Raw genomic sequence first — 56,121 nt, 5'->3', positions numbered from 1 at the left:
GGAAGGTGCCCTCGGGCGGCTCCGGGCGTACCCTCGCCGCCCTGCTCCTGGTCCTCGAGGTCGGCATCCTGGGCACCTTCCTGGCGCTCGACCTGGTGTTGTTCTTCGTGTTCTTCGAGGTCGTCCTGCTTCCCATGTACGCGGTCATCGCGGGATGGGGCGGTCCGGAGCGGCGCCGGGCGGCCCGCAAGTTCGTGCTCTACACCCTGTTCGGGTCGGTGCTGCTGCTGCTCGGGGTCTTCACCGTGGTCGTCGCCGCGGGCACGGGCGACCTGATGGCACTGGCGGGCGGCTACGGGCTGTCCCGGACCACGCAATGCGTGGCGTTCGCGCTCTTCGCCGTCGCCTTCGCGGTGAAGGCGCCGCTGTGGCCGCTGCACACCTGGCTGCCCGACGCGCACACGGAGGCGCCGACGGTCGGCAGCGTGGTCCTCGCCGGGGTGCTGCTCAAGATGGGCACGTACGGCCTCATCCGCGTCGGCGTCGGCGTCGCGCCGGAGGGAGCCGCCTGGGCCGCGCCGGTGCTGGGCGTCCTCGCCGCCGCCGCGATCATCGCCGGGTCACTGGTGTGCCTGCGCCAGACCGAGCTGAAGCGGCTGATCGCCTACTCCAGCGTCGGGCACATGGGTTTCGTCCTGCTCGGCACCGCGACGCTGACGGTGACCGGGGTGCAGGCGGCGCTGATCGGCAACGTGGCGCACGGTCTCATCACCGGCCTGCTGTTCTTCCTGGCCGGTGCGATCAAGGACCGGGCGCACACGGGCGACCTCGCGGGGCTGGGCGGCCTGCGCGAGACCGCGCCACGGCTCGCCGGCGTGCTCGGCTTCGCCGCGATCGCTTCGCTGGGGCTGCCCGGCCTGGCCGGCTTCTGGGGCGAGGCGTTCGCGGTCGTCGCCGCGGTCCAGCGCGGCGGACCGCTGTGGTGCACGCTCGCGGTGGTGGCGGCCGTCGGCGGCGCCCTGACCGCGACCTACTTCCTGCGGCTGCTGCGCCGCGTGACCCACGGCCCGGCGACGCAGGCCGTCGCCGCGTTCCCGGCCGTCAGCCGGGCCGAGTGGCTCGCCTGGACCCCGCTGATCCTGCTCACCCTGGTGGTCGGCCTGGTGCCCGCGCTGGTGCTCGCCGCCGCGGCCGACCCGGTGGCCGCCCTGACCGGAGCGCTGCGATGACCCAGGCCGTCAACCACGTCGCCCTGCTGCCGCTGTACGCCGCGGCCGGCACGGCCCTGCTCGTCCTGGTGGCCGACCTGGTCGTGGGCCGCTTCCACCTCCCGGCCGCCGTGCTGGGCGGCCTCGCCACGGCGGTCTGCGCGACCGCCGTCCCCGATCACACCGCCACCTTCTGCAGCGGCGACCTGTGCTCGTGGATAGTGACTCCGCACGCGGCGCTCATGACGGTGCTGTTCGCGGGCCTGACCATCGGCGTGCTGGGCCTGTCGGCGCCGGCGCTGCGGCAGGGGCTGGCGCCCGCGGGCGAGTACTGCTTCCTGCTGACCTGCGCGATGACCGGCGGGGTGGTGGTGGCGTACGCCGGCGACCTGATCTCCCTGATCGTCGGCCTCGAGACCCTCACCCTTCCGCTGTACGTCCTGGTCGGGCTGCGCCGGATCCGGGTGTCGGCCGCCGGCGCCTCGGCCGCGGTCACGTTCTTCCTGGTCAGCGTGGTGTCGACGGCGATCGCCCTGCTCGGCGCGGCGCTGCTGTACGCGGCCACCGGCGCCCTGCACCTGGACGCGCTGACCGAGGGCTCGGGTGTGTACGCGCCCCTCGCCTCGGTCGGTGCCGCCCTGGTGGTGGTCGGGTTCGCCTTCAAGGTCGCCGCCGTGCCCTTGCACGCCTGGGCGCCGGCCACGTACGACGGCGCGCCGGTGCCCGTGGCCGCGTACCTGTCGACGGCCTCGAAGCTCGGCGGCGTGCTGGCTCTCGCCGCGGTCGTGCAGCGCCTGGACACCGGCCCGCTGGTCGCGGTGCTGGCCGTGCTCACGATGACGGTCGGCAACCTGGTGGCGCTGCGCCAGACCCGGATGGTGCGCCTGCTGGCGTGGTCGTCGGTGGCACAGGCGGGGTACATCCTCGCGGCGCTGGCGGCAGGTGCGGCGGGCGTCGAGGCCGCGTACGCGTACGCGGTCTTCTTCGTGCTCCTGGAGCTGATCGCGTTCGGGGTCGTGACCGCCCTGCGCGCCCCGGGTGAGGACGGCGGTGACCTCGAGGACTATCGCGGCGCCGGCCGCCGCGCCCGCTGGATGGGGGCGGCGCTGGTGCTGGCGCTGGCCGGCCTGGCGGGACTCCCACCCGGTTTCGCCGGGCTCTTCGCCAAGGTGGCGGTCGTCGGCGCGCTGATCGGGGCGGGCTGGGGCTGGCTGGCGGGCGTGGTGGCGCTCAACGCGGTGATCGCCCTGGCCTACTACGTCCGGGTGGCCGCCCTGCTGTACGCCGCTCCGCAACCGGCCGGCGTCGTGGATCCCGAGCTGCTGGAGCGGGCGACGCGTCCCCGCGTGGTGGTCTCCAGGGTCGTCGTGGTGGCCGCCGCGGTCACGATCGTGCTGGGGTTCGCGCCTCAGGCGGTCTTCGACGCGCTCACCGGGTGACGCTGACGCTCAGCGAACTCTCAGTCACTCCCGGATGAATTCACGGGCTTCCGATGTTCCATCGGACGTGGGCCTACCGGCCCGCATGCCGAAGGAGTGATCGTGCACAGCCACCACAACGGCCTCAAGACGGCCGCTCTGCTGGGTCTGCTCACCGCCATGATTCTCGCCGTGGGGTACTGGGTGGGCGGCGGTGGCGGCCTGGTGTTCGCCGTCGTCCTCTCGCTGGCGATGAACGCCGGCACCTACTTCTTCTCCGACAAGATAGCGCTGCGGTCCATGGGTGCCCGGCCGGTCAGCGAGGCGGAGTTCCCCGCGCTCTACCAGATCGTCCGCGAGCTGGCCACGGAGGCGGGCCAGCCGATGCCCCGCCTGTACGTGAGCCCGACGATGCAGCCCAACGCGTTCGCCACCGGGCGCAGCCCCCGGCACGCCGCCGTGGCGGTCACCGTGGGGATCACCCGGATCCTCGACCGCCGCGAGCTGCGGGGCGTCATCGGTCACGAGCTGTCCCACGTCTACAACCGCGACATCCTCATTTCGAGCGTCGCCGCGGCCCTGGCCGGCATCATCACGATGTTCGCCCAGCTCGCGATCTTCCTGCCGCTCGGCGGTGCCGACGACGAGGAGGGCCCGAACCCGGCGTCGCTGCTGCTCATGCTGATCCTCGGCCCGCTCGCCGCGTCGGTGATCCAGCTGGCGATCAGCCGCAACCGGGAGTTCCAGGCGGACGCCTCCGGCGCCACCCTGACCCGTGACCCGCTCGCCCTGGCGAGCGCGCTCGAGAAGATCCAGTACGGGGCCGAGCGCCTGCCGCTGCCGGCGGACGGCCGGCTCGCCACGTCGGCGCACCTGATGATCGCCAACCCGCTGCGCGGTGGGGGTATCGCCGGGCTCTTCTCCACGCACCCGCCGATGGCGGAGCGGATCAAACGCCTGCACCAGCTGGCCGCGATCACCGGGACGGGCCCGGTGCAGTTCCAGCGGTGACGTCGCTGACAGGCGGCTGAAATCCGTCGTGCTACGCCGCCTCCGGCCGTTACGGTCGGAGGCGGCTTTCGCTCGTTACCGAAGGGGGTAGGGCCGTGACCGCGTTGCGTCAGTACCTGGGCGTCTGGCGCATGCCGGGCGGCAGGGTCCTGCTCATCGTCGGTGTCCTGGCCCGCCTCGGCATCGGCGTGACGCCGCTCGCCCTGCTGCTGCTCGTCCAGGAGTCCACCGGCCGCTACGCCGCGGCCGGCCTGGCCGGTGGCATGTACGCGCTGGCCGGCGCGGCGGTCAGCCCGGTCGTGGGGCGCATCGCCGACCGCATCGGCCCGTCCCCGGTGCTGGTGGTCACCGCCGTGCTGCATCCGCTCGCCCTGGGCGGCCTGCTGCTGGTCAGCCGGGGCGGTGCGGCCGCGTTGCCGTCGCTCGTCGTGGCGTCGGCGCTGGCCGGGGCGACGTACCCGCCGCTGAGCGCCGCCATCCGGCGCGCCTGGACCGACGCGACCGCGCCCGGCACCGGCCGGCACGACCTGCGACCGGCCGCGATGGCCGCCGAGACCTCGCTGTTCGAGCTCGTGTTCGTGCTGGGCCCGCTGCTCGTCGCGGCGTTCGTGGTGCTCACCGGCCCGGCGGCGGCGCTGATGTTCGCGGCGGTCGTGACGCTCGGCGGCACGCTGGCGATCGCCCTGCTGCCGATGATGCGGCACTGGGAGCGTCACGAGTCCGCCGAACCGGCCCGCGGCCTGGGTCCGCTCAAGGTCGGCGGTTTTCCCGCCCTGCTGCTCTGCGTCAGCGCGCTCGGCATCGCGTTCGGCGCGGCCGGAGTCATGGTCCCGGCGTATGCGCAGCAGCACGGCGGCGGCGAGGGCCTCGGCGGAGTCCTGCTCGGCGTCTGGGGCGTCGGCAGCGCGATCGGTGGCATCTGGTTCGGCACCCGTCGTCCCGCGATGACGCTCACCCGCCAGTTCGCCTGGCTGCTGGCCGCCGTGTCGCTGAGCTTCCTGGTGCTGGCGGTGATGCCCAACCCGACGGCGCTCGGCGCGGCGCTGGTCATCGGCGGCGCGACCATCGCCCCGGCGCTGACGGTCGAGAACAACCTGGTCGGCCGGATCGCGCCACGGGCGATGCTGAACGAGGCGTACACCTGGATCGTCACGGTGTCGGTCGGGGGCAGCGCGGCCGGCGGTGCGATCGCCGGGATGATCGTGGACCAGCCCGGCGGCCTGCCGTGGGCGTTCGTCTTCGCGGGCGTGGTGCTGCTGCTGGCAGCGGCGGTCGCCGCCGTGCCGACCGGGTCGATGGCCCGTGCCGACCAACGTGCGGCCGAGGACCTGCGCGAGGCCCTGGCCGGCTGAGTCTCACCCGGAGTCCGGGCCCAGGCGCAGGTGCTGGGTGAGCCGGTACCGGTCTCCGCGGTAGACCGAGCGGGCGAACTCGATGAGCCGCCCCCGGGCATCGGTCGTCGTGCGCTCGAACAGCAGGGCGGGGGAGTGCAACGGTACGGCGAGCAAGCGCGACTCCGTCGCGTCCGTCACCGTGGGCTCGGTGGTCTGCACGGCCTCGGCCGGGACGACGCCGTGGCGCTCGCGCAGGTGCCGGTAGAGCGTGCCGTCGGCGAAGTCGTCGCTGGTCAGCTTCGGGGCGACGGCCCGCGGGATGCGGATCTCCTCCAGCGCCATCGGTTCGCCGTCGACCAGGCGCCGGCGCAAAGCGCGGACGACGTCCTCGCCGGGGGAGAGCCCTAACCGGCGGCCGAGGCGGGCGTCCGCGGGGACCACCTCGAACTCGAGCACCTCGCTGGCCCACTCGCCCTCGGCCGGCGGCAGGTTCGCCGTGGCGGGCACGTCCTGCGAGATCTTGTGCGGGTTGGTGAACGTGCCGCGGCCGTGGCGGCGTACCAGAAGACCTTCCCGGGCCAGCTCCTCGATGGCGGCGCGGACCGTCGGCCGGGACGCACCCAGCTCGCCGCTGAGGTCGCGCTCGGAAGGCAGGGCGTCACCGGGGGCGACGGAGTCGATCAGTTCGAGCAGCCGCTCCCGCACCTCGGCGCGTCGCATTCCCACCTCATCCTCGTCGTCCTCTGTGCCCCATGGTCATTGTCGTCGGTGCCCGATCTTTCTGCCAGGCCGTGAATTAAGCGCCGGCACAGGTGCGCGCTATTGACGCTGGCCAGTGGGTCGAGGTTTGGTGTTGACCACTGGTAAACATCCATCCCCGAACCGAGGAGCCCTTCCCCCATGGGCCGCAAACGCACCGTCATGCTCGGCGCCACCGTCGCCACCACCGCGGGCGCTCTCGCCGCCTTCGGCATCGCCTCCGCTCCCAGCAGCAGCGCCGCCACCGCCTGCGGGACGCTGTTCGACGACTTCAGCTACTCGTCGCGTACCGATCCGGCACTGTCCCAGCGAGGCTGGAGCATCCGCGGCCAGGCCGGCGGTCCGGGCGTGCCCGGCGCCAGCTGGCGGGCCGACAACGTGGCCTTCCCCACTGTGGACGGTCAGAAGGTGGTCCAGCTGACCGCCCGCACCGACGGCACGGCGGCCGGCACGTCGCACGCCGAGTTCTCGCTGAGCAACCGCCGCTTCCTGGAGGGCACCTACCTGGCCCGCATCAAGTTCGCGGACGCGCCGGCGAGCGGCCCGGACGGCGACCACGTGAACCAGACCTTCTACACGATCTCCCCGCTGGCCGCCCCGATGGACCCGACGTACTCGGAGATGGACTTGTCGGAGTACCTGCCGAACGGCGGCTGGGGTGAGGCCGGGCCGATCAACTACCAGACCACCTGGTACACGTACGTGCCCGAACCCTGGTACGCCGACAACCAGCACAGCCAGCAGGCGCGCAGCATCGCGGGCTGGCACGACGTCATGGCGACGGTCGGCGGCGGCCACGTGAAGTACTACATCGACGGCGCGCTGGTCGGCGACCACTCCGGCAAGGTGTACCCGCGGCAGAACATGTCCATCGACTTCAACCAGTGGCTCATCGACCTGGAGGGCCGGGCGGCCGGTGGCACGTCGGTGTGGCAGGAGTCCGTCGACTACGTCTTCCACGCGAAGAAGCAGATCTTGACGCCGTCCCAGGCCACGGCCGCGGTCGCCGCGTACCGGTCGGCGGGCACCACCCACACGGACAACGTCGTCGCGGCATCCGACTGCTCGGCCGGTGAGCCGCCCGCACCGCCGGCCACCACGACCCCGGCGACGACGTCGCCCACCCGTCCGTCGACGACGGCACCCACCACGGCGCCGCCGGCCGGCACGCAGTGGGCGCCGAATGTCGCCTACGCCCAGGGCCAGGTCGTCACCTACTCGGGTGTCCGCTACCAGTGCCGGATCCCGCACACCTCGCTGGTGACGTGGGAGCCGCCGAACGTCGAAGCCCTCTGGCAGCGGCTCTAGCTGTCAGTTCGCGGGTTCCTCGGAGTCGGCTTGCTCCTTGGCGGCCGCCGCTGCGTCGCCCTCGCCCTCCGACGGCGAGGGCCCGGCGCTGGGGAGCCCGCGCTTGGCCGGCAGCGACTCGGAACGTTCCTCCGTCTCCTTCGGCGGCTGCTTCTTCCGTTCGACCTCCTCCACCACGGGCGGCTGCGCGTCGCCCGCCAGCGGGCTCCCCACGTGGGCGGGCCGGGGAAGGGCCGTCGGCGCAGTGCCCTGAAGGGCGTCGCTGGTGAAAGCCTTCCACAACTTCGCCGGCATGGTCTCGCCCTCGATGCGGCGGCCCTTGGCGTCACGGATCGGCCCCGGCTGCGCCTTGCCGATCCACACGGCGGTCGCCAGTTCGGGGGTGTACCCGGCCATCCACGCGTCCTGGTTGTCGGCGGTGTCCCCCCACTGCTGGCTACCGGTCTTGCCGGCGGCGGGATGGTCCGGCGACAGGTCGTGTGCCCGTACGACCGAACTGAGAACCGTGGAGACGTCCGCCGCGACGTCCCGGTCGATGGCCCGCACGGTACGGCGCTTCGGCATTCGCAGCGGCTCCCCGCTCGCCGTGGACACGCCGTCGACGAAATGCCGGTCGCGTCGTACTCCGTTCGCGGCGAAGGTGGCGTACACGGAGGCGATGTCGGCCGGGGCGACCGGGTAACGGCCGAGCGCGATGTCGGGGCGGGTCTTCCCGGGTGCCGGATCGCCTTTGACGTCGACCAGTGACGGCGCGTTCGCGTACTGCCGAGGAACCCCGAGCGTGTTGGCCATCCGGCGCACGGTGTCGGCGCCGATCCGCTCGGTCACCGAGTAGAACGGTGTGTTGAGCGAGTCCACCATCGACTCCTCGAGCGTGCAGAACGGGCACTGCAGGTTCTTCTGGTTCCGCAGCGGCACCCCGAGCCGGCCCGGGAACACCCGCGGCGAGCTGCCGTCCCACCTCGACTCGTACGCGATGCCGTTGCGCAATGCCGCCGCCAGCACGATCGGCTTGAAGGTGGAGGCGGCCGGGCGCGGTGCCGACGCGTTGTCGAAGTAGCCCCGGCCCTGGTTGCCGCCGTAGTACGCCCGGACCCCACCGGTGCCGGGGTCGACGGCGACCAGCGCCGCCAGCAGCCCTTTCGGCTGGCCGGACAGGCGCTTCTTGACCTGCGTGACGGCCGCCTGCTGGGCGCGCGCGTCGAGGGTCGTGGTCACCGACAGGCCCCGCGTGTGCAGGGCCCGGGGCGTGATGCCGAGCGCCGCCAGTTCCGCCTCGACCCGGTCGATGATCGGGCCGTTCGGTCCCGGATCCTTGGCGTGCGCCGGGTTGACGGCCGGGTACGCGAGGGTCTGCTCGAGCCAGCCCTGCTCGCGCTGCGCCTGCACGATCCAGTCCCACCGGGTCCGCGCCGCCGCCCGGTCGTTCGCCGGGTCGAAGTTGTACGGGTCCTTGATGACCGCGGCGAGCACCGTACCCTGCGCAGCCGTCAGCTGACTCGGCGTGGTCCCGAAGTAGGCGTAGGCCGCGGCCGCAATGCCGTACGCGCCGCGTCCGAAGTAGATGGTGTTGAGGTACCGCTCGAGGATCTCGTCCTTGGTGAACTTACGCTCCAGCTGGACGGCCAGCGCGAACTCCTTGGCCTTGCGCTCGACAGTGACGTCCTGGCTCAGGTAGGCGTTGCGCGCGTACTGCTGAGTGACGGTCGAGGCGCCCTCCCGGCTCCCGCGGACGTTGGCGACGACCGCTCTCAGCACTCCGCGGATCGAGATGCCGCCATGGTGGTAGAAGTCCCGGTCCTCGGCTGCCAGAACCGCCCAGCGGACCGCCTCGGGGACGGCGGACAGCGGCACGTCGCTGTGGTCGGTGGTGCCGACGCGCGCCAGGATGGTGTGCCCGTCGCGGTAGTACAGCGTCGATGCCTGCGGTTTCGCGGACTCGGCCGGCAGCGGCACGGACCGGATGTAGATCTCGATGCCCGCGGCCGCCGCGCCGCAGACCAGGAGCAGCACGACGAGGAGCCGGATGAGGGTACGGCGCCACCGGCTGGGCCTTCTCCGTCTTCCCGGGCCGTGGGGGACATCGTCCGCGTTCAACGGTTGATTCGGCACGGCGCATATGGTGGTCCGCGAATGTCAGGAACTCGTTCGGCCCGCCCGCCGCAGCAGCATCGCGTCGAGATCGTCGAGGGTCGGCACGAACCAGACGTGGTCACCCTTGTTCGACTCGCGGACCAGGTCGCGCAGCGCGTCGCTGGCCGCCACGTGGGCCGAGATGTCGCCCACGACGGCGAGCCGGATGCGGTAGTTCACGAACTTCTGCATGATCTCCCCGGCCAGCCCGCTGCTCAGCCGGAAGAACCGCTCGTCGAGCCGCTGGGCGGCGACCGCCACCGTGTCGGCCCGCCCGAACGCCGCTCCGATCAGGTCGAGGGCGTCCTGCGGCCCGCCGATCGACGCGCCGGGCCCTTCGCAGAGCACGACGGGCACACCGACACGCTCGATTAACGTCTCCATGTTCCCCAAACTACCCTACCGTTGGAAATTAGGGAAGTTTGAGTCGTCGTCGGATGTCAGCTTTGAGGTTTTCGGGCAGCCCGTCGATCGTCAGAAACGCCGCCAAGCGCTCCGGTTCGTGCATCCAGGCGCGGAAGCTCTCCGCGATCGTCACACCGTGACCCGGGCGGTCGAGCACCGTCACCGGGTCGCCGGCGCGGACCTCGCCCGGGGTCACCACTCGCAGGTATGCGCCCGGCCGGCTCTCCGCGGCGAACCGCTTGACCCAGCGCGGCTCGCCCATCTTCCACTGGAACGTCGCGCAGGGAATGCGGCCGAACGTCGTCTGCAGCACGAGCGTCCGCCCGATGCGCCACGTCTCGCCGATCTCCGCGCCGGACACGTCCACGTCCACAGTGGTCAAGTTCTCGCCGAACATCCCGCCGGGCAGCTCGCGGCCGAGCTCCTGCTCCCACCAGTCGTAGTCCTCGCGCGCGTACGCGTAAACCGCCTGGTCGTCGCCGCCGTGGTGCTTGGTGTCGAAGATCTGGTCGCCGGCCAGCCCGCTCGCCCGCTCCGGCGGCAGGCCCTTCGGGCCCGGTGCCCGCACGGCGACCGCGTGCGTCACCGGCCGCTTGGTGATGCCGGTCGTGCCGATGTTCTTGGCATCTGTGCGCTCCGGCACTGCCAGGTTGACCTGCAACACCCGGCTCATGACGCGAACTCCACCATAGTGCGGTCCTCCAGAGGTATGAAGCCCAGCCGTTGGTACAGGGCGTTCGACGTCGGATTGGCGAGATCGGTGAACAGCACCACCTCCGTGGCACCGGCGTCGCGCGCCGCCCGGCTGATCGCGGCCGTGACGGCGCCCGCGTACCCCCGGCCGCGATGCTGCGGCGGGGTGAAGACGGCCTGGACGCGGACCATGCCGGACTCCGGACGGGTGAGTGACGCCATGGACACCGGCGCGCCGCCGGTCTCCCACACCAGCACGCCGCCGTAGGACAGCCGTGCGTCGACGAACTGTGCGACCTCGGGATCGTCCTCGCCGACCTCCCGGAAGAAGGCCGCCGTCCACTCGACCAGCAGATCCCGGTCCCGCGCGCCGGCTACCTTGGCCTCCCCGGGAGGCTGCGGTGTGGGCGGCGCCAGCTCGCCCAGCCGATAGAGGCGCTGCCGGCCGTGCACCTTCGCGGCTCTGCCGGTGCGGCGCCTCCACCGGGCCACGAAGGCGTCGACGGCGACGTCGGGACCGGATACTCCGGGCAGGTCGGCGTCGAGCAGCTCCGCCAGCGAGGCGGCCGCATCCGGCGACATCGCGGACAGCACCGGCGCCCGCGGTGGCGTGCACAGCACCGCCGCGTCCTCGCCGTCATGCCACCCGAAGACGGGGTCGCCCGGGCCGTACACATGCGGACCCTGCATCCGTACGGCCTCAGCGATCGTCAGCATCAACGTGTTCTGCACCGGCCGGGCGCGCAGGAAACCTCCCGCCCCGGCCAGGAACTCCTCGACGTCCCCCGTGATGTGCCAGGCCATGGAGGCGATTCTTACAGACCCCACGCCTTCGCGATGCGCGCCAGAGAATCCCGCCGGGTCTCCGGGTCGTAGACGGCCCCGGCGAGGATCAGCTCGTCGGCGCCGGTGCGCTCGACCAGCGCGTCGAGGCCCGCGACGACCTCCTCGGCGGTGCCCGCATACTGCGTGCCGGGAAGCTGGCTCAGCACGCTGCGGTCCAGTTCGGACAGTTCGACGGCGGCGGCGGCCGCCGGGGAGACGATCGGCCCGAGCCGCCCGGTGCGCAGGCTCAACGCCATGATCCGGCTGGGCCCGGCGAGGTAGTTCGCCTCCTCGGCGGTCTCGGCGGCGAGCACCGAGGCGCTGATCATGAGATGCGGCTCGGGAAAACGCGCCGACGGCTGGAACCCGGACCGATAGAGACGTACGGCGGAATCCACGTCCCCACTCATCGCGAAGTGGTACGCGTAGCAGAACGGCAGCCCCAGCGCCGCCGCCACCTGAGCCCCGTACGTCGAAGAGCCCAGCATCCACACCTCGGGGAACGACTGCGCCACGGGCGTGGCCCGCAGCCGCTCGACCCGCTCCGGCGCCACCCGGCCGTCGCCGAGCAACGCCAGCACCATCCCCAGATGATCGGGGAACTGCTCGACGGTCAGATGCGGAGACACCCCCCGCAGCGCCGCCGCGGTCGCCTGATCGGTGCCGGGCGCCCGGCCGATGCCCAGATCGATGCGCCCCGGGTGCAGCGCCTCCAGCAGCGCGAACTGCTCCGCCACGACGAACGGCATGTGGTTGGGCAACATCACCCCACCCGACCCGACCCGGATCCGCCGGGTGTGCGCGGCCACATGAGCGATCAGCACCGGCGGCGACGTCGAGGCGACCGCCGGCATGTTGTGATGCTCGGCCACCCAGAACCGCGCATAACCGAGCTCGTCGGCAGCCTTGGCTGTCTCCGTCGTCCCGCGCAGCGCATCGGTACTGTCATGCCCCTCGCGCACGGTGGCAAGGTCAAGAACGGACAAAGGTACGCGCACTCACCGACCCTAGCTCCGCCGCCCGCCCGCAACGCATGAGCTGCGCCACAGGGCCGGCGCGGCGTCGCGGTCCGGGCTCAGCGCCGCCGTCGGCGCCGGATCGTCTGCACCCCGGCGGTGCTGGCGACCAGCGCGGCACCGGGCACCAGCAGCCAGACCGGCCACGGATACACCTCGCCCGCGACGGTCGCCGCAACGATGATCCAGATCACCACGTTCACGGCCGCGACGGCACCCCAGACCGTCCAGAGCACGATCAGCGCCGTCGGCAACCGCCGAGCCTCCCGCCGCACCTCGGCGGCCCGCCGCGCCTTCACCTCGGCGGCGCTCAGGCCGGGCTTCGGCAGATCGGCGACGAGCGGCATCAGATCGGCGTACGTCCGGGCGGCGTACGCATCCCGGACCCGCTCGTCATACTCGGCGAGCGACAACCGCCCCTCGTCCAGCGCCGACTTCAACTGCTCGGCGACGGTATGCCGGTCGGCGTCGGCAGCCCGCATCGATTCCACCTCGGGCCGCCGCGCGACTTCCTTCCCCATACGGGCCACGCTAGAGGAGGGAGGCGGCATTGAGCTACGACGAAGTCGTCACGCCGCCGAGGCCCTGGTCTCCTCAGACGGAGCGTGACGACCGCACCGCCAATGCCGGCTCGCCACCGCGCAGTCCCAGCGACAGCCCGCCGGACGTTGAAACCGAGTAGCACCCGAAGGGGTTCCGTTCCGGAGCCATGCCGCCGCCAATCTGTCTGACAGACGTCGAGTCACGACGTCGACATCGGCATGGGAGCAAGGGTGAACACGGCAGGCCAGGCAGAACTGCAGGAACCGGTCCCCTACTGGGCGATCCCACCGGTCACCGCCGTCCCGTCGCCCTCGCCGGCGTACTTCCCTGAGCCCTCCCCGGTGCCGCCGGCCCCGGCGCCCTACCCGGAGTACTTCCCCGCGCAGTCCGTCGCTTCCGCTTCGGAGGCGCAGCCACTCAGCTTTGCTTCGGAAGCGCAGCCTGTTATCTCTGGTTCGCAGGCGTCGCCTGTTGCTTTCCCGTCCCAGGCGCAGCCTGTTGCCTTCGCTTCGGACGCGCCTCCTGTCGTGTTCGCTTCCGAGACGCCGCCTTTGGCTTCCGTTCCGGAGGCGCAGCCGGTCGCTTTCGTTCCGGAGGCGCAGCCCGCCGCGGCTGCCCCGGCCGCCGCGCCTGCGCTCCCGCCCAGATCCGCCACCCCCCTCGTCGCCCCGTGGTTCCGCTGGGCCCTGCTGGCTCTGGCCGTCGTCATGGCGGCGTACGTCGTCATCCGGCCGGGCGCCGACTCCACGCCGGCCGCCTGGCAGAAGACCGCCCTCGAGGTGGTGACGTCGGCCGCCGCGGCCCCGGAGACCGTCCACGTCACCGGCGGCTACCTGCCGGACCGCGGTCTCGTCTTCACCGCGAACCTCAACGGGGTGGCGCCGAAGGAGCTCAACTCCTGGCTGCTCACGCTCCTGAAAAGCCACGAGGACCGGCTGGGCGAGCTCGCCCGCGGCGAGTCGGTGGTCTGGCAGGTGACCGTGACAGGTACGACCTCAGGCGACTACAGCCGCCTCGTCGCGATCCCGCGCCGAGCGGTCGCCGACCCCGCGCAATGGATCTCGACTCCTGCCACCGGCGCGGCGGGCACCGCCACCGGCGCGGATGACAAGGGTGCCGCAGCCCCGGCCGCCGGCGAGGACGCTGCCGGCGACACCGCGGCCACCGGCAAGGAAGCGAGCCCGGCCGGCGCTGAAGCGAGCCCGGCCGCCGACGCGAGCCCGAAGGCGACTTCATGACCACCGACGTCCTCGCTCACCCGGCCTCCGCGCCCCGCCGTTCGCGCCGTGCCGCGGAACCGGCTCCGGCAGCGGCCCCGGCCCCCGCGGCCGGCAAGCGCCGCGACACCTTCCTGGACAACGTCCGGGCCATCGCCCTCATCCGGGTCATCGTCTGGCACACCCTCGCCTCGGCGATCATCAGCTGGGTCGTCGCCTCGATGCCGGCCATGTTCTTCATCGGCGGCAGCCTGCTCGCCCACAGCCTGGACCGCCGCCCGGCCGGGACCGTGCTGCGGGCCCGGCTGCGCCGGCTGCTCCTGCCGTTCTGGGTGTTCGGCGGCGTGGTGCTGACCGTGCTCGCCGTCGTCTACCGGATGTCCCCGGCGCCGGACACCAAGCTGTCGATCGGCGCGATCGTGCCGTGGATCTTCCCGCTCGCCGACCCGCACGGGCCGCCGTGGGAAGCCGGCTGGGCCACCACGCCGCTCTGGTACCTGCGCTGCTACCTGTGGCTGATGCTGCTGACGCCGTTGATGCTCACGGCGTACCGGCGGCTGGGGCTGAAGGTGTTGCTGATCCCGCTCGCCGGTGTCTTCGTCGTCGACTACCTGAACCGTCACGCGGACGTCGCGCCCGCCGGGTGGGACTCCTACAAGTGGTACGTCGGCGACATCTGCACGTACAGCTTCTTCTGGATGCTGGGTTTCACCCACCGCGACGGGCAGATGGCGCAGTTGCACCGGCGGGCCCGGCTGGAATGGGCCGCGCTCGGCGGGGTCGCGGCGTTCATCTGGGTCAAGGTCGTCGACGTTCCCGGGATGGTCGTCAACAACTCCTACCCGCTGCTGCTCTTCATGGGCATCGCGTGGCTGGGCATCTTCCTGGCCGCCGAGCGGTGGATCGGCGACCTCTCGCTCAACTTCCTGGCCGGGCCGGTGATCCGGTGGCTGAACCGGCGGTCGATGACCGTGTACCTGTGGCACCCGATCGCCATCGTCGGCGCGTACTGGATCCGCGCGAACCTGGTCCCCGACCTGCCGCGACCGATGGTCCTGCCGATCGTCGGCCTCCTGACCGTGGCGCTCTGCGTGATCTTCGGCCGGGCCGAGGACTATGCGGCGGGCCGCGCCGGGCAGTGGTGGCCGGGGCGCGAAGACCCGCCCGGCACGGCACGGCTCTTCACCCGCCTCAGCGAGAAGCTGCGCGGGTCGATGTCGAGCACGCAAGCGCTGGGCCTGGGCGCGGTGATCGCCGTGCTCGCGGTCGGCTTCGTCGTGCCGTCGGGAGCCGCGCCGCAGAAGGAGGAGGCGGCGACGACCGACGCTCCCGCCGCCGGCGGGAACCTGGCCCTGCCGCCCGCCCCCTCCGGCAAGCCGGACGTCGCCGACTTCACCGGTGGTGGCACCGAGGATGCGGCCGCCGAACCCGAGCCCGAGCCGACCGAAGAGGCAGCGGCACCCGCGGCGGGCGCCGACGACTCCCTGAAGGGCAAGGTCCTCGCGACCGTGGACGCCTGGCGGGCGAAGAAGAAGGTCGACGGCGTCCAGGTCGGCCTGTCCCTGGAGGACGGCTCGCAGGTGGTCCTGGCCAGTGGCGCGAAGACCGACGGTGGCGTCCTGGAGCCCGAGGGCACCTTCCCCGTCACGTCCGTGACCAAGACCATGACCGCGGCGATCATCCTGCAACTGGTCGCGGAGGGGAAGATCTCGCTGGAGGACAAGCTGCCGAAACTCACGGCCGTGCCGAACCTCCCGTACGCCGGCAAGGTCACGATCCGCCAGATCCTCAACCACACGGCCGGCATCAAACCGTACGACCAGAGCAAGGCATACGCGGCCGCGAAGGGCCGGCCGCTGACCGCCGTGACCGCATTGCAGCTCGTGGTGGACGAGCCGCTGGAATGGACGCCGGGCACCCAGGTCGGCTACTCGAACGCGGGCTACCTGACCCTCGGCCTGCTCGCCGAGCAGCTCAGCGGCAAGCCGTACAAGCAGCTGCTGGCCGAGCGGGTCTTCGGCCCGGCCGGGATGACCGAGTCGCGGCTGGACGAGACGCCGACCGCGGGCTGGGCCGGCTTCTCGGCCGGCGGCGTGGTCTCCACGCCGAAGGACCTGATGGCCTGGGGTGACGCGCTGTACCGGAAGAAGACCATCCTGCAGCCCAAGTGGCTGGCCGAGATGCTCAGCGTCGCCAACAAGTTCTCCACCGGCCTGGGCGCGTTCCCGACGTGCCCCTGCTCGATGAAGGACGGCAAGCCGGTCTACAGCGCCATCGGTCACAACGGCGGTCAGGCGACCATCCAGTACGCCCCCGCGGAGAACCTGGTGATCTCCCTCTACCTGACGGAATCCATGTGGACCGCGGAACTGACCCGCGACGACGTGGCCGAGCTGATCGTGTCCCTGCGCAAGGTGGTGGCGTCGGCCTAGCGCGTCAGCGCCGACCGGAGTCGCGGCGCCGGCGGGTGACCAGAAGGCCGGCGCCCGTTCCGCGAGCGCCCGCTAGCCTGCCTCAGTGGATCACATCCTGCGAGCCGCCGGCCTGGACCGGCGACAAAGCCGAGCGGGTGACCATCCACGGCGACGAGGTGGTCATAGCCGCGCTCACCGGCGACGCCATGGCAGCCTGGCACGCGGCCCGCGCCGCCTCCGCCGAGCACTACCCAGTCCTCGTCCACGACGCCGCGTGGGTCACCGAGCCCGACTACCGCCCCTCCGACCCGCCCGCCGACCTGATCGCCCGCGCGGCGAGCGTCGATCTCGAGGCCTGGCTCGCCAGGGAGATGACCAGGGATGAGGAACTCCTCGGCACCGGCCTTGAGGGCTACTACCTGGACAGCTACAACGCCATGTCCTACGGCACGCAGCAAACGCTGGTCATCCTGCCCCGCCCCGAGCCATGGGCAGCGTTCGCCTACCTCGATGCGTACGCCATGTTGGGTGACGGTACGGAGCTCGCGGTGGCCACCGCGCGGGCATGGCACGACCGTTACGGCGCTGTTCCCACCGTCGTGGGGATGGCCTCCGGCTTCCTGGTCGACCGTCGACCGGCCGACGTCCATGCCGCCGAAAGACTCGCGGCCGAACACGTGGCCATCGCCGGATTGAGTGCCCGGACCACGCTGCGCGCCTACGCCCGGGCACTCATGCACCTCGACCAATGGTGCCTCTACAACCGGCCTTGACCCGGTCCGATGCCGGCCAGATACCGCTCATGGCCGTTGGTCGAGCGTGGGGCGGCGGTGTGGCAGCTGACCTGATCGGCCACGTCGCTGGTCAGCTCACCGCGTGATCCATCGGCCAACAGCTCAGCTCCATGCGGATTTCTCAGATCTTGAGCGTGGCGACCGTTCGTTCGCCGCCACCCCGCGAGAGCTTCGTCTCGGAACCACAACAGATGACCTCGATCAATGGTTCCCGGGCCCGGCCGCGGGGCTGTCCGCGGCATAATCCGAGCCCATGCGGGGGAGAGGGAAGTGGGCCGGGCTGGGCGCGGTAGTTGCGGTGCTGGGCCTTTCGGCGGCGGGCGCGTGGCGGTACGAGCAGCACGTCCACCGTCAGCCGGACTGGCAGATTCACCACACGGCGGTTCCCGGCGCGGCGAAGAAGGTCGACGCGGTGCTCGCCCAGTTCGAGCGCGACCACCTCTACAAGGCCGGCGACTACCTGCACTCGGCGGGCCAGCACCCCGACGTGCAGGTCCTCTCGGTCACCGGGGAGACGCACTGGGGAACCGGCGTGACCTTGATACTGAAGGTGACAGGTCGCGGTGTGGCGCGCGGCTTCGATCAGACGGTGCTCCAGCAGGGCGACGTGCCGATCTGCTTTCGCCTGCAAATGGGGCCGGAGAAGGACACCCGCGACGACGACATCGACTGCCCGGCGGGTGCGCCGCTGCCGGTTCCCGAAGACCCGTCCCTGCAGGGCGTCGATGAGCGTCTGCAGAGGGCGCTGAACCGCGTCGGCCCGGACGAGTCCGCCGTCCGCGCCGCCGTGGCCAAACTGAAACTCGACTCGGCCATCCACCAGGACTTCGCCGCCAAGGACGGCATCGTCGGGGTGGCGCTGCAAGCCAGTCAGTACGACTGCGTGGTTGCTCGGGTCAAGGCCCCGGGAGACACGACACTCTGGCGGCCGTCGCACACCCAGCTGGCCCCGGGCGAGTTGGGCTGCTCGGCCGGGCTGGCAATGAGCGGCGAGTTCGACACCTCCCCGCACTGATCCGCCGTCACCCGCACCTGAGCCCGGGGGAGAGATTGGAAAGGGGCGCGCTTCCCCGGATGAACTAACCGGTCTGCCAGTTCTGGGCTGCGTCATCAGGCGGAGTTGGCACCCCACAGGCCGAGGGCGATGGCCCCCATCGCGATCAACGCCCGGATCCAGCCCGGGATCCGTGGCAGGAAAACGCCCGCCACCAGCGCGAAGCCCGTCGCTCCGAGCAGCGCCCCCGCCCAGAACGGCGGCGGGTCCGGTGTGGTGACGGTGACCGTGACCAGCTTGAGCAGGCACGCGACCAGGATCGCTCCGAGCACCGTCACGACCGGGGCGCGCCAAGCACCAGTGGTGAGGGCGAGCGCGAGCCAGCTCAGGGTCAGGGCGATCGGTACGCCGACGAAGACCAGGGTGAGCCCGCGGCCGAAGCACTCGGTGCCGGTGCAGGAGGCGACCGAGTCGGCGACCGCCATCAGGACGGCCGTGATGATGCCGCCGACGAGCGCCGGCGCGACGAGCAGGGGGCGAAGGTCTTTGGGCACACGGACTTCCTCGTAGGGATGCAGGCACTATAGCGACGTGCTTGAGCAACGGGATCTTGACCGGCTCGCTGCGGCGGGGCGGGCCAGGGCGCGCCAACGCCCGGCTCGGCGGCACCGGCCTGAGCGAGACGGAACTGGATGCGTACGCCACCGAACTGGGCTTCGACCTGCCGGGTGACCCGCGCGTCTGGTGGGGATGGCACAACGGTGAAGCCGACGGCGTGTCCAGCCTGGCACGCAAATGGGGGTCACGTGGTGTTTGGTGTCGGGGCGACCGCCGCGGACGGCAGCGCGCCGGTGCATGTCTGAGACGCGGCACCGGGACCGCGTGTTCGATGTGACAAGCCCGCGCCCGACGGCAGGCTGTTCGTCACTCGGCGCGGTCCCAGCGGCCGCTACGTGCCGACTGCTGGCAAGACCGGCCCCGGTCGGCCGCGGAAGGTGTCCGGGGCGCCTAGCTCGTTGCCGCGCATTTGCCGCAACCGGTGGGACGGAGTGGCCCCGCCTGAGACCCAGTGGGACCGACGAGAGAGGCCCCTCCCCGCTGTTTCAGCAGGTGAGGGGCCTCTTCGTGCCGGTGGTGGCGGGTAGAGGATTCGAACCTCTGTAGCTTTCGCGACGGATTTACAGTCCGTCGAAGGCCTGGTTCTGACCAGCCCAAACGCCACTCGCACCCACCTGGCCGACACAGATCCGACAACAGGCGCCTGCATACGGCTCTGGCGAGGCTGGACGGCAAGACGCTGAACCAACGGGTGTCCGCGACGTGTCCCCCCAAGTTCTTGCTGCTCGAAGCAGGTTGGGGACATGGGGGACGGCAGGGACAGGGGGACGAGGTCCGGGGCAGCAGCCGAACGCGCTGTCAGCTTGGAACCGTACAAAATCCTGTGGTGGAGGATGGCGGGTCCAGCTCACAGGAGCACCGAGCGGCCTGAGTGCCCCTCGACGCCTCCGCTGATGGTATCGGTCATGCCGTGGGCGGCCAGCGCGCCCAGCACACGAGCCGAGGGCCGGAGCGGAAGCTGGACTCGCCCAACCCACGCCCTAGTCAGCTGCCGATGCAGTGCTCCAACAGCCAGGCAACAACGGCGTGGAACGTGCCGGTTGCGGCTCCCCGGACGACGGCCGCCAGCATTTGGCTACGCATAGTGGGGTTCTCGTTGGTGGGCATCGTGGTCTCCCGCTGAATCGGAGGAACAGGCATCGAGCCGGCTGGCTGACATGTCCGTTCTGCCCCGCGGGACGTTTTCCGGCGACATCTCGTCCGCTACGGTGCGGAGATGCGCAGGTCACGCTATGCGAGATGTTCTCCGGGTCGGATCCGGTTCGGATCCCGCGAGACATCACGGAGCAGGCTGTGAGTCAGCACGATCCGGCCGCGCGCTTCGCCACCGAGCTGGAAGCCCTGTACCGGGCGGCAGGATCTCCAAAGCATGGCGTGCTGATCTTCCAGGCAAGCCGGCAGACGCCGTCTGTGAAGCTCAACGCCCAGTCGTTGAGTGACTGGTTCGGTGGCACCTCGACACCCAGCAGCGACGCCGCTGTGCGGTTCCTGGTGGAGTACCTGCAGCCTCAGGCCCAGAAACGTACTGGGTACGCGTCTCGGTCAACTGAACAGTGGCTGCAGTTGCTGAAAGGTGCCCGTGAGGCCAGGCGCTCCAGCCGCATCGGGCGCCCCCGCACGCGCAATACCGCCACGTCATCGGATGCAATCGCCGGTGCTCTGGGCCGGCCGATCAGCCAGTACACCGCGCTGGAGTTGGAGGTACACCGGGCCATCACCGTCGCCGGCCAGGCCGACAAGTTGCCAGACTTGCCGCCGTACGTATCCCGGGCCCACGATGGGCAACTGGCGCAAGTGGTTGCCGCAGCGTCGGCTGGAAACAGTCGATGCGCGGTACTAGTCGGCGGGTCGTCGACGGGCAAGACGCGCGCCTGTTGGGAAGCCATCCAACGCCTGCCCCAGCCGTGGCGATTGTGGCACCCGTACGAGCCCACCAGACCGGAGGCGGCCGCCACCGCGTTGAACCAGGTCGGCTCGCATACCGTGGTCTGGCTAAATGAGGTCCAGCACTACCTGCTCGCCACGGACGCCGCACTCGCTGAACGGATAGCAGCCGGTCTACGCAGTCTGCTACTAGATCGCGACCGGGCGCCGGTCCTAATACTCGGCACGATCTGGCGGGAGTACTGGGCGCAGCTCACCACCCCACCCCGCCAGGGCGACCCAGATCCGCACGCGCAAGCCCGCGAACTGCTCGACGGCGCCCAGATCGCCGTGTCGGACAACTTCAGCCCAGCGGATTTGAACGCTTTGCAATACCTTGCCAAAGGGGACATTCGGCTGCGGTACGCCGCTAAGCACGCCGAACAGGGGCGCATCACCCAACTGCTCGCCGGCGTGCCGGAGTTGGAACGTCGTTACCGCACCGCCCCTGCCCCTGCCAAAGCACTCATCGAAGTGGCCATGGACGCCCGTCGCCTCGGGCATCCACTACTGCTGCCTCATTCTCTACTGGCGAAAGCCACGCCGGGCTACCTGCACGACGTTGAGTGGGATCAAGCCGGCGACGACTGGCTGGAGCGCGCTTTCGCGTATACCGCTAGGCCTTGCCACGGGACCCTTGGCCCGGTGACGCCCCATCGCCCGCGACCGGATGAACCGACCACTCCGCAACCGTGCTATCGGCTGGCCGACTACCTTGATCAACTCGGACGCCTGGAACGATCCCGCATATTTCCTCCGGCCCAGCTATGGGCAGCCATCCAGGACGGCCCTACAGGGGTTCACGGCTTCCTTCATTTTGCCTATTGGGCCGAGTCACGCGGGCGGTACAACTTGGCCGGCGAGCTCGGCTGGCGAGCAGCCTCAAGCGGCAACATCAACGCACTACCGCTACTAGCATATCTATGGCGACGGGTGGGCAAGACGGACGGCCTCGAGGAACTCGCCATGACGGCGGCGGACCATGGTGACTACGAGATCATTCTCGAGCTCGCTATGACGAAACGAGAGGAAGGCGACCGGGCCGGCGCCGAGGAACTGTATCAATACGCGGCCGATCGCGGGGCGCTCGAGGCCTTACGGTACCTGGCCGCGCTGCGACTACATGCCGGTGATCAATCCGGTGCGGAAGCGATCTACCAGCAAGGCGTTGACGCTGGGGACGATGAAGCCATGGTGGAGCTAGCCCTCTTGCGGGAACGCGGCGGTGACCCGGCTGGCGCCGTGGCACTGGCTGAGCAGGCAGCCACTAGGGGAAACACCGCTGCTCTGACGCAGATTGCGGACGCTCGAGAAGATAACGGCGACTTGCGCGCCGCCGAGTCACTGCATCTGCGCGCGGCAGAGCACGGCAATCTGAACGCTCTAGGTGACGTCGTCTACATCAGGGCGACGAAGCTGGGAGATCGATCGGGCGCCCATGCCGTCGCCATGAGAGCCGCAAGGCAGGGCACCTACGGACCGCTCAAACGGCTAATCGTTCACATGGACGACGCTGGGAGTAAGGCCGAGGCCGAGGAATTGGCGGCGCAAGCGGTCGACCTGGGCGACGATACGGCCTTGCAGCAACTGGCGACTCTCCGCGCCTGGGCTGGTGACGAGGAGAGTGCCATGCGTCTCTACCGGCAAGCTGCCGAAAAGGGGAACCTCAGTGCGCTGTGGACGACGGCGCAACAGAAGGAGCAGCAAGGTGACCACGTAGCCGCGCTTGCCCTTTACGAGCGGGCTTTCGAACGAGGCGCTACTTGGGCTGCTGGCCGGATGGCGATCCAGCATGAGCGCCTCGGCAACCCCCACGATGCCAATTCCCTTGCATTGCGAGCCGCCGACCATGGCGATACCCGAGCCTTAGCGGAACTCGCCATAGTCCGAGAGAACGCCGGTGATCCGGACGGCGCCGAGCAGCTCGTCATGCAAGCCATCGAACGCGGTGATCCTGGAGGCTTAAGGCGCCTGGCCAACTTGCGAAGACACAAGGGCAACACGGCTGCCGCCCAGACGCTCTACCGGCAGGCAATTCAACATGGGCATAACGAATCACTCCTGCCCCTTGCTGCCATGTTCGAGGAAGAGCAGGACGCGAACGGAGCCGAGGTGGTCTACCGCGAGGCCATCAACGCCGGCGTAGTGGGGGCGCTATCACAGCTCGCCGATCTGAAGGAGCGGAAAGGCGATCAAACTGCCGCAGAGCAAATACGCCGATATGGTCTTAATATTGACGGGTCTATTGCGACAGGGTACAACTGGTAGGCGCTGCAAGCGTGCCAATCCGGCCTCAGGGCCCATAGGCACGCTCGGGCCGTCATCCGGTCCACGACACCGCCGTCGATTTTGGTCTTCACGTCCGTACGTTCAAGGTGATTTGTACGGGGCGTGGCACCGCACAGTTCCGGACGCACGCAGCTGCGTCGACCAAAGCATCGTTCCTTGATCAGCCCCTTGGTGCTTGGGGCGGATGACGGGAACTGAGCCCGCACTGTCAGCTCGGGAACCGTAAGATCTCCTGACGGTCGCCGTCCGCCGCAGCTCATCGCGGATCGAGTGGCCTGGAGTGACCTCGGTAGGCACGGCGTAATGGCCCGCTAATGGCCGGCGCATTCCCAGGGCGAGCGCCTCGCTAACTCGAGCGGATCGCCTGACGCTCTCCGCCCAAGACAACGGACCGGTGGTGTGTCCCCGGACTTTGGGCAGGTAAGCATCGGTCGGGGGACAGTGGGGACACCGGGGACACGAGAGACGGAGCGATTTGGGGTGACGCTCACGACGGGATCGGCGCTGGCTCTGATGGTGGGCATGAGTGCCGAGACCGAAACGGGTCACGGGGTCCGCACGGCAACATCGAGCGGGGGTTCTCCAGCAGATCGTCGGATGGCGATGGGGACGGACTCGGCGACGCGCTGGCCGACGGGCCTGCGTCGCCCGGGCACCGCGTGACGTATTCACCGCACCAGGCAGGCGCGTCGACGGCGGTCACCCACCATCGCCCGTCATCGTCACGGGTGTTGAAGCGCCAGGTGAGTGCTTGACTGTTGAGAAAGGGTGCGCCGCCGTCTTGGTAGTGCGAGACCGCAGTGACGTCAACTGTCACTGTGGCCCGCCCATCCTGGACCGGCCCGACCGTCAGTCCCGCGAAGTCCAGCTCGAACGCCTCGCTGCGCTGCATCGCGTCGCGGTACGCGCGCCACTGAGCCAGCAACTCGTCTCGGCGGTCGCCGTCGAGGACCGTGATGATGTCTAACTCGTCGTTGTAGCTCAGCTCTTGCAGGTAGGTGCTCGCCGCGACGTCGGGGCCGACGGCGCCCTTGTTCGCCTCAGCCGTCAACTTCCACACCCACGCCACCGGCAGCGCCAGCGCGCCACAACAGCTGCACACGAGGAGGGTGGGCAGCAGAACCAGCACGACCCATCGCCGACGCGTCGACCAGCCCGCCAGCCGACGTCGTTCCGACCACTGTCGCAAGGCATCGACCAGCCGCATGACCCGAGTTCGCCATCGCGTGATCATCCAGGCACGATAGGCGATGCCTCGATTGCCGTCGATCGCTTAGCGCCGTGCGCCCGGCGGGTTAGCCGATGTCAGAGAAGCCCATTGGGGTACCGCTCGCGCAGCCAGGCGGCCCTTACCGACGCGACGTCTTCATCGGCACCGGCCGCCCGCAGAAGGTTGACTGCGGTCCAAAGTGACGGCAGGTGTTCGGCACTTGCGAGGAAAGCGCCCAGGACCTCGCTAAGCACGACCGGATCTTGGCCCTCGGCGTGTACCTCGTCTACCGCATCGACGCCTCGACCGTCCCGCTGCTCTCGTCAGGCGTCGACGGGTGATTGGGCGGTAATGTGTCTGCATGTCGAGTTCAGCGTTAGCCGACCGCAGCGCCGCAGTTGCGGAGGACCTTGCCACTCGCGGCTATGCGATCGCCGACTTTGACCATGCAGCGGACGTTGAGGCTGTCGCCAAGACACTCGGAGTGGTATCAGCATCTTGGCAAACCTTGACACCCAAGCCGAAGGAGGAATCCGACCCGTGGAGCCTCTCGGGCTATTACGGAATGGGTCGATTTCCTTGGCACATTGACGGCGCGGTTGCTGTCAACCCGCCCCGCTACGTCGCGCTCCGTTGCGTCGCTGCATCAGAGGACGCCGAGCCAACCGAGCTTCTTGACCTTGCGGACGAATCCAACGTGCGTGTGTTGCAGCTGTTGTCAAGGGTGGTTCTTCGGGTGCGAGACAAAGCCGGGCATATTCGGTATCTTCCTGCTCTGCAGTCTTCATCGGATAGATGGATGATTCGTTGGGATCCCCGAGTCTGCGAGGTGGCCCGCAGGCAGTGGAAGGAAGTTGCGGCTATTGTCGGGCAGCTGCCACCCACGGACACTGTGAACTGGCGCCCGAGCCGAGTAGCATTCGTCGATAACAGGCGAATACTCCACCGGCGCCCGGGGGTAAAAGGGAACAACGTCCGAACCCTAAATCGCCTCTATATCTACTAAGGTGGAATTCGGCATGTGGGGCTATGAAGAGCTGACAGCGAAGGCGAAACTGTATTTCGATCGCGCGGCTAATCACAGCGAGGCTGACGACGAGTTTGCCTTGTGGCTTTTGTTAGGTCTCGAATTTCTTCTCCGTGCCCCACTGGCAAAGGTCCACCCGTCGCTCCTGGCGGCTCCAGAGGGTAACAGTCTTCTGCACGCCGCAGGGATCTTAAAGGCTGATGCTCAACCGCGGTCCGTCATGACTAAGACCGTGGTAGAGAGGCTCAAATTTGTTATCGAAGGATTCGGCGACGACCGTCAACGGGACGCGACGTTTCTCGCCAACCTTCGAAATCAAGAACTCCACTCTGCTGACGCGGCACTAGCGAATGTCCCGGAGGATCAATGGTTGCCCCGGTTCATCGCAGTAGTGAAGGCGGTCACTGAGCACCTCGAGATGCCAGTGTCGGAGGTCTTGGACCCTGCCATCGCGGCGCATGCCGAGAAGCTCAGCATCGAGGCTGATCGAGCAGTTCAACGGACAGTGCAAGGTCTGATCCAACAATGCAAATTCATGTATGATCACCTTACGGAGGCCGAACGCGAGGCTCGAATCGCCGCCGCGACGCGCACGCCCCAGGGTAACCGAGTAATCCATATAAATGCGGTTCCATGCCCTGCTTGCGGCAACGAGGCTCCGCTGCAATTGACGCCAGGACGGACAACAAAGAGCAAGTACGACGAAGACTCTGGCGAAATCGCGTATAGCGTCATACATCTAGCCACTGGACTCACGTGCAAAGTGTGTGGCTTGGTCCTTGACGACACGGCGAAGGTTATCGCCGCAGGAATCCCCAGAATGCGGGTTATTGAGTACTCGGAAGACCGATATGAAGGTTGGGAGGACGTTGTTGACACAACCTCGCTGCAAGAGCGTATGGCGTATGATTGGGACGCGTACGGCAATGACTAGCCGCTCCATTGATGTTACCCGGTGCTGCCGCATCTCCAGGATTTGCTGTCCGAATCATATGAGGCTGCTCGCTTCGAGATCGATGACGCGCTTACAGAATTGAGAAAGTCAACGCGGAAGCGGCGGACTATCTCCGTGCTCTTATTCGTAAATTCCCTAATCTGAATAGGGAGTGAGTTCAGAGCGTCTCGGTATGGGGCAGAGGCAGGTCGGCATCTGCGAGTCCCGAGTGTCGCTGCTCGGATGGTCCGTTTGGCGCGGACCGCCCATGGCCCGCTGGCCGGGCCTCCGCCTTGCGTCGGACTGCGTGCTACTCGGACGAGTGACGCTCGGCAGGAACTCGCTTGCCTTTCTTTCCTGTCGCACTAATCATAAGCTAATGACTGAGGGAGATTCAGACCGGGCGATTCCACTCCAATCGATAAAGGGGGAGAACGACGCAGCGACCGAGATTTTGAGAGAGCTGTTCTATCTTGTGGAGATTGAACGACAAGCCAAGATTTTCAATGAAAGCTTCCAATCTGCCGTTGACGCGGCTTTGCAGGGTGAGAACTCACTCTCATGGCGGCATATGCAATCCGCCATGTTTGCGGGCATTATCGTAAGTCGGTTGGTCACTTACGGGCAAGATCCGAGGGGCGAAGGCTGGCCCGGCTCGAGTAAGGCCGATAAGAGAAGGAAAGCAAAAGAGGCGAAGGTTCGACGCGTCAAATCGCTACGCGTCCGTCTGGAGCTGCCTCAGGATAATGAAGAATATGTGATTTATGCGGTGAGTAAGGTTCGCAATAGTCTCGAGCACATAGACGAGTGGCTCGACCTAGCGGTCAGTGGCTTATCCGATGTTGCTGCATTGTCTGATTGGTATTTGGCCGGGAGAAGTCTGGTTCTCTCGCCGGAAGATCCGAACCGCGAGGGGGCTATAGCCGGAATGCGCGGATTCTCGCCCGAAGCCGGTGTGGCGATATTCCACCGTGATAGGTTTGATCTATTCTTCATGGACATTGAGATGGCGAAGATGTACCACAATGCTCGCGAAGTGCAACACGACCTTCTTAGAGAGTTGCGGGGACGTTGCCAGTTCGGCGGTGGACAAGTCAGAATATTCTCTGATGAGCTTCGCGAGCGACACCGCTGGTGGAGTGAAAAGCGTAGTGAAATCCTCGCAGAGCAGAGCCCGGATCCAGCTGTTGACGGTCGCGTTCGGCTGTGGATGAAAGTCGGTGGCACCGAGCCTGGCCGAAACCCGGCAGGCGCGGCAGAGGCCTCAGGGGGCCAATGACTGAGCTACAGTCCATCGGCTGGTCCGCGCAGGGAGAAGAGTACGCCTGACTATCCCTCGCCCCTGTCGAGGTCGGAAGTGATGGGACATCATTCGGTGTCGCCGTTGCGTGATCCTCCCGGCACGATAAGCAACGCTGTCGACCGCCGTCGATCACTAATGTTAGGGGACGCCTGGGGTTCGGCTGTCCCCACCGTTTATGCAGCTCAGGTCGCCTCGGGGGACAGCAGGGACTCGGGGGACAGCGGGGACACGGAGAGGAATGACCCGGGCTGGCTGGAAGTCATGCGAACGCAACACTGGTTGCCCCTCGTCATGCGTAACACCGTACCCGTGCTCGGCTCGATGGCCCGCCGACGATCGTGTACTCACCGGGGCGGGAAGGCTGCGGCAAGCCATGCTGCCACGTCGGCTGGCGTGCTGTACCCCTTGCTGCGGAGGACATCGACGATGTCGCGGCCGCACATGATGACGATGGGATGCTGATCCTCTCGTACCTCCTTGTATGCCTGGTCGTGGACGTATGACGTGGTGACCAGCACCCCGAACATACGGTGTCGGATCCGGGAGATCAGTCGTGAGGTGTCCTCAACGCCCACGGAGGTCTTCGGCCCATAGCATTTAGCCTCAAGGACAAAGTCGAGTGAGACTCGGTCAGCCGCCGGACCAAGCTGATAGATGCCGATCGCATCGCGCCCGAAGTCCCGGGTTGGTCGAGTGACTGCCGTAATGCCGGTATTGGGTGCAAGCATGCGCCAAAGCTCAATGGCGCATGTCTCGAAGTCGCTCCACCGACCGGAGAAGTACTGATGGATGGTGTTGAGGATTTGCTGACCGGCGGCGTCCGACGGTAGCTGCTCGGCTCGACTCCGGATGACCTTTGTGGCGGGGGCAACCAAAGTGCGGTAGGCACGTCCGTGAACCCACTCGGTCCAGGCCGACGGGCATGCGTCTCCGAGTGGCTCACCGGCGAGGAGCTGGTTGATCCAGACTTTAGAAACGACTGGTACATCGAGGACGGTGAAGGTAGCCCGGTAGTTCTGGAAGCGCTGCCCCTTTGTGCTTCGCCAGATGGCCTGGAGATCGTCGTCGGCCGCCATGGTGGCCGCGCCAGGGGCCAGCAAACCACGGAACACGACGTTGCGGCCGCGGGCGTTGGCCTTGGCGAAGAGAAGAAACGGCGGTACCCGACGCCGAGCCTGATCGTCGGCGTGTGCTGCGGCGAAGCTGTCCCGGAGGATCACGTTGCCCCAGCGTGAGGTCTCATGCAGAAGCTTGCCCGGTGACCGGTTGTCACCGAAGTACGTGAACAGTCCCGTCTTCTCATCGAGGAAGTCAGGCCAGTCCGGGTTCTCGCCCGATGTGTAGAGGGCTACGAGCTTCACATCGCTCCGCTTGGGGGACCCGCTGGGGCGGAACCCACCCTGATTGCCGACCGGCAAGATCCGCTGTAGCGGATCGTCGCCAGCGGTTCCGGCCGTCCCCCCTGCATATTCCGCGTCGAGCACGAGATCCGCTCTGTCGAGCAAGTCAAAGGCGTAGATCGGTCGCGTGGATGAGGTCACCGGATCACCGTAGAGCGTGACCACCGCGCGACTTCCAGGCTGTGCTCAGACCGGCGGGGGACATCCGGATCCGTGCGGCGTCCCCGAAGTTCCGCCAGGTTAAGACAGGTCGGGGGACTCCGGGGACATGGGGGACAGCAACTCAGCTATGTCCCTCATAGACGTGACTACGGCGTCGGCGTGGGCGAAGGCGTCGACCTTCCATGGCCGGTTCGCGTAGCCCACTACGGGGACGCCGGCCGCCCGCGCGGCTTCAATATCCGTCATCGAGTCGCCGATCAAGGTGCACCGTGACGGCGCCACGTTGAGGGCGCGGGCAGCGGCGAGCAACGGCTCCGGGTTGGGCTTCATGCGGCCTGGATCTGCGTACGCCCTGCCGATGATTGGCGAGACGTACGCGGCCATGCCGTGCGCCGTTAGGTACGCCTCAATCGCCGGTGCCGAGTTGTTACTGACCACGGCGACCGCCAGGCCGCGCGCCCGAGCGTTGAGGATCACGTCACGAGCGAAAGGTGTTGGTGTAGCAGTTGCCGAGGCGGACAGCTCCGCCGCACATAGCGCAACCTCGACGGCAGTCGTGATCTCCGTCGAGGAGGTGCTGCCGACCCATCGAAGGATAGCCAAAGGATCTGATTCTCGATAGACCGCTTCTGGAATCGCGATACCCTCCGCGCCGATCAGGGCGACCAGTTCCGCGGCGACCCGAGGCGCCGGATGCCCGGCGAAGACCGAGCACACTGGCCCATCGAAATCTAGGAGCAGCGGCCCGGTCCCGACGAGGCGCGCCAACGTACTCATGAGCGATACTCGCGGGCGATGCTGGTCCAAACCGAGTCGAACCACAGGCGCGAAGACTCCACGAACTGCGTTCCATGCGACGTCTCGTCGTCATCAACGGCGTAGTGGAACAAGGTCACATCCCTGCCCAAGAGATCGAAGATCTCAGTCGATTCTCCACCGATGGTCACGTCTCGCTCGACTACCGGATAAAAGCTGAAGAACGCCTCCCGGCCGTTGAGCAAGTAGAGCTTGAAACTAGGCCCAAGGTCGTGGAGCCGTATGTCCACGGTGGCTGACTTGACCAGCCCAAGCTCCGCGAGCTCCTGGACTTGGTCGACGATGCCGTCGGCGGCGCGCCGCGTGATCCGTTCTGCCCGCTTGCGGATGGCAGGGCTGTCCGTTCCGGTCGACCGAAGCGCAGGCAGTGCGCACGGAGACGTCATGCCGGAAAGCAGCAGGCGTAGTGCAATCGTTTCGGGAGCGATGCGCCCTGCCCGGACCATGTCGAGAGCCTCGGCGACGGCGTCCCTGAGGGTCTCGCTTGTAAAGCCGGCAAAGTCAATCGTCACGTGCGGTTCTTCGAAGGCGGCCACGATCAAAGGCCGAAGCTCTACAGGCCGCTGCGTCTGAGCGCGTACGAATGCGCCGCTACCCTGCCGCGTCACGATCAGGCGTTCGCTACGTAGCACCTCCAACGCGCGTTTGATCGTTTCGCGGGCGACGCCGTACCGGTTCGCCAGCTCAGGTTGCGAGGGCAGCTTGTCCCCCGGCGCGAGCTTCCTTGTCAAGATCGCTGCGCGCAGCATGTTCGCAATCTGCTGCGATGCCTGCCGGGGATCATCCGGATCGAGGTCACCAAGGAAATCCAAGTTCACGGCCACTGCCAGAGCATAGCGCTGACTAGCCAAGCTGAGAAAGTTTGCCCGCCATGCTTGACCTGACTAGCCAAGCACGCCTAGCGTTCAAGGCGCGAGCTTGACTAGCCAGGCTTGCCAACCTTGGAGGTGCGCCGTGCGAACATCACCGTCTCTGACGGGCGAACCGATGCCGAAGGATCTGGCCGCGATCGAGGCCGAGTGGCCGTTGATCGAGGCGGAGCTGTACGTGCTCGATGCCGAGATCGCTCTGATCAGCGCCGCCGACCATGGCGGTCCGTCGCCGCTGGACTGGCGGCGGCTGCGTCGGGCCGAGGCCCGCGTGATCCGCGTCGCCGCCGAGCTGGCCGCGCGGCCAGCTGCCTGGAAGGCGGTGGCGTGATGCACACGCTGTCTGTGTCGGGCCGTGGGTGGGCCTACATCGGTGCCGCTCTCGGTGGCACGGTTTCGATCGCCGCGAACGTTGCTCACTCCTACGTCCCGCCCGCCGACGCCCCGGCCGCCTGGACGCCGCAGACCGGCGCGGTGGTCGGTGCGATCTTCTGGCCCGTCGCCCTGTTCGTCGCGACCGAGATCCTGGCCCGGGTCGTCTGGCCGTCCGGTCGGGCATGGGACGCGTTGCGCTTCGGTGGTCTGCTGCCGGTCGCTCTGGTCGCTGCTCTCGTGTCGTACAAGCACCTCGCCGGGCTGCTGCACTTCTACGGCGAGGACGCGGTCACCTCCCACTTCGGCCCGCTCGCGGTCGACGGCCTGATGGTCATGGCCACAGGCGCGCTCATGGCCACCGCCCGCCGTGTCGCTCCGGTCCTCGACAACAGCGTGCCGGCCGCATCGCCCGCCCCCGAGGTGAGCACGCCGGGACCGGCCGCCGCGCCGGTCATCGAGGACAAGCCCGCACCGGTCCCGCCGGTGAAGAAGGCACCCGCTAAGCGCGTCACGCCGCGCCCCGCGTCGGCGGACAAGGTCGCCAAGGCCGCCGCGAAGATGCCCGGCGCGCCGGTCGCGCAGATCGCCGCCAAGGCCGGTGTCTCCCCGTCGACCGCCCGGCGTCACCTCGCCGCCCTGGCGCTCACCGACGCGTCACCAACCAGCCCGGTGCCTGCGGAAACGCCCACCCTGATCGCCGCCTGATCCGACCACCAGAAGGAGCAGCCGTCATGGCCAAGCACCGCCTCACCGATGACCAGGCCGCCGCCGAGATCGCCGTCGCCGCCCTCGACAAGCACTTCAAGACCCGGGGCATCGACAAGCAGATCCGCGCCCTGATGACGCAGCAGGGACGCGAGGACCTGGACCGCACCGTTCGCGACCACGCGCGCCGCGCCGGTCGCTGAATCCGCCCGGAGCGCGACCACATGGCCTAGACAACCCGGCCGCGCTCCGGTCTCCACCCCTCAGCCCGTCAAGACCTCAAGGAGAGGCACCCATGGTCTCGCAGACCCCCCGCACTGTCACGACTCGACTCACCTGCGGCTGTGTCGTCACCAGCCAGCCCGGCGTCTACGCCACCTGCCCGCGTGGCCACGACGCGATGCGCCCCGACCACTTGACCCGCTCGCGTCGGAAGGGCTGACCCGTCATGGCCAAGAAAACGGTGATGCCCACCGGCGAGGTGGACCTCTACGACGACAACGGCAACTACCTGCGCACCGTCCCGACCGGCCTCTACGTCGGCAAAACCCCCAAGGGCAGCGTCTACGACACCCGCTCTTTCAAGGACCGTGGCGCGCTCATCAAGGACCTTCTCGCCAGGAGGAAGCGCTGATGCCCACCCCCAACACCGGCAAGTCCTGCGCGTACTGCTCCGGCACCGGCCGGATGGACCGCAAATGCACCCAGTGCGGCGGCACCGGCGTCAACGGCGACTACCGCAACAACCGCTGCGGCGCCTGCACCCGCGGCTACCAGCAGCACCCCTGCCCGCGCTGCGGCGGCTCCGGCCGGAGCAAGTGATGGCCCGCCACCCGCACTACGTGGACTCGAGCATCGCGGACCGGCTGTGCCGCCGATGCGGCGGAACCGGCATCGGCAAGCACCTCGACTGCCGCACCTGCAACGGAACCGGCCGCCTCAGCAACCCGACCACCGGCACCCGCAGCTGCCCCCGCTGCGGCTGCGCCGGACGCATCTCCCAGCCCTGCACACCATGCCGAGGAACAGGACGACGCGGATGAGCGACCCCAACCCGACCCCCGAGAACTTCGACTGGCAGGCCGCCGAGGCCGACGTCAAAGACACCAACGTCGTCGACCTGGACGCCGAGCGCACCCGCCGCACGACCGCCGAGGCGGGCACGCACTTCGAGGTCGCCCTGGACGAGACCCCGACCCGTGGCGGGATGCCCGTCGACGAGCCGCCGGTCGGGCCGTCCGGGCGACGCCCGATCGTGCCGGCCAACTGGTCGACGTGGCCGAACATTAAGCACAGCCTGCGCCAGGCGGCCGAGCTGACCGCCTACCGCGCCGGGTTCCACGCCCTGCGCTCACCCTCATACGCCATCCTCGCGACGTTCTGGGCCGTCATCGGGCTGTTCCGGCTGACCGGACGCCAGCTCAAGTGGTGGTGGGTGTCGGAGCAGTACGGGCTGCGGCAGGCCGCCGCCGACGCCAACGACCCGCAGATGTGGCTGAAGCTGCACCGCGAGGTCAAGGCCACCCGCGCCTGGCGGTTCGCCGTTCTGACGGCCGAGGTCCTCACCATCGCCGTCGGCGGCCCGATCCTCTGGGCCACCGCCCCCACCTGGGCACTCGCCCTCGGCGCCGCCCTGGCCGTCGCGTTCCTCGCGCACGTCGGGCGCCCCGACGACCAGCGGATCATCACCCCCGCGACGGTGTCCGGCCGGTTCCGGCGGGTGAACCCGGACATCATCCTGCGCGCCTACTACGCCGCCGGACTCGGCCACCCCGATAAGGCGCACCAGCAGATCAGCTTCGGCTCGACCATGGCCCGCGACGCCTCCGGCACCGGCTCGCAGGTGTCGATCGACCTGCCCTACGGCAAGACCTTCGACGACGCGGTCAAGGCACGCGGCGCGATCGCCTCCGGCCTGGACGTCGCCGTGTCGCAGGTGTTCATCACCCGCGACCCCAGCTCGCACCGCCGCCACACGCTCTGGGTCGCCGACCGTGACCCCCTCGCCCAGGGCGCCGGCCGAACCCCGCTGCTGCGCTGCAAGCCCACCGACATCTGGCAGCCTGCCCCGTTCGGCCTGGACGAGCGCGGCAACAAGGTGAGCGTCGACCTGATGTGGAACAGCATCCTGATCGGTGCACAGCCCCGGCAGGGCAAGACGTTCGCCGCCCGCGTGCTGGCCTTGTACTGCGCGCTGGATCCGTACGTGAAGCTGACCGTCCTGGACGGTGGCGGTAAGCCGGACTGGCGCAAGTTCGCCCTGGTCGCCGACCGGTACGCGTTCGGCCTGGCGATGACCCGCGACGGTGACCCGGCCGAGATCGTGCTCGAAGCGCTGCGCGAGATCAAGGCCGACGTGCAGGACCGCTACGAGCGGCTGTCCAAGCTGCCGGTTGATGTCTGCCCCGAGGGCAAGCTGACCCGCGAGATCGCCCGCGACCCGAAGTACCGGATGCCGGTGCGGGCCGTGTTCCTGGACGAGTTTCAGGAGTACTTCGACCTCGGCGACATCAGCAAGGAGATCGCGTCCCTGCTGGTTTACCTGATCAAGGTGGCCCCGGCCGCCGGTGTCTTCCTGGTTGACGCCACCCAGCGGCCCTCGGGTGTGGGCGCTGGGCAGATCGCGCAGCAGTTCATCAGCTTCCGCGACAACCACCAGGTCCGGTTCTCCCTGCGCACCGGCTCGTGGCAGGTCTCCGACCTCGTGCTGGGCTCCGGCGCCTACAGCGAGGGCCACGACTCCTCAACGCTGTTGCCGTCCTACAAGGGCGTCGGGATCCTGCGCGGCGCCTCGGATGCCACCCCGACCGTACGGACCTACCTCGCTGATGCGGACGACGCCGAGAAGATCCTCATCGCCGCGCGCAAGCTGCGCGAGGCCGCCGGAACCCTGACCGGCATGGCCGCCGGTGAGGACATCACCCGCGAACACCGCGACGTGCTGGCCGACGTCCGCTCCGTGATCGAGAAGAGCGAGACCGGCGCGCAGTGGGAAGAGATCGCCGCTCGCCTCGCCGACCGGCTCCCCGAGGCCTACACCGACGTGACCGCTGAGTCGATCTCGGCTCAGGTCCGCTCGTTCGGTGTACGCAGCGTAGACGTCAAGCGCTCCGGCAAGGCCCTCAAGGGCGCCAAGACCGACGACATCGACGCCGCGATCGCCCGCCGCAAGGCCGCCTAACCGGTCGCGGCACACCCGCGACCGGTCGCGTCACCGCGACCCGACCCGCGACCGGCCTGGTCAGCCAACACATCCACCGGTCGCGGGTCGCGCCGCCAGCCCCTCACGCCCAAAAACGCCCCTCTGGAGGCCCGCTGTGCCTGCCCTCGCCGCGACCGCAACCCCCGAAGCCACCCTGACCGGACTGCTCTGCCTCGCCACCGTGATCGCCACCCTCTGTTACGGCCTTGGGTGCTGGCTCTGGCCCTTCGGCGCCTGCCGCAAGTGCAAGGGCAGCGGCAAACGCCGCAGCCCGTTCGGCCGCGCGTTCGGCCTGTGCCGCCGCTGCGGCGGCGACGGCCGCCGCTTACGCACCGGCCGCCGGATCATCAACAGCCTGCGGGAGCTGCACGACAAGGGCACCCGATGAAGGCCCGCACGATGGCCCGGCTGCGCCGGACCCCGACCCCGCACACCTCGTGGTGCGCCCGCGACCACCGCTGCAACCTGGCCGAGCACCGCTCAACCGACCTGATCGCCGACGGCATCGGCGGCCGGGCCGTCATCACCCGCGTGCGCGCCGCCGACACCGAGTACGCCGAGATCCGCGCCCGAATCCCGTTGCACCACACCGAAACCGGCGCCCGCTGGCAGGTCACCGTGACGCTGCGGCTCGTGCGGCAGCTGCTCAGCGCTGTCGCGATCCGGCCCGGCGTGCTGAGTGGCCGGCACGAGCAGACCGCGATCAGCCACGCCGGAAATCCTGCTGCCGAACCCAGGGAGCTCACCCGGGCCGGCGGGAAATCCTGCGGCCGGGGGATCGTCTGATGTCGCGGATCCGCGCCCGCTACTGGGATCCCGAGGGCACCCGGTACGGCCTGCCGACCTACTGGTGGCGCAGCGCACCGCAGGGCTACGCCACCCGCCGCCAACTGCGCGCACAGGGCCTGCGCCCGGGCCGTCAGCCGATCGCCGCGCAGATCCTCTGGCACGGCGTCGGCGGCACCCGGGCCGCGTACCTGTATCGCATCGACCTCGCCCGACCGAAGCAACCGGCAACCCCGGGCCAGCTGCGCGCCGTACGGGCTGCGCTGCGCGCCCGGCGCACCTGCCCGACCTGTCGCCAGCTGCGGCCCTACTACATCCCGCGCTCGCTCGGCGAGTGCCTGACCTGCCACGACGCCCGATGAGAGGCGGGCACTGGATCGGCGCGAGCAAAGCCCTCGGCCGCCTGGTGCCCGCCACCGACCCCTACCCCCACGTTTGTGGGCGCCTGGTCGCCGCCGAAGACACCGGCAGCGGCCACCCAATCCGGCTCGGCCGCCGCGACTGCGCCGCCTGCGCCCACGACAAACACCCTCGCGCCCGCCCGTCCACACCCGACACCCGGAGGTCGGAACCTATGCACGCCAACGATTCCCTGCGCGACGTCGCCCTCGCCGCTGCCGCGCGCGGCTGGCACGTCTTCCCGCTACGGCCCGACGATAAGCGGCCCGCCTTCCCTGACCACCCCGCCGCCGCCTGCACCCATACCGATCCGCGCTGCCGCGCTGGGCACACCGGTTGGGAAGCCCGCGCCACTACCGACCCTGACCGGATCCGGCGCGGCTGGGCCACCACCGCGTACGGCGTCGGTATCGCCTGCGGACCCTCCGGCCTGGTCGTCGTCGACCTGGACGTGCGCAAGCCCGACCAGACCCCGCCGACCGACTGCCCCTACCCGGCGGCTGAGGACGGCTTCGACGTGCTTGTCGAAGTGTGCGAGATCGCCGGACAGCAGGTTCCTGATGACACGTACACCGTCACGACCGGACGGGGCGGCACCCACCTCTACTACCGGCACCCCGCCACGGGTGCGGCGCTGCGCAACACGGCGGGGGAGCGCGGCAACGGCCTCGGCTGGCTGATCGACACCCGCGCCCACGGCGGCTACGTCGTCGCCGCAGGCTCCACCGTCGCCGGACGCCCCTACACCGTCGCCCGCGACGCCGAGGTCGCCGAGCTGCCCGGCTGGCTCGCCGAACGCCTCACCCCGGCGCCGCTGCCGCCGCAACGCCCGGTCGCCGTCGACCTACCCGGCGGCCGGGCCGGGGCCTACATCGACGCCGCGATCAGCCGCCAACTCGAGCACCTGCAGCACGCGGTCGAGGGGGAGCGGAACCACGCCCTATATGTCTCCGCTGTCGCCCTCGGCCAGCTCGCCGCCGGAGGCGCCCTCGCCGAGGACCAGGCCGCCGCGCTGCTCGAAGAGGTGGCGTTGGCGATTGGGCTGACCCGCTTCGAAACGTTGCGCACGATCCGCTCAGGCCTCGCCGCCGGTGCCCGCCGCCCCCGGACGGTGGCCGCGTGAACGCCGTGCCGGCCGACCGGCCCGCCCTGCACGTCGCCGGACCCGACGACGCCGCCGACGTGCTCTCACCCGCACCCAAGCAGCCCGCCCGGATCCGCACCTCGTGGACCGCCGCCGACATCATGGCCATGGAGTTCGCCCCACCCAAGTGGGCCGTGCCCGGCGTGCTCTCCGAAGGCGTCAACCTGCTCTGCGGCCCCCCGAAGGTCGGCAAGTCCTGGATGTCGCTCGGCCTCGGCGTCGACGTCGCCCTGGGCGGCACTGCGTTCGGGTCCATCCCGGTCGAGGCGGGGCCGGTGCTCTACCTCGCCCTGGAAGACACCGCCCGGCGCCTGCAATCACGCCTCGGCAAAGTCCTTGGCGACCGGCCCGCCCCGGCCGGGCTCACCCTCGCCACCCAGTGCCCGCCGCTGCCGCAAGGCGGGGACCAGGCCATCGCCGCGTGGCTTGACCGCCACCCGACCGCGCGGATGGTCATCATCGACGTGTTCGCCAAACTGCGCGGCAACTCCGCCCCCGGCGCCTCGGCCTACGACGCGGACTACGCCGCCGTCGGCCGGGCCAAGAAGGTCGCCGACGACTACGGCGTCGCGTTCGTCCTCGTCCACCACGTCCGCAAGGCCGGATCCGACGATTTCCTCACCGAAGTCAGTGGCACCAACGGCCTCGCCGGAGCCGCCGACGCCACCCTCGTACTCAAGCGAGCCCGCAACCAGGGCGACGGCGTGCTGCACGTCACCGGCCGCGACGTCGACGAGAACGAGTACGCCCTCAGCTTCGACCCCGCCGCCGGAGCCTGGCAGATGCTCGACGGCCCCGCCGAAGACCACCAGGTCGGCGAGACCCGCGCCGTGATCCTGCGCTGGCTGCGCGGCGCGCCCGGCTCCACCCCGAAAGCGATCGCCGCCGGAGCGGCTCTGCCGTACGACCTGACCAAGAAGACCTGCCAGCGGATGCTCGCCGACGGGCAACTCGCCGCCGACACCGGCGGCCGGTACCGAGTCCCCGGTGTCCCCCCTGTCCCCGGAGTCCCCGAACCAGCTGTGAGTAGCGAAAAGGGCGGGGACACCTCGGAGACACCCGGCTTGTGGACGTGAACCCCTCAGATCAGCTGAAACAGAAGGGCCTCCGGCTGTTTCAGCTCACACGCATAGGAAGACACCACGACGACCGAGATCTTGGCTCAGCGTGGCTTTCAGGGTGCCGTTCTGCGGCCCTTTGTCGTAGGGGTCCTCCGGCCTTCGGCAGATCGCGTTCCCGCCGCACACGCCTGTCTCTGTGCAACTCAGCGCCGCCGCCGCACATCGCCAAGGGAGGTCGGAACCCCGATGGCACGCAACTTCCTGACCCTGACTGAGTTCCTCGCCGAGCTGGACGTCCCCAAGTCAACCTTCTTCCGCTGGAAGGCCCTCGGTCAGGCACCCCGCACCTACAAGCTGCCGAACGGTCAGCTTCGCATTCGTCGCACCGACTTCGACGCCTGGCTGTCGAGCCGTGAGGAGCCGCAAGCCGCATGAGCACCTTCGATGTCCGCGTACACAGTGTGTTGGTCAACAAGCTCGCCAAAGGCGCTTCATACACCGTCCGGTGGGTCGTCGCCGGAAAACCGTTTCGGGACACGTTCGCCACTCGGGCATTGGCCGACAGCTTCCGGTCGAAGCTCGTCGTCGCCCAGCGCGAAGGCGTCGCGTTCGACGAGACTTGCGGACTGCCCGAACCGATGGCCCGCGCCCGCAACGCCCGCTCCTGGTACGACCATGCGATCGCCTACGTCGACGTCAAATGGCCGCGCGCCTCAGCCAAACACCGCAAAGGCATCGCCGAGGCCCTGGCCACCGTCACCCCGGCGCTGCTGTCGACCAGTAGGGGAGCGCCGAGCGAGAAGGCCATGCGCGCCGTGCTCTACGGCTGGTCTTTCAACAAGGCCCGCCGGGACGCCGGAGACCCGCCGGCCGAACTGGCGACCGCTGCCCGCTGGCTGGAGTCCAACACCGTCGACCTGTCCGCCCTGACCGATGCCGCCTTGGTCAGGAAGGCCCTCGACACGATCGCACTCAAGATGAAGGACGGCGGAGCGGCGTCCGCGAGCACCATCGCCCGCAAACGCGCGATCTTCTCCGGCGCCCTTAAATACGCGGTCGAACTACGACTCTTGGAAGTCCACCCGCTGTCCCTCGTCAGCTGGGTCGTCCCAAAACATGACGACGAGGTCGACCGCAAGGCCGTGGTCAACCCGAAGCAGGCCCGAGCCCTGCTCGCCGCCGTCCGCGAACGCACGCCCGAGCTAGAAGCGTTCTTCGGCTGCATGTACTACGCAGCGCTGCGGCCCGAGGAAGTGCTGAACCTACGGCAAGACGAGTACGAGCGACCCAAGGTCAAGGGAGGATGGGGCGTACTTCACCTCACCGGCTCAACCGTCGCCGTAGGGCGCGGGTGGGGCGACCAAGACGGCACAATCGAGCGACGCGGACTCAAGCACCGGGCGAAGACCGCCACCCGGCCGGTGCCCGCGCCGCCGCCGCTCTGTGGCTTACTCGACCACCACATCGCTGAGTACAAGCCCGCGCCCGACGGAAGGCTGTTCGTCACCCGGCGCGGTCCAGGCGGTCGCTACGTGCCGACCGCCGGTCAGCCCATCCCGAGCAACTCCTACGGCAAGGCGTGGCGCGATGCGCGTGAGGCCACGCTCACGCCCGTGCAGGTGCGCTCCCCGCTTGCTAAGCGCCCGTACGACCTGCGGCACGCCGCCGTGTCTCTATGGCTGAACGCGGGCGTTCCCGCGACACAGGTTGCCGAGTGGGCGGGGCATAGCGTCCATGTCCTCATGCGGGTGTACGCGAAGTGCATCTACGGCCAGGATGAGGCGTCGCGCCGAAGGGTCGAGGCGGCCTTGCGAGTTGGCTAGGCGTCCCGTCGGTGCGCTTCCAGGTCGGCGTGAAGCGCCCTGGTAAGGGCTGAGAGGAGGTCGCTTGCCTCGTCAATAAGGCGGCCCCGTTCAACTTCAGACGTCGCGCCCGCGAGTTGCTGGATTCGTAGGGCGAAGCTCGCAGTGTGATCCTCAATCTCGATGCCGCCGACGATCCCTACTTCAAGCCTTAAGCGCTGCAGAGCGGTCGCCTCCCGCATTCCTTCATCGGCCACTTCCACGAGGCGCTTGCTGTACGCGTCCTCTGCCTCGGCTGCAAGACCACGGATGGCTGATTCCCTCAAGGCTAGATTGAAATTCGTCTCCGCTTGGTGCAAGAGCTTGGCGTACAGAGATCGCTTGTCCAGCATGAGGGCTCGGCGGTTCTCCGCAGCGGCCTGGACACGAGCGAGGTCTAGCTGCGTTCGGCGCCCGAGGGCGGCAGTCAAGGTGGTGCCGAGGACACCGACGACCCCTACTACCCCGGTGGCTACAGGACCGAGCCATTCCCATGCCATCGAAGCATTCTGCCAACAGGCGGCCGCGTTCGTGCGGAGCCGGGGCCGGGGCCGGGGCCGGGGCCGGCCGACACGTATCCGACACGACCAGTGAGATCTAGCGGTCCCGAGTGAGACTCACTGAGACCGACGAAAGAAGCCCCTCCCCGCTGTTTCAGCAGGTGAGGGGCCTCTTCGTGCCGGTGGTGGCGGGTAGAGGATTCGAACCTCTGTAGCTTTCGCGACGGATTTACAGTCCGCTCCCATTGGCCGCTCGGGCAACCCGCCTGGGCATCGCCGCCTCGGTGTTCCTTGGCAGCGGACAACAGGATAGCCGTAGCCGCGGCCGGTTCTGCAACCGGGTACGGTCGGCATGTCGGGGGCCCTGCGGGGTCTTCGTCGACATCGATACGTGGCCCACAGCAGGAGTCTGATCATGGCAGCCAGCCCGTCGTTCGACATCGTGAGCAAGGTCGACGCTCAGGAGGTGGACAACGCCTTCCATCAGGCGGAGAAGGAGCTCGGTACCCGGTTCGACTTCCGGGGGACCGGGACCTCCATCGTGAAGGCGGGGGAGAACGGGGTCACCATCACCTCGGAGACCGAGGAGCGGGCCGTCGCCGCGCTCGACGTCTACAAGGAGAAGCTGGTCAAGCGGAACATCTCGCTGAAGTCGCTGGATGCGGGGGAGCCGCGGCAGTCCGGGAAGACCTACAAGATCGACTGCAAGGTGGTCGAGGGCATCGAAGCCGATAAGGCGAAGGCGATCAGCAAGAAGATCCGTGACGCCGGGCCCAAGGGCGTGCAGGCCCAGATCCAGGGCGACCAGCTGCGGGTGACCGGCAAGAAGCGGGACGACCTGCAGGCCGTCATCGCCCTGCTCAAGCAGGAGGACTTCGGCGTCGCCCTGCAGTTCACGAACTACCGGTAAGGCGGCTCGGCGCGGTCCAGACTGAGGGTCATGGACCTTGGTGCGGCGACGCTCGTCGTGGGTGGCGGGATCGGGCTGCTGCTCGCGCTGTTCGGAGTGAAGATGCTGGCCACCGGCCGGGCTCCGGCGAGCACGCTGCGGAACTTCCCGGGCGTACGCGACGCCGCCCTGTACCACCTGTTGTTCGGGGCGGCGTTGCTGGTGATGGTCGTGGGGCAGGTGCTGATGGCCGGCACGGCCGCCCTGGTGATGAATGCGGTCGCCATTCTGTTGGTGGCCGTCGCCCTGATCAGGTATCGGCCGCGGCGGGGGCGGCCGCGCGAGGACACGTAGATCTGAGGGAGCCGTGGTGATCGGTCCGGTCGTCGACGTCGAGTGGGTGCGGGAGCACAAAGACCGGGTCGTGCTGGCCGACGTGCGCTGGTACCTCGACGGGCGGTCGGGGCGGGAGGCGTACGAGGAGGGTCATCTGCCCGGTGCGGTCTTCGTGGACCTGGACCGGTGGCTGGCCCGGCACGCCTCGCCGGCGGAGGGCCGGCATCCGCTTCCCGAGCCGGAGGTCTTCGCGGAGGGCATGGCCGCGGCCGGCATCGGCGACGAGGACACGGTCATCGGGTACGACGACGCGGGCGGTGTCGTGGCGGCGCGGCTCGTGTGGATGCTGCGGGTCACCGGGCACGACGCCGCGTTGCTGGACGGCGGGCTCAGCGCGTACCGGGGAGACCTGGTGAGCGGGCCGACCGCCCGGACCCCCGCGGTTTTCACTGCCCGGCCCTGGCCGGGTGACCGGCTGGCCGACATCGACGCTGCCGCGGGTGGCAGTGCGGTGGTGCTCGATGCGCGCGATCGGCCGCGGTTCCGTGGGGAGACGGAGCCGGTCGATCCGCGGGCGGGGCATATCCCCGGGGCGCGCAATCTACCGTGCCGGGAGAATCTGGACGAGAAGGGCAGGTTCCTTCCGGTGCCGGAGCTGCGCGAGCGTTTCGGGGCTGTGGGTGTTCGAGAAGGCAGTGACGTCGTTTCCTATTGCGGATCCGGTGTTACGGCCTGTCACAATCTGCTCGCCATGGAGCATGCCGGTCTCGGCGTGGGCCGGCTCTATCCGGGGTCGTGGTCGCAGTACAGCGCCACGGGCCGGCCTGCCGCCACCGGCGACTAGTCGGGCTCGCCGGCCAGTCCGCGCGCGGCGTCCGCCTCGTCCGGTCCGAGGCCCTGGTAGCCGGTGGCGTCGTGCTGGCGGGTCTGCTCCTCGATCCAGCGGTTATGGGCCTCCCAGGCTGCCTGCTTGCTGGTGCCGAGGGCGGCGCCGATCTGGGTCCAGGAGGCGCCCGCGCTGCGGGCCGAGCGGATCATCGCCTGGCGCCCGTATCCCGCTTTCCGGCTCACCACCTCGCTGAGCGCGAGCAGCTCGAGGGTCTCCTCGCGGCCGAGCGGCGGGTTCTCGCCGTCGCCGGCCATCGTGGCCAGGGCGTCCCGCATCCTCAGCTCGTCGTAACGCGTTGTTGCGGTGGAGAGCGTGTGCCGTTGCTCAAGGTCATCGGGAGTAGTCACCTGTGTAGCCTCTCGTCAGGCTGGCTTGACGTCAAGCTGACCTGACGATCGCATGCGAATTGGGCTCACTTCTCCGTTTATTTCAGACGCAAAGCCACCAATGATGCGGAGCGCCACCGTGACACCGCCTCAGCCGTTCAGCCATGATTTTGGGATGTGCGGCTTCGACCCGCCTGCGCACGCTGTCCGACGTACTCGGTGTGTGGCACCATCATGGAACCCGCTCGCACTTTCCCACCGAGGAGCAAACATGTCCGCACGACGGCTGAGCCGCTTCGCCGGTTTGGTTCTCATCGTCGCGGCACTGGTCGGCGGCACCGCTGGGGCAGTCTCCGCCCAGCAGTCCCCGACGGATCGTGCCGCGGTTTCAGCCCTGCTTCTCGACCTCGAGTGGAACTGATCGGTCAGCTGGTCTTCCAGGCTGTGCCGCACGGGCTTTGAAGACTAGGAGCGTGCCATGGCACGGCGATCATCGTCCGTTCGCCGCTCCTTCCAATACGCGTGGCTGGTCACGTCCCCGCTGGCGATCTTCGCGATCGTCTGCCTGGTGGTGTACTGGGTCCATGACCCGGACTGGTGGCGTTCCTGGCCGGGCGCGGTGCTCGCCTTCCTCGGAGTCATCCTCGCGCACACCGCTGTCCTGAACATCGTCGTCAAGCGGCAGTCCTTCGCGGTCGTCCTGAACGAAATCCCGCTCATGCTGGCGATCTACTTCCTGCCCAAGCCGGCCGTCATCGTGGCTGCGACGCTGGCCAGCATCGTGACGCAGCTGCGGTCGCACTTGGACACCACCAAGTCCGCGTACAACATCGCCAGATCAGCCGCGCGGACGGCGGCCGCGCTGGTGGTCATCTCCTGCCTGCCGGAGATCCACGGGGCCGGCCCCGGGTCCTGGGCGATCCTCACCGCAGGTGTCGCCACGGCCACGGCCGTCAGCTGGATCTCCTATGCCGGCGTGATCACCGCGGTCGAGGGCCGTCAGGCGGGGCAGGAAGCCCTCCGGGTCGTATCCCGGACAGGTGTCACCGAGGCGGTCAACATCGTCGTCGGGCTCGTCTTCATCATCGCGCTCGACGCCACCTGGTGGTCGGCGATCCCGCTGGGGCTTCTCGTCCTGACCCTGGTGTTCGTGATGCGGTCCTTCACGGCGTTCTTCCGCCGGCACCGAACCTTGACCGAGGTCTACGACCTGACCAAGGCCATGCGGGAGCAAGGGAACGACGGCAGCCTCCCCGACATCATGCTCGAGCCCGTACGCCGCATCATGCAGGCCGAGTACGCGACTCTGTGGCTGCCGGAACAGGGGCGCCATCCCGAGGTCCTGCTCACTTCCCGGGTCGACGGCAAAGGCCTGCTGGACATCTCTCCGACGCCGGTGGCGGTGCGCGAGGAAGCGACCCGCAGCGGCCGTTCGGTCGCAGTGGGCAGTCGCTTCCCCGGCACCGTGGAGCTGAGGCCGGCGCTGCGGGACGCCCGGATCAGGGACGTCATCGTGGTGCCGCTGCGCTCCGGGCAGACGCCCGTGGGCACCCTCGAGGTCGTCAACCGGCTCGGTGAGTTCACCCCCTTCCGCGACGCCGACGTCCAGGTGCTGGAGACGATCGCCGCCCATGCCGCAGTGGCGGTCGAGAATTCCCGGCTGGTCGAGCGGCTGCGCTACGACGCGTACCACGATCGGCTGACCTCCCTGCCGAACCGGCGGCGTGTCACCGACGCGCTCGCCGAGTCCGTGAAGGTGCGAGCACCGGGCGACGTGGTCGCGGTCATCCTCTTCGACGTAGACGGCCTGCGTGACGTCAACGAGTCGCTGGGCAACGCGGCCGGCGACAAGCTGCTGGCCGAGGTGGCCGGGCGGCTGCGGACGATCGCTGGTCCGGGCGCCCTGGTGGGCCGGGTCGGCGGCGACGAGTTCGTCGTCACGTTGCGGTCGGGAAGCACGGAAGAAGTGGTCCGGCTGGCGACGGAGATGCGCGAACAACTGCGCGGCCCGCTGACCGTGGGTTCCCTCACCCTCGACGTCGACGCGGCCTCCGGGGTGGCCGTCGATCCGGATCACGGCGACGATCCCGACGCCCTGCTGCGCCGGGCCGAGCTCGCTGCCAATGCGGCCAAGGCGCTTCCGTACGGCGTGCAGCTCTTCCATCCCGCCCTCGAGTCCCGGGCGGTCCGCCGCCTCGGCCTCGCCGCCGACCTGCGCCGCGCCCTCGACGAAGGTGCGCTCGAGGTGCACTACCAGCCCAAGGTCTCCATTCAGGACCGTCATCTGATCGGCGTCGAGTGTCTCGCCCGCTGGCAGCATCCGGCGCACGGCGAAGTGTCTCCTGAGGACTTCGTGGCGGTGGCCGAGCACACCGGCCAGCTGCACCGGCTCACCGAGGTCGTCCTCACCGCCGGCCTGCGGCACTGTCGCGAATGGGCGGATGCCGGCCGGCCACTGTCCATCGCCGTCAACCTGTCGGCCCGCACCCTGCTGGACCCCCGTTTCCCGGACCAGGTGCACGAGCTGCTGAAGCGTTACCGGGTCCCGGCCGGCCAGGTCACCTTCGAGATCTCCGAGCCCGGCATGCTCGGCGAGATCGAGCGCGCCCTGCCCACCCTCTACCGCCTGCGAGACCTGGGCGTCCGCCTCTCGGTCGACGATTTCGGTACGGGTGCCTCGTCGCTCTCCTACCTCAGGCAGCTGCCGGTGCAGGAGGTGAAGATCGACGACAGTTTCGTCCAGGGCATGGCGACGGACTCCGGTGACCTGGCGATCGTGCGGGCGGTGATCGGGCTCTCGCGTGAGTTCGGCCTCACCGTGGTGGCCGAGGGCGTGGAGAGCGAGCTGACCCTCGACCTGCTCGCCGAGCTCGGATGCGAGATCGGCCAGGGGTATCTGTTCAGCCGGCCACTCCCGGTGGAGCGGCTCAACACATGGCTGAGCGCCCAGACGGAGCCGGAGGAGACTCCCACCGGCGAGGTGCGGCGCCTGCGTGCCGTGGGCTGATCCGGCGTTCGGCAGCTTTCTGAACTGCGGGTACGCCGCGCCGGGGTACCGATTTCGCCTCGGCTGCGGGGCCGTGTAAGCTTCTCCCTGCGCAACAAGCGAGAGATCGCGCGCGCCCCCTTAGCTCAGTCGGCAGAGCGTCTCCATGGTAAGGAGAAGGTCTACGGTTCGATTCCGTAAGGGGGCTCCAACCGGGTTCGTGATCCGCCCTCAGGCGCGGGATTTCAGCCTGGCGCGGCGGTGTAGCTCAGATGGCAGAGCAAGCGGCTCATAATCGCTGTGTCGCCGGTTCAAGTCCGGCCACCGCTACTGTCCGGGACGCGTCCCGGATGCCGTACGACCCCGGGCGAATGTCCGGCGTTTTGCATGTCCGCGTGGCAAGCGTCTACGCTGATATGCCGTATGTGAACCCCGTGAGCAGGAAGGCACCCCGCCGTGGCCAAGGCGACCGACGTCCGTCCCAAGATCACCTTGGCGTGTACGGAGTGCAAGGAGCGCAACTACATCACCCGCAAGAACCGCCGCAACGACCCGGACCGCATCGAGCTGAAGAAGTTCTGCCCCCGGGACGGCCGGCACACCCTGCACCGCGAGACGCGCTGAGCTGAGCCTTCCAGAACTGGCGGCGCCCCTGACCGGGGGTGGCCGCCAGTTCTGTTTGCGGGCGCTGCGGCCCGGGCGGCCGCCGGCTCCGTTTGCGGGCTTCGCCGCCGCCCTGCCGCCCGCGCTTGTGCCTGTCGCTCCGGCCCTCGACCCTGCCGGGCGATCTCCGGTCGGCGGGTTGTCGCCGTCGGTCCCGGCGTGGAGTGGTCGTCACGCCCAACCGCCTCAATCTGCGTTGGGCGTGCAGGTTCTTAAGTCCCGGCGGCCCGCACGGTAGGTTCCCCTCATGCCCCTGGACCAGTCCTTCGTCGGCCGCAGCTGGCCGGCCACCGAGCCCTACCTGGTGGGCCGCGAGAAGATCCGTGAGTTCGCCACTGCCATCGGCGCCACCGACGCGGAGTATCACGATCCCGCCGCCGCCCGCGCCGCCGGTTATCCCGACGTCGTCGCGCCGCCCACCTTCCCGGTGGTGATCACGATGGCCGCCAGCCGGCAGATCATCGCCGACCCGGCCCTCGGCCTGGACTACAGCCGCGTCGTGCACGGCGACCAGAAGTTCGCGTACACCCGGCCGGTCGTCGCCGGCGACGCGCTGGTCTGCGTCAACAGCGTCGACGAGATCACCACGCGCGGCGGCCACGACTTCATCACGACCCGGACCGAGGTCACCACCGACGCGGGCGAGCCCGTCGTCACGGTCTGGTCCAAGCTCGTCCAGCGCGGGGAGGAATGACCATGGCCGAGGAACTGCCCACCCAGACCTTCCGGGTCACCCGGGCCGACCTGATCCGGTACGCGGGCGCGTCCGGCGACTTCAACACGATCCACTGGAGCGACCGGATCGCCAAGAGCGTCGGCCTCCCCGGCGTGATCGCCCACGGCATGTACACGATGGCCCTGGCCGGCCGCGCGGTCGCCGTCTGGGCCGGAGCCCCCGATGCCGTGGTCGAGTACGGCGTCCGCTTCACCCGCCCGGTGCCGGTCCCGGACACGGACGAGGGCACCGAGGTGGTCGTGAGCGGCGTCGTCAAGGAAGTCACCGACGACGGCCTCACCAAAATCGACATCACCGCGACCTGCAACGGCGAGAAGATCCTGGCCATGGCGAAGGCCACGGTCCGCAAACGCTGACCCGCCGCCGGTCGCCACCCGCCCGGCCGTCGACCGGCCCGGGATGCTTGTGCCGCCCCCTGCCCGTGGCGGCCGGCCTCGGGACACATCGACCCGGAAACCAGCGGGTTGGCGGCCGGTCCCGGGCGGATGACCCGGCGGCCAGTCGGTTGGCGGCCGGCTCAGGGCGGGCGAGCCGGGGAACTGCGGGTTGGCGGCTGGTCCGGGGCGCGTGACCCGGCGGCCAGGCGGTCGACGAGGGCTGCGGGACGCGGGCCGGGAACCTTCCGAAGGGCCACCGACCCCGGGACGCGCCCGAGACGGCGACCCGCTCGGACCCGCTCGACCCCGGCCGGACGCGGGGACGCGCACTCCGGCGAACCTCCGTAGCGGAGAACCGGGGCCGGGTTGGGAATCACGAGGACGAACCCGTACACTGGTCCGCCGTGGGGTAATCGACCCTGCCTTTCGCATGCGAAGCGTGCGCGGGGCATGGCCGTTCCCCACGTAGGGGTGTAGCTCAATTGGCAGAGCAGCGGTCTCCAAAACCGCAGGCTGCAGGTTCAAGTCCTGTCACCCCTGCGCACCGAACCCGTATCGGCCCGGCGGCGGACCGCCCGGCGCGGGCCGCCGGTACGACCGAGCGCCGCGTAGGGCGCTGCGACATCCACCGACCGACGACGGAAGAGGGCGAAGTGGCCGAGAGGAAGCGACCCGGTGACGACGCTGCAGGCGACCGCCCCGAGGACGAGGCGATCGACGGTGCAGTCGCCGACGACGACGTCCGGGACGACGACGTCGAGGCCGGCGAGCCGGTGACGCGTGGCGGCGGGACCGCCGTCCGTGAGCGCACCGAGAGCGCCGACAAGCCGAAGTCGAAGGAAGGCCGCCGTGGCGGCCGCATCGGCGGTTTCTTCCGCGAGGTCGTCAGTGAGCTGCGTAAGGTCATCTGGCCGACCCGCAAGGAATTGCTGACCTACACCGCCGTCGTGATCGGCTTCGTCACCGTGATGACCGCGATCGTCGCCGTGCTGGATTTCGGGTTCGGCAAGGCCATCCTGGCGACGTTCGGCAACTGAAGCTGATAGTTACGGAAGTGAGCAAGCGTGCCTGAGTACGACGACGAGACCGCCCCCGCCGACGAGCAGTCCTCGGTGGCGACGGCGGGCGACGAGGAGTCGGTCGAGGCCGCCGCTGAGCCAGCCGCCGCTGAGCCCGCCGCTGCCGAGGCTCCCGACGTCGACGAGGACTACGACCCGGTCGCCGAGCTGCGCCAGAAGCTGCGGTACGCCCCCGGCGACTGGTACGTGGTGCACTCGTACGCCGGTTACGAGAACAAGGTCAAGACCAACCTCGAGACCCGGATCACGAGCCTCGACATGGAGGACTACATCTTCCAGGTCGAGGTGCCGACCCGCGAAGAGGTCGAGGTCAAGAACGGCAAGCGCAACCAGGTGCAGGCCAAGGTCTTCCCGGGCTACATCCTGGTCCGGATGGACCTCACGCCGGAGTCGTACTCCTGCGTGCGCAACACCCCGGGCGTCACCGGCTTCGTCGGCGCGACCGACCGGGTCGACCGGCCCGCGCCGCTGTCGCTCGACGAGGTGCTGAAGTGGCTGGCCCCGGCCGTCGAGGCCGAGGAGAAGAAGGCGAAGCCCGAGGTCAAGGTGCTCGACTTCGAGGTCGGCGACTCGGTCACGGTCACCGACGGTGCCTTCGCCTCGCTGCCGGCGTCGATCTCGGAAATCAATGCCGACCAGCAGAAGTTGAAGGTTCTGGTATCCATCTTCGGCCGGGAGACGCCGGTCGAGCTGAACTTCAACCAGGTCACCAAGATCTGATTGACGCACCACCCTCAGCAAGTCGTGGGAGGGGCGCGCACGGGCGCGTCCCGCCATCAACCACAGGAGTACGTGAAATGCAGCGCAGCAAGGCCTACCGCAAGGCCGCCGAGCAGATCGACACCTCGAAGCTCTACGAGCCCGTCGCGGCCGTGAAGCTGGCGAAGGAGTCCAGCCCCACCAAGTTCGACGCGACGGTCGAGGTCGCGATGCGCCTCGGCGTCGACCCCCGTAAGGCGGACCAGATGGTGCGTGGCACCGTCAACCTGCCGCACGGCACCGGCAAGACCGCCCGCGTGATCGTCTTCGCCCAGGGCGCGAAGGCCGAGGAGGCCGTCGCGGCCGGCGCCGACGAGGTCGGCACGGACGAGCTCGTCGCCCGCATCCAGGGCGGCTGGCTGGACTTCGACGCCGCGATCGCCACCCCGGACCAGATGGCCAAGATCGGCCGCATCGCCCGGATCCTCGGCCCCCGCGGTCTCATGCCGAACCCGAAGACCGGCACGGTCACCATGGACGTGACCAAGGCGGTCTCGGACATCAAGGGCGGCAAGATCACCTTCCGGGTCGACAAGCACTCGAACCTGCACCTGATCATCGGCAAGGCGTCGTTCAGCGAGCAGCAGCTCGTCGAGAACTACGGCGCCGTGCTCGACGAGGTGCTGCGGGCCAAGCCCTCCGCGGCCAAGGGCAAGTACCTGAAGAAGGTCACGGTCAGCACCACGATGGGCCCCGGCGTGCCGGTCGACCCCAACGTGACCAAGAACCTGACCGCCGGCGCCGAGGCCTGACAGCCGGTTATCCACAGGAGGCCCCCGGGATCATCCCGGGGGCCTTTCTTTGTGCGAGGCTGCCTGCGTGCGATTCGACCAGGTCCATTTCCGGTACGCCCGGAGAGGCGGCTGGACACTGCGCGAGGTGGACGCCACCGTCGAGCCGGGAGCCACTGTGGTGGTCCTCGGCCGTAACGGCGCCGGCAAGTCCACTCTGCTGCAGCTGGCCGCCGGCGTCCTGCGGCCCGTGCGAGGTGCGGTCCGGCACCGTCCGCGCGTGGTCGGCTGGGTGCCCGAGCGTTTCCCGGCGGACCAGCCGTTCACCGCGCGCCAGTATCTGTGCGCCATGGCGGCGCTTCGTGGCCTGCGGGGCGCCGCCGAGGTCGACCGCTGGATCGAGCGGCTCGGGCTCGGCGAGCACGCGCACACCCGCCTGAACGCCCTGTCCAAGGGCACGGCTCAGAAGGTCGGTCTCGCGCAGGCGTTGCTGGTCCCGCCCGGCCTGCTCGTTCTCGACGAGCCGTGGGAGGGCCTGGATGCCCAGGCCCGCACGCTGGTCCCGCAGCTCGTCGCCGAGGTGACGGCCGCCGGGGGAGCGGTGCTGGTCAGCGATCACCGGGGTGAGATCGCCGGCCTGCCCGGCGCCGTTCGCTGGACGGTCGCCGACGGCACGCTGCACCTCGCCGACGAGGGTCCCGTGCCCGGCCAGGAGGTGGTGATCGAGGTCGCCGTCCGCCGCGCGGACGCCGACCAGACGGTGGCCCGGCTTCGTGCCGACGGTCACCGTGTTCTGGGCGTACGCGAGGAGCAGCCGCGATGATCCCGCTGACCCTGATGCGCTTGACCGCCTTCCTCCGTGGCGGCCGTGTCCTGGCGCCCCTCATCGCCGGCCTGGTCCTGCTCGGGATCCTGCACGGCGGTGGCGCGTCGCCGGCCGCCCCGGTATACGGCTACTCGGCCGTGGCGCTCTTCCCGGTGTTCGCGTGGCTCACCAAGGTCGTGCTCGACACCGAGCCGGACGTCCAGCGCCGGCTGGCCCGGGTGACGGTGGGCCCGGTCCGGGAGCTGCTCGCCGGCATGCTGGCGGCCGCGACGGCGGGGCTCGTCCTGGCCGCGGCCGCCATCGTGGTCCCGTTCATGCTGGGGGCTGTCCGTGGCCCCGAGCCGGGCAGCGCGGAGCCTTCCACCGCCGTCGGTGTCGGGCTCGGCGTGCTGGCCCATGTGTTGTCGCTCACCGCAGGCGTGGCGCTCGGCGCGCTGGCGAGCCGTGCGGTGACGCGGACCGTCCGCAACGGCGTCACCGTCCTGGTCTCCGGCGCCGTGCTGGGCGTCGTCCTGGGCCTGCGGGGCTCGGCCGCGCCGTGGCTGGTCCCGCCGCTGATGGCGACCGCCCGGGCGCTCGCCCGCTCGCCGTTGCCGTCCGCCGGGACCTTCTGGCTGCTCAGTGCCGGGGTGCTCGCGTGGTCCGCGGCCGTGCTGGGGGCGTACGGGTGGCTCCGCCGCAGGCGCGGTTGAGCCGATTTGGATTCGGACACGGGGCCGCGTACTCTTCGGTGTTGAAGTTCCACCCATAGACCGCTGGTCGCCGCAGTCGCCGTCGTTCGACGGAGACCGCGGCCGAAGGTCCCGCAGCAAGGCGGGCGGCCCGCGCAGGGGAGAACGGTTCGTGATCTCGACCGCGTCCGCGCGTGTTCGTCTTCCCGCCCCGTGCGCCCTGCGCCGGGGCGTTCTCGTTGTTCGGGCCGGGCCCCGCGCCAGCGGCTCTTGAGCAACGAGAGAGGAGGGACATGGCGGACAAGCCGGTCCGGGCCGACAAGGCCACTGCCGTCGCCGAGCTCACGGAGCAGTTCCGTAACTCGTCGGCCACCGTGTTGACCGAGTACCGCGGCCTCAGCGTCGCCGAGCTCACCGAGCTGCGGCGTTCGCTCGGCAGCGAGACCAAGTACTCCGTGTCGAAGAACACGCTCGCGAAGCGGGCGGCCAGCGACGCGGGCATCGAGGGCCTCGACGCGCTCTTCGCCGGTCCTACCGCGCTCGCCTTCGTCACCGGCGACCCGGTCGAGGCGGCCAAGGGTCTCCGGGCCTTCGCCAAGACCCACCCCGTCCTGGTCATCAAGGGCGGTGTCTTCGAGGGCAAGGCCATCTCGGCCGCCGAGGTCAGCAAGATCGCCGACCTCGAGCCTCGCGAGGTGCTGCTGGCCAAGCTGGCCGGCGCCATGAAGGGCAACCTGACCAAGGCTGCGGGCACCTTCCAGGCCCCGCTGGCCCAGGTCGCACGTCTGGCGGCTGCACTGCAGGACAAGCGCGCGCAGGACGGTTCCGCCGAGGGCTGACAGCCCCGCGCGGAGTTGACTTCCATCCACAGAAACAACGAAAGGTTGCCAGACATGGCGAAGCTCAGCACCGACGAGCTGCTCGACGCGTTCAAGGAGATGACGCTGATCGAGCTGTCCGAGTTCGTGAAGCAGTTCGAGGAGGTCTTCGAGGTCACCGCCGCCGCGCCCGTCGCCGTTGCGGCTGCCGCGCCGGCCGGTGGCGACGGTGGCGCTGCCGCCGAGGCCGAGAAGGACTCGTTCGACGTCGTCCTCGAGGCCGACGGTGGCAAGAAGATCCAGGTCATCAAGGTCGTGCGTGAGCTGACCGGCCTGGGCCTCAAGGAGGCCAAGGACGCCGTCGAGGCCGCCCCCAAGGCGATCCTCGAGGGTGTCAACAAGGAGAAGGCCGAGGAGGCCAAGGCCAAGCTCGAGGGCGAGGGCGCCAAGGTCACCCTCAAGTGACCTGAGCTCCACCGCTTCATCCTCGCCGCGGGCGGGGGCCCTTCCCGGGGTCCCCGCCCGCGCCGCATTCGGGACAAAATCGCAGGTCAAACATGGTGTCGTGAGTGGTCGGAAGGCCGACGGACAAAAGGCTCCGAAGCCTGTATTTTAGGCGTTAAGGTCTCTATGCCTCGTCCGGCGGAGGACGGCACAGGTCCGACCCGCGGCACAACCCTTGACTGTGTGTCCGCCGACAGGCACGCTGACATCAGCAAGTTTCCGCGCTTGCGACAGCCGCCCTGTGGGTATACCTGCTTCCGACGGGTTCCCGCAGGCGGCACCCGAGGAGGTTTCGCCGCGTTCCGAGCGGCCCCACCGAGGCACTGACCGTGGAGGCGCAGGTCAGAGGCCGTGGGGACACGCTCCGCAGGCCCCCTCCGGTGTGGGCTGGACAGCGGTTAGCCGAGCGGCTACACTGCTAGTTTGCGCTGCCTTCTGCCTTGAGCCCTGCAGGGACATCCATCCGGATGACTTCCTGGGGGTTCATTGGAGTGCCCGGCAGTCAGTAGCGCACACAGTTGCATCAGCAGCTCAGCCGCATCAGCAGCACCGGTCCTCGGAAGGACGCATCTTGGCAGCTTCCCGCCCTGCGAAGACCAGTCGTACGTCGAGCGCTTACGCTCCCCGCCGTATCTCTTTCGGCAGGATCACCGAGCAACTTGAGGTCCCCAACCTCCTCGCCCTCCAGACGGAGTCCTTCGACTGGCTGGTGGGTAACGAGGCATGGCAGGCCCGTTCGACGGATGACCCGCACGCCCACTCGGGCCTCGCAGAGATCCTCGAAGAGATCAGTCCCATTGAGGACTTCTCCGGCACAATGTCGCTGTCCTTCTCCTCTCCGCGCTTCGACGAGGTCAAGGCCTCGATCGAGGAGTGCAAGGAGAAGGACCTGACCTACTGCGCGCCGCTGTTCGTGACCGCGGAGTTCACCAACAACACCACTGGCGAGATCAAGAGCCAGACCGTGTTCATGGGTGACTTCCCGATGATGACCCCCAAGGGGACGTTCGTCATCAATGGCACCGAGCGCGTCGTGGTGAGTCAGCTCGTCCGCTCGCCGGGCGTGTACTTCACGAAGGAGCCGGACAAGACCTCCGACCGCGACCTGTCCAGCGTCAAGGTCATCCCGAGCCGGGGCGCCTGGCTCGAGTTCGACATCGACAAGCGCGACACCGTCGGCGTCCGCATCGACCGCAAGCGCCGGCAGGCCGTCACCGTCCTGCTGAAGGCGATCGGCTGGTCGGCGGACCAGATCCGGGAGCGGTTCGGCTGGTCCGAGCTGCTCATGACGACGCTCGAGAAGGACCACATCGCCGGGCAGGACGAGGCTCTGCTCGACATCTACCGCAAGCTGCGCCCGGGTGAGCCCCCGACCCGTGAGAACGCGCAGACCCTGCTGGACAACCTCTTCTTCAACCCGAAGAGGTACGACGTCGCCAAGGTCGGCCGCTACAAGTTCAACAAGAAGCTGGACATCGACGTCCCGATCGTCCGCGGCACCCTCACCGAAGAGGACATCGTCAAGACCGTCGAGTACCTCTGCCGGCTGCACGCCGGTGAGGAGGGCTACGAGGCCGACGACATCGACCACTTCGGCAACCGGCGCCTGCGTACGGTCGGCGAGCTGATCCAGAACCAGGTCCGCGTCGGCCTCTCCCGCATGGAGCGCGTCGTCCGCGAGCGCATGACCACGCAGGACGTCGAGGCGATCACGCCGCAGACCCTGATCAACATCCGCCCGGTCGTGGCGGCGATCAAGGAGTTCTTCGGCACCTCGCAGCTGTCGCAGTTCATGGACCAGACCAACCCGCTGGCGGGTCTGACCCACCGGCGCCGGCTGAGCGCGCTCGGCCCGGGTGGTCTGTCCCGCGAGCGGGCGGGCTTCGAGGTCCGTGACGTGCACCCGTCCCACTATGGCCGGATGTGCCCGATCGAGACGCCCGAAGGCCCGAACATCGGCCTGATCGGTGCGCTCTCGACCTTCGCGCGGGTGAACCCGTTCGGTTTCGTGGAGACGCCCTACCGCAAGGTGGAGAACGGCCGCGTCACCGACGAGGTGCACTACCTCACCGCGGACGAGGAAGACCGGTTCATCAAGGCCCAGGCGAACGCCCCGCTCTCCAGCGACGGCACCTTCGCCGAGGACCGCGTCCTGGTCCGCCGGAAGGGCGGTGAGGTCGACTACGTGCCCGGCACCGACGTCGACTACATGGACGTCTCGCCGCGGCAGATGACCTCCGTCGCGACCGCGATGATCCCGTTCCTCGAGCACGACGACGCCAACCGCGCGCTCATGGGCGCGAACATGCAGCGTCAGGCCGTGCCGCTGGTCAAGGCCGAGGCGCCGCTGGTCGGCACCGGCATGGAGTACCGCGCCGCGGTCGACGCCGGTGACGTGGTCGTGGCCGAGGTCGGCGGTGTCGTCGAGGACCTGTGCGCCGACTACGTGACGGTGCACCAGGACGACGGCCACCGCCGGACGTACCTGCTGCACAAGTTCCGCCGCAGCAACGCCGGCTCCTGCGTCAACCAGAAGCCCGTCGTCTTCGAGGGCGACCGGGTCGAGGCCGGCCAGGTCATCGCCGACGGCCCGTGCACCGACGAGGGGGAGATGGCCCTCGGCCGCAACCTGCTCGTCGCGTTCATGTGCTGGGAGGGCCACAACTACGAGGACGCGATCATCCTGTCGCAGCGCCTCGTGCAGCAGGACGTGCTCACCTCGATCCACATCGAGGAGCACGAGGTCGACGCGCGCGACACCAAGCTCGGCCCGGAGGAGATCACCCGCGACATCCCCAACGTCAGCGAGGAAATGCTCGCCGACCTGGACGAGCGCGGCATCATCCGGATCGGTGCCGAGGTCGTGCCCGGCGACATCCTGGTCGGCAAGGTCACGCCCAAGGGCGAGACCGAGCTGACGCCGGAGGAGCGGCTGCTCCGCGCGATCTTCGGTGA

General features: G+C 69.0%; 56 protein-coding genes and 5 tRNA genes (2 of these 61 only partly in view). 45 read left to right on the top strand and 16 right to left on the bottom strand.

All coding sequences use genetic code 11. The annotated features are described in order from the left end of the window. The 4 genes from AB0J80_RS13535 to AB0J80_RS13520 all read left to right on the top strand — a co-directional run. Positions 1-1,169, top strand: partial view of an NADH-quinone oxidoreductase subunit M gene (locus tag AB0J80_RS13535; RefSeq protein ID WP_364704398.1) — the 3' portion only. 373 nt of this gene lie to the left of the window's left edge; only the last 1,169 of its 1,542 coding nucleotides appear in the window; the start codon falls outside the window, past its left edge; it ends in the stop codon at positions 1,167-1,169. Further along, complete coding sequence (locus AB0J80_RS13530; RefSeq protein WP_364704396.1) at positions 1,166-2,587, top strand: proton-conducting transporter membrane subunit; 1,422 nt, start codon at positions 1,166-1,168, stop codon at positions 2,585-2,587. Before AB0J80_RS13535 ends, AB0J80_RS13530 begins: the two co-directional genes overlap by 4 nt. 102 nt (positions 2,588-2,689) lie before the next feature. Further along, positions 2,690-3,577 (top strand): zinc metalloprotease HtpX, encoded by an 888-nt coding sequence (htpX, locus tag AB0J80_RS13525; protein WP_364704395.1) that lies wholly within the window; start codon positions 2,690-2,692, stop codon positions 3,575-3,577. 95 nt (positions 3,578-3,672) lie between these two features. Further along, the gene (locus AB0J80_RS13520; protein ID WP_364704393.1) at positions 3,673-4,929 is read left to right on the top strand and encodes an MFS transporter; all 1,257 of its coding nucleotides are present in this window, start codon (positions 3,673-3,675) and stop codon (positions 4,927-4,929) included. Between the two features lie 3 nt (positions 4,930-4,932). Here AB0J80_RS13520 and AB0J80_RS13515 read toward each other — a convergent pair whose 3' ends face one another. Beyond that, positions 4,933-5,631 carry a GntR family transcriptional regulator gene (locus AB0J80_RS13515; protein ID WP_364704491.1) on the bottom strand — a complete coding sequence of 233 codons (699 nt, stop codon included), beginning with the start codon at positions 5,629-5,631 and terminating at the stop codon, positions 4,933-4,935. A 180-nt stretch (positions 5,632-5,811) separates the two neighbouring features. On the opposite strand from AB0J80_RS13515, the gene AB0J80_RS13510 reads away from it, so the two are divergent. Then, the gene (locus AB0J80_RS13510) at positions 5,812-6,978 is read left to right on the top strand and encodes a carbohydrate-binding protein (protein ID WP_364704391.1); all 1,167 of its coding nucleotides are present in this window, start codon (positions 5,812-5,814) and stop codon (positions 6,976-6,978) included. Between the two features lie 3 nt (positions 6,979-6,981). Here AB0J80_RS13510 and AB0J80_RS13505 read toward each other — a convergent pair whose 3' ends face one another. The 6 genes from AB0J80_RS13505 to AB0J80_RS13480 form a co-directional block, all read right to left on the bottom strand. Next, positions 6,982-9,090, bottom strand: a complete 2,109-nt coding sequence (locus AB0J80_RS13505; protein WP_364704389.1) for a transglycosylase domain-containing protein — start codon at positions 9,088-9,090, stop codon at positions 6,982-6,984. Between the two features lie 24 nt (positions 9,091-9,114). Next, the gene (locus tag AB0J80_RS13500) at positions 9,115-9,495 is read right to left on the bottom strand and encodes a DUF4180 domain-containing protein (RefSeq protein WP_364704387.1); all 381 of its coding nucleotides are present in this window, start codon (positions 9,493-9,495) and stop codon (positions 9,115-9,117) included. Positions 9,496-9,523: 28 nt separating this feature from the next. Then, the gene (locus AB0J80_RS13495) at positions 9,524-10,189 is read right to left on the bottom strand and encodes an MOSC domain-containing protein (protein ID WP_364704386.1); all 666 of its coding nucleotides are present in this window, start codon (positions 10,187-10,189) and stop codon (positions 9,524-9,526) included. Further along, complete coding sequence (locus tag AB0J80_RS13490; protein ID WP_364704384.1) at positions 10,186-11,013, bottom strand: GNAT family N-acetyltransferase; 828 nt, start codon at positions 11,011-11,013, stop codon at positions 10,186-10,188. The genes AB0J80_RS13495 and AB0J80_RS13490 overlap by 4 nt, the downstream gene beginning before the upstream one ends. An 11-nt stretch (positions 11,014-11,024) precedes the next feature. Further along, positions 11,025-12,032 (bottom strand): LLM class flavin-dependent oxidoreductase, encoded by a 1,008-nt coding sequence (locus AB0J80_RS13485; RefSeq protein ID WP_364704382.1) that lies wholly within the window; start codon positions 12,030-12,032, stop codon positions 11,025-11,027. A 77-nt stretch (positions 12,033-12,109) separates the two neighbouring features. Then, positions 12,110-12,571: a DUF1707 domain-containing protein gene (locus tag AB0J80_RS13480; protein ID WP_364704380.1), complete on the bottom strand. Its 462-nt coding sequence runs from the start codon at positions 12,569-12,571 to the stop codon at positions 12,110-12,112. A 573-nt stretch (positions 12,572-13,144) separates the two neighbouring features. On the opposite strand from AB0J80_RS13480, the gene AB0J80_RS13475 reads away from it, so the two are divergent. The 4 genes from AB0J80_RS13475 to AB0J80_RS13460 all read left to right on the top strand — a co-directional run bounded on the left by AB0J80_RS13475 (position 13,145) and on the right by AB0J80_RS13460 (position 18,033). After that, complete coding sequence (locus tag AB0J80_RS13475) at positions 13,145-13,831, top strand: hypothetical protein (protein WP_364704378.1); 687 nt, start codon at positions 13,145-13,147, stop codon at positions 13,829-13,831. Next, entirely contained in the window at positions 13,828-16,242 is a 2,415-nt protein-coding gene (locus tag AB0J80_RS13470) for a serine hydrolase (protein ID WP_364704377.1), read from the top strand. Before AB0J80_RS13475 ends, AB0J80_RS13470 begins: the two co-directional genes overlap by 4 nt. Positions 16,243-16,379: 137 nt before the next feature. Then, positions 16,380-16,997: a DUF4253 domain-containing protein gene (locus AB0J80_RS13465; RefSeq protein WP_364704375.1), complete on the top strand. Its 618-nt coding sequence runs from the start codon at positions 16,380-16,382 to the stop codon at positions 16,995-16,997. Positions 16,998-17,316: 319 nt separating this feature from the next. Next, positions 17,317-18,033: a hypothetical protein gene (locus AB0J80_RS13460; protein WP_364704374.1), complete on the top strand. Its 717-nt coding sequence runs from the start codon at positions 17,317-17,319 to the stop codon at positions 18,031-18,033. A gap of 95 nt (positions 18,034-18,128) precedes the next feature. Here the strand turns inward: AB0J80_RS13460 and AB0J80_RS13455 are convergent, their stop codons facing one another. Then, positions 18,129-18,566, bottom strand: a complete 438-nt coding sequence (locus AB0J80_RS13455) for a hypothetical protein (RefSeq protein WP_364704373.1) — start codon at positions 18,564-18,566, stop codon at positions 18,129-18,131. A 578-nt stretch (positions 18,567-19,144) separates the two neighbouring features. After that, positions 19,145-19,245, bottom strand: a tRNA-Tyr gene (locus tag AB0J80_RS13450). 678 nt (positions 19,246-19,923) lie between these two features. Between AB0J80_RS13450 and AB0J80_RS13445 the strand changes: the two genes are divergently transcribed. After that, positions 19,924-22,821 (top strand): hypothetical protein, encoded by a 2,898-nt coding sequence (locus tag AB0J80_RS13445; RefSeq protein ID WP_364704372.1) that lies wholly within the window; start codon positions 19,924-19,926, stop codon positions 22,819-22,821. 508 nt (positions 22,822-23,329) lie between these two features. On the opposite strand, the gene AB0J80_RS13440 is transcribed toward AB0J80_RS13445, so the two are convergent. Beyond that, entirely contained in the window at positions 23,330-24,076 is a 747-nt protein-coding gene (locus AB0J80_RS13440) for a hypothetical protein (RefSeq protein WP_364704371.1), read from the bottom strand. Positions 24,077-24,261: 185 nt separating this feature from the next. Between AB0J80_RS13440 and AB0J80_RS13435 the strand changes: the two genes are divergently transcribed. The 3 genes from AB0J80_RS13435 to AB0J80_RS13425 all read left to right on the top strand — a co-directional run bounded on the left by AB0J80_RS13435 (position 24,262) and on the right by AB0J80_RS13425 (position 27,292). Continuing rightward, entirely contained in the window at positions 24,262-24,393 is a 132-nt protein-coding gene (locus AB0J80_RS13435) for a hypothetical protein (protein WP_364704370.1), read from the top strand. A gap of 666 nt (positions 24,394-25,059) precedes the next feature. Continuing rightward, a complete protein-coding gene (locus AB0J80_RS13430; protein ID WP_364704369.1) occupies positions 25,060-26,013 on the top strand; it encodes a hypothetical protein in 954 nt (317 codons plus the stop codon). Between the two features lie 379 nt (positions 26,014-26,392). Continuing rightward, on the top strand, positions 26,393-27,292 hold the full coding sequence (locus AB0J80_RS13425; protein WP_364704367.1) for a hypothetical protein: 900 nt from the start codon (positions 26,393-26,395) through the stop codon (positions 27,290-27,292). 368 nt (positions 27,293-27,660) lie between these two features. On the opposite strand, the gene AB0J80_RS13420 is transcribed toward AB0J80_RS13425, so the two are convergent. The 3 genes from AB0J80_RS13420 to AB0J80_RS13410 all read right to left on the bottom strand — a co-directional run bounded on the left by AB0J80_RS13420 (position 27,661) and on the right by AB0J80_RS13410 (position 30,518). Next, positions 27,661-28,881, bottom strand: coding sequence for a restriction endonuclease (locus tag AB0J80_RS13420; RefSeq protein ID WP_364704365.1), 1,221 nt, complete (start codon positions 28,879-28,881; stop codon positions 27,661-27,663). 75 nt (positions 28,882-28,956) lie between these two features. Further along, positions 28,957-29,655: an HAD family phosphatase gene (locus AB0J80_RS13415; RefSeq protein WP_364704363.1), complete on the bottom strand. Its 699-nt coding sequence runs from the start codon at positions 29,653-29,655 to the stop codon at positions 28,957-28,959. Then, the gene (locus tag AB0J80_RS13410) at positions 29,652-30,518 is read right to left on the bottom strand and encodes a GntR family transcriptional regulator (protein WP_364704361.1); all 867 of its coding nucleotides are present in this window, start codon (positions 30,516-30,518) and stop codon (positions 29,652-29,654) included. Before AB0J80_RS13410 ends, AB0J80_RS13415 begins: the two co-directional genes overlap by 4 nt. A 163-nt stretch (positions 30,519-30,681) precedes the next feature. Here AB0J80_RS13410 and AB0J80_RS13405 point away from each other — a divergent pair, with 163 nt between their 5' ends. From AB0J80_RS13405 to AB0J80_RS13345, 13 genes are all read left to right on the top strand, one after another. Further along, positions 30,682-30,894, top strand: coding sequence for a DUF6284 family protein (locus AB0J80_RS13405; protein ID WP_364704359.1), 213 nt, complete (start codon positions 30,682-30,684; stop codon positions 30,892-30,894). After that, positions 30,894-31,643, top strand: a complete 750-nt coding sequence (locus AB0J80_RS13400; protein WP_364704357.1) for a helix-turn-helix domain-containing protein — start codon at positions 30,894-30,896, stop codon at positions 31,641-31,643. Before AB0J80_RS13405 ends, AB0J80_RS13400 begins: the two co-directional genes overlap by 1 nt. Before the next feature lie 26 nt (positions 31,644-31,669). Continuing rightward, on the top strand, positions 31,670-31,846 hold the full coding sequence (locus AB0J80_RS13395; RefSeq protein ID WP_364704355.1) for a hypothetical protein: 177 nt from the start codon (positions 31,670-31,672) through the stop codon (positions 31,844-31,846). A gap of 245 nt (positions 31,847-32,091) precedes the next feature. Beyond that, on the top strand, positions 32,092-32,277 hold the full coding sequence (locus AB0J80_RS13390) for a hypothetical protein (protein WP_364704353.1): 186 nt from the start codon (positions 32,092-32,094) through the stop codon (positions 32,275-32,277). Beyond that, the gene (locus tag AB0J80_RS13385; RefSeq protein WP_364704351.1) at positions 32,277-32,465 is read left to right on the top strand and encodes a hypothetical protein; all 189 of its coding nucleotides are present in this window, start codon (positions 32,277-32,279) and stop codon (positions 32,463-32,465) included. Before AB0J80_RS13390 ends, AB0J80_RS13385 begins: the two co-directional genes overlap by 1 nt. Positions 32,466-32,682: 217 nt before the next feature. Next, on the top strand, positions 32,683-34,824 hold the full coding sequence (locus AB0J80_RS13380) for a cell division protein FtsK (RefSeq protein WP_364704349.1): 2,142 nt from the start codon (positions 32,683-32,685) through the stop codon (positions 34,822-34,824). Between the two features lie 136 nt (positions 34,825-34,960). Further along, positions 34,961-35,233 (top strand): hypothetical protein, encoded by a 273-nt coding sequence (locus tag AB0J80_RS13375; protein ID WP_364704348.1) that lies wholly within the window; start codon positions 34,961-34,963, stop codon positions 35,231-35,233. Continuing rightward, positions 35,230-35,631, top strand: a complete 402-nt coding sequence (locus AB0J80_RS13370; protein WP_364704346.1) for a hypothetical protein — start codon at positions 35,230-35,232, stop codon at positions 35,629-35,631. Before AB0J80_RS13375 ends, AB0J80_RS13370 begins: the two co-directional genes overlap by 4 nt. After that, on the top strand, positions 35,631-35,993 hold the full coding sequence (locus AB0J80_RS13365; protein ID WP_364704344.1) for an RRQRL motif-containing zinc-binding protein: 363 nt from the start codon (positions 35,631-35,633) through the stop codon (positions 35,991-35,993). The genes AB0J80_RS13370 and AB0J80_RS13365 overlap by 1 nt, the downstream gene beginning before the upstream one ends. After that, positions 35,990-37,153 (top strand): bifunctional DNA primase/polymerase, encoded by a 1,164-nt coding sequence (locus tag AB0J80_RS13360; protein WP_364704342.1) that lies wholly within the window; start codon positions 35,990-35,992, stop codon positions 37,151-37,153. The genes AB0J80_RS13365 and AB0J80_RS13360 overlap by 4 nt, the downstream gene beginning before the upstream one ends. Next, positions 37,150-38,250 carry an AAA family ATPase gene (locus tag AB0J80_RS13355; protein ID WP_364704340.1) on the top strand — a complete coding sequence of 367 codons (1,101 nt, stop codon included), beginning with the start codon at positions 37,150-37,152 and terminating at the stop codon, positions 38,248-38,250. Before AB0J80_RS13360 ends, AB0J80_RS13355 begins: the two co-directional genes overlap by 4 nt. 231 nt (positions 38,251-38,481) lie before the next feature. Beyond that, complete coding sequence (locus AB0J80_RS13350) at positions 38,482-38,670, top strand: excisionase (RefSeq protein ID WP_364704338.1); 189 nt, start codon at positions 38,482-38,484, stop codon at positions 38,668-38,670. Further along, complete coding sequence (locus tag AB0J80_RS13345; RefSeq protein WP_364704336.1) at positions 38,667-40,058, top strand: integrase; 1,392 nt, start codon at positions 38,667-38,669, stop codon at positions 40,056-40,058. The genes AB0J80_RS13350 and AB0J80_RS13345 overlap by 4 nt, the downstream gene beginning before the upstream one ends. Here AB0J80_RS13345 and AB0J80_RS13340 read toward each other — a convergent pair. Further along, the gene (locus tag AB0J80_RS13340; RefSeq protein WP_364704334.1) at positions 40,055-40,576 is read right to left on the bottom strand and encodes a hypothetical protein; all 522 of its coding nucleotides are present in this window, start codon (positions 40,574-40,576) and stop codon (positions 40,055-40,057) included. The two genes, AB0J80_RS13345 and AB0J80_RS13340, sit on opposite strands and share 4 nt — an antisense overlap. A 183-nt stretch (positions 40,577-40,759) precedes the next feature. Beyond that, positions 40,760-40,843, bottom strand: a tRNA-Tyr gene (locus AB0J80_RS13335). A 148-nt stretch (positions 40,844-40,991) separates the two neighbouring features. Between AB0J80_RS13335 and AB0J80_RS13330 the strand changes: the two genes are divergently transcribed. Genes AB0J80_RS13330 through AB0J80_RS13320 form a run of 3 tightly spaced genes read left to right on the top strand, consistent with a single transcriptional unit; the run spans position 40,992 to position 42,645 of the window. Beyond that, positions 40,992-41,486 (top strand): YajQ family cyclic di-GMP-binding protein, encoded by a 495-nt coding sequence (locus AB0J80_RS13330; RefSeq protein WP_364704332.1) that lies wholly within the window; start codon positions 40,992-40,994, stop codon positions 41,484-41,486. A gap of 30 nt (positions 41,487-41,516) precedes the next feature. Further along, positions 41,517-41,819, top strand: coding sequence for a hypothetical protein (locus AB0J80_RS13325; protein ID WP_364704331.1), 303 nt, complete (start codon positions 41,517-41,519; stop codon positions 41,817-41,819). 16 nt (positions 41,820-41,835) lie between these two features. Then, on the top strand, positions 41,836-42,645 hold the full coding sequence (locus AB0J80_RS13320; protein WP_364704330.1) for a sulfurtransferase: 810 nt from the start codon (positions 41,836-41,838) through the stop codon (positions 42,643-42,645). Here the strand turns inward: AB0J80_RS13320 and AB0J80_RS13315 are convergent. Further along, entirely contained in the window at positions 42,642-43,037 is a 396-nt protein-coding gene (locus AB0J80_RS13315; protein ID WP_364704329.1) for a hypothetical protein, read from the bottom strand. The two genes, AB0J80_RS13320 and AB0J80_RS13315, sit on opposite strands and share 4 nt — an antisense overlap. Positions 43,038-43,287: 250 nt before the next feature. Here AB0J80_RS13315 and AB0J80_RS13310 point away from each other — a divergent pair, with 250 nt between their 5' ends. From AB0J80_RS13310 to AB0J80_RS13235, 16 genes are all read left to right on the top strand, one after another. Further along, positions 43,288-43,437, top strand: a complete 150-nt coding sequence (locus AB0J80_RS13310) for a hypothetical protein (protein WP_364704327.1) — start codon at positions 43,288-43,290, stop codon at positions 43,435-43,437. Between the two features lie 57 nt (positions 43,438-43,494). Continuing rightward, positions 43,495-46,023, top strand: a complete 2,529-nt coding sequence (locus tag AB0J80_RS13305) for an EAL domain-containing protein (RefSeq protein WP_364704325.1) — start codon at positions 43,495-43,497, stop codon at positions 46,021-46,023. A 114-nt stretch (positions 46,024-46,137) separates the two neighbouring features. After that, positions 46,138-46,213, top strand: a tRNA-Thr gene (locus AB0J80_RS13300). A 46-nt stretch (positions 46,214-46,259) separates the two neighbouring features. Then, positions 46,260-46,332 (top strand) — tRNA-Met (locus AB0J80_RS13295). 126 nt (positions 46,333-46,458) lie between these two features. Further along, positions 46,459-46,626: a 50S ribosomal protein L33 gene (gene rpmG, locus AB0J80_RS13290; RefSeq protein WP_015618978.1), complete on the top strand. Its 168-nt coding sequence runs from the start codon at positions 46,459-46,461 to the stop codon at positions 46,624-46,626. 286 nt (positions 46,627-46,912) lie between these two features. Beyond that, positions 46,913-47,359, top strand: coding sequence for a MaoC family dehydratase N-terminal domain-containing protein (locus AB0J80_RS13285; protein WP_364704323.1), 447 nt, complete (start codon positions 46,913-46,915; stop codon positions 47,357-47,359). A gap of 2 nt (positions 47,360-47,361) precedes the next feature. Continuing rightward, positions 47,362-47,757: a MaoC/PaaZ C-terminal domain-containing protein gene (locus tag AB0J80_RS13280; RefSeq protein WP_364704321.1), complete on the top strand. Its 396-nt coding sequence runs from the start codon at positions 47,362-47,364 to the stop codon at positions 47,755-47,757. Between the two features lie 488 nt (positions 47,758-48,245). After that, positions 48,246-48,318: transfer RNA gene (locus AB0J80_RS13275), tRNA-Trp, on the top strand. Between the two features lie 113 nt (positions 48,319-48,431). Continuing rightward, on the top strand, positions 48,432-48,815 hold the full coding sequence (gene secE, locus AB0J80_RS13270; RefSeq protein ID WP_364704319.1) for a preprotein translocase subunit SecE: 384 nt from the start codon (positions 48,432-48,434) through the stop codon (positions 48,813-48,815). 27 nt (positions 48,816-48,842) lie between these two features. Next, positions 48,843-49,577, top strand: a complete 735-nt coding sequence (nusG, locus tag AB0J80_RS13265) for a transcription termination/antitermination protein NusG (RefSeq protein WP_364704317.1) — start codon at positions 48,843-48,845, stop codon at positions 49,575-49,577. 77 nt (positions 49,578-49,654) lie between these two features. After that, a complete protein-coding gene (gene rplA / locus AB0J80_RS13260; RefSeq protein ID WP_364704315.1) occupies positions 49,655-50,368 on the top strand; it encodes a 50S ribosomal protein L1 in 714 nt (237 codons plus the stop codon). A gap of 67 nt (positions 50,369-50,435) precedes the next feature. Further along, a complete protein-coding gene (locus AB0J80_RS13255; protein ID WP_364704313.1) occupies positions 50,436-51,170 on the top strand; it encodes an ATP-binding cassette domain-containing protein in 735 nt (244 codons plus the stop codon). Further along, a complete protein-coding gene (locus AB0J80_RS13250) occupies positions 51,167-51,865 on the top strand; it encodes a hypothetical protein (RefSeq protein WP_364704312.1) in 699 nt (232 codons plus the stop codon). Before AB0J80_RS13255 ends, AB0J80_RS13250 begins: the two co-directional genes overlap by 4 nt. A 272-nt stretch (positions 51,866-52,137) precedes the next feature. Further along, the gene (gene rplJ, locus AB0J80_RS13245; RefSeq protein WP_364704310.1) at positions 52,138-52,683 is read left to right on the top strand and encodes a 50S ribosomal protein L10; all 546 of its coding nucleotides are present in this window, start codon (positions 52,138-52,140) and stop codon (positions 52,681-52,683) included. 54 nt (positions 52,684-52,737) lie between these two features. Further along, a complete protein-coding gene (rplL, locus tag AB0J80_RS13240; protein ID WP_364704308.1) occupies positions 52,738-53,127 on the top strand; it encodes a 50S ribosomal protein L7/L12 in 390 nt (129 codons plus the stop codon). Between the two features lie 610 nt (positions 53,128-53,737). Then, positions 53,738-56,121, top strand: the 5' portion of a protein-coding gene (locus tag AB0J80_RS13235; protein ID WP_364704307.1) for a DNA-directed RNA polymerase subunit beta. It continues 1,057 nt past the right edge of the window; 2,384 of the gene's 3,441 nt are visible here — the first part of the coding sequence; it begins with the start codon at positions 53,738-53,740; its stop codon lies off the right edge, out of view.

Origin of the sequence: Actinoplanes sp. NPDC049548 (assembly GCF_040676695.1) — a bacterium.
Lineage (GTDB): Bacteria > Actinomycetota > Actinomycetes > Mycobacteriales > Micromonosporaceae > Actinoplanes.
Note: the sequence above shows the minus strand (reverse complement) of the source record. Positions and strands in the feature narration are given on the sequence as shown.

Coding starts and splice junctions, on each gene's coding strand:
- AB0J80_RS13500 (WP_364704387.1), bottom strand. CDS start 9,495: ATGGAGACGTTAATCGAGCGTGTCGGTGTGCCCGTCGTGCTCTGCGAA.
- AB0J80_RS13280 (WP_364704321.1), top strand. CDS start 47,362: ATGGCCGAGGAACTGCCCACCCAGACCTTCCGGGTCACCCGGGCCGAC.
- AB0J80_RS13400 (WP_364704357.1), top strand. CDS start 30,894: ATGCACACGCTGTCTGTGTCGGGCCGTGGGTGGGCCTACATCGGTGCC.
- AB0J80_RS13510 (WP_364704391.1), top strand. CDS start 5,812: ATGGGCCGCAAACGCACCGTCATGCTCGGCGCCACCGTCGCCACCACC.
- AB0J80_RS13490 (WP_364704384.1), bottom strand. CDS start 11,013: ATGGCCTGGCACATCACGGGGGACGTCGAGGAGTTCCTGGCCGGGGCG.
- rplA (WP_364704315.1), top strand. CDS start 49,655: ATGCAGCGCAGCAAGGCCTACCGCAAGGCCGCCGAGCAGATCGACACC.
- AB0J80_RS13415 (WP_364704363.1), bottom strand. CDS start 29,655: ATGAGTACGTTGGCGCGCCTCGTCGGGACCGGGCCGCTGCTCCTAGAT.
- AB0J80_RS13395 (WP_364704355.1), top strand. CDS start 31,670: ATGGCCAAGCACCGCCTCACCGATGACCAGGCCGCCGCCGAGATCGCC.
- AB0J80_RS13345 (WP_364704336.1), top strand. CDS start 38,667: ATGAGCACCTTCGATGTCCGCGTACACAGTGTGTTGGTCAACAAGCTC.
- AB0J80_RS13515 (WP_364704491.1), bottom strand. CDS start 5,631: ATGCGACGCGCCGAGGTGCGGGAGCGGCTGCTCGAACTGATCGACTCC.
- AB0J80_RS13305 (WP_364704325.1), top strand. CDS start 43,495: ATGGCACGGCGATCATCGTCCGTTCGCCGCTCCTTCCAATACGCGTGG.
- AB0J80_RS13470 (WP_364704377.1), top strand. CDS start 13,828: ATGACCACCGACGTCCTCGCTCACCCGGCCTCCGCGCCCCGCCGTTCG.
- rplL (WP_364704308.1), top strand. CDS start 52,738: ATGGCGAAGCTCAGCACCGACGAGCTGCTCGACGCGTTCAAGGAGATG.
- AB0J80_RS13440 (WP_364704371.1), bottom strand. CDS start 24,076: ATGATCACGCGATGGCGAACTCGGGTCATGCGGCTGGTCGATGCCTTG.
- AB0J80_RS13480 (WP_364704380.1), bottom strand. CDS start 12,571: ATGGGGAAGGAAGTCGCGCGGCGGCCCGAGGTGGAATCGATGCGGGCT.
- AB0J80_RS13330 (WP_364704332.1), top strand. CDS start 40,992: ATGGCAGCCAGCCCGTCGTTCGACATCGTGAGCAAGGTCGACGCTCAG.
- AB0J80_RS13250 (WP_364704312.1), top strand. CDS start 51,167: ATGATCCCGCTGACCCTGATGCGCTTGACCGCCTTCCTCCGTGGCGGC.
- AB0J80_RS13370 (WP_364704346.1), top strand. CDS start 35,230: ATGAAGGCCCGCACGATGGCCCGGCTGCGCCGGACCCCGACCCCGCAC.
- AB0J80_RS13340 (WP_364704334.1), bottom strand. CDS start 40,576: ATGGCATGGGAATGGCTCGGTCCTGTAGCCACCGGGGTAGTAGGGGTC.
- AB0J80_RS13350 (WP_364704338.1), top strand. CDS start 38,482: ATGGCACGCAACTTCCTGACCCTGACTGAGTTCCTCGCCGAGCTGGAC.
- AB0J80_RS13405 (WP_364704359.1), top strand. CDS start 30,682: ATGCCGAAGGATCTGGCCGCGATCGAGGCCGAGTGGCCGTTGATCGAG.
- AB0J80_RS13365 (WP_364704344.1), top strand. CDS start 35,631: ATGTCGCGGATCCGCGCCCGCTACTGGGATCCCGAGGGCACCCGGTAC.
- AB0J80_RS13285 (WP_364704323.1), top strand. CDS start 46,913: ATGCCCCTGGACCAGTCCTTCGTCGGCCGCAGCTGGCCGGCCACCGAG.
- AB0J80_RS13360 (WP_364704342.1), top strand. CDS start 35,990: ATGAGAGGCGGGCACTGGATCGGCGCGAGCAAAGCCCTCGGCCGCCTG.
- AB0J80_RS13530 (WP_364704396.1), top strand. CDS start 1,166: ATGACCCAGGCCGTCAACCACGTCGCCCTGCTGCCGCTGTACGCCGCG.
- AB0J80_RS13495 (WP_364704386.1), bottom strand. CDS start 10,189: ATGAGCCGGGTGTTGCAGGTCAACCTGGCAGTGCCGGAGCGCACAGAT.
- AB0J80_RS13385 (WP_364704351.1), top strand. CDS start 32,277: ATGCCCACCCCCAACACCGGCAAGTCCTGCGCGTACTGCTCCGGCACC.
- AB0J80_RS13310 (WP_364704327.1), top strand. CDS start 43,288: ATGTCCGCACGACGGCTGAGCCGCTTCGCCGGTTTGGTTCTCATCGTC.
- AB0J80_RS13425 (WP_364704367.1), top strand. CDS start 26,393: ATGACTGAGGGAGATTCAGACCGGGCGATTCCACTCCAATCGATAAAG.
- AB0J80_RS13390 (WP_364704353.1), top strand. CDS start 32,092: ATGGCCAAGAAAACGGTGATGCCCACCGGCGAGGTGGACCTCTACGAC.
- AB0J80_RS13325 (WP_364704331.1), top strand. CDS start 41,517: ATGGACCTTGGTGCGGCGACGCTCGTCGTGGGTGGCGGGATCGGGCTG.
- AB0J80_RS13380 (WP_364704349.1), top strand. CDS start 32,683: ATGAGCGACCCCAACCCGACCCCCGAGAACTTCGACTGGCAGGCCGCC.
- rplJ (WP_364704310.1), top strand. CDS start 52,138: ATGGCGGACAAGCCGGTCCGGGCCGACAAGGCCACTGCCGTCGCCGAG.